Raw genomic sequence first — 49,187 nt, forward strand, 5'->3', positions numbered from 1 at the left:
CTCGGGCTGGTGCTCGGCGAAGATCAGCCAGCCGGCCATGCCGTAGATGTAGAGCGTGACGATCGCCAGGGCCAGGAAACCGCCCACGCCCGGCAGGCTGCGCAGCAGCGCGGTGACAATGGTGCGCAGGCCCGGCATGAAGCGCATCAACCGCACGACCCGCGCGATCCGGATGACCCGCAGGATGGCCGAGTCGCCGTGCAGGCCCGGGATGAACGCCGCCGCCACGACCGCGAGGTCGAAGACGTTCCAGCCGTGCCGGAAGAAGTCCAGCGGGCGCCTGCCGTAGCTGAGCATGCGGACCACGATCTCCGCGACAAACAACGCCCGGAACAGCCACTCCAGCGCGTTGAGCCAGCCGGCCGACCTCAGGTCGGGATAGGTCTCCAGGCCGAGGATGACGGCGTTGGCCGCGATGGCGGCCATGATCGTGATCTCGAAGCCACGGGATGCGGCGACCCTGGCGCACCAGGTCGTGATCCCTGGCGTCGGTGCCGGTTCCGCACCGGCGTCGGCATCGGCCTGCCTGCTGCGTTCGAGGAGTCGGCTCATGCCCCGATCCGGGTCGTCGACCGGTGCGCAAGCGTCCGAACCGGACATACAGCCCGGATGAGCGGTGAAGACATGGGCAACACCCTACGGGCAGCCGTCGCGACGGCCTTCAGCGGACGCGTGTCCCGTGCGTTCCCCGGCTCACCAACCACGACGACCTTTCCACATCGCCGGTGTCGGCGACGACGTCCGGCTGGTCCGCGTTCTGATCCACTACTGAGCGGGCGCCGGGCCGGCCGCAGTCGCGCGGTGCTCGATGGTGGAGGCGCCGACGGCGATCTCGACGCGCGAGCGCAGGCCGAGTTTCGCCAGGATGCTCGACACGTGCGACTGGACTGTCCGCGGCGACAGGAACATCTGCGCGGCTATGTCGGGGTTGGACCTGCCCTCCGCGACGGCCAGGGCGACCTTGTACTCGGTCTCGCTCAGGGCGGCCCAGCCGTGCTTCGGACGCCCGCGCGGGCCGCGTACGCCCTGCCTGATGCCCGCCTGGCGGCCCCGGGCGCGGGCACGGTCGATGTCGCGTGCGGCGTCCAGTCCGGTGTAGAGCGCCACCGCGCTCGCCAGCTCGTCGCGGGCGGGCTGAAGGCGACCGTTCCCGGCGAGGAGGATGGCCGCGTGCTCGTGGGCATATCCCTCGTGCAGCGGCCAGCCGACCTGCGCGAACGACGCCGCCGCGGCCAGCAGCTGCGACGGGTCGTCGTCCAGCATCCCGCGGCACAACGCGGCGGTGCCCTCGACACTGGAGGTGGCCTGTTCGGCCAGCAGCTCGGCCATGCTGTCGGCGAGGTCCCGCAGGCGATCCGCGTCACCGGCCGCGTGGGCGAGCCGGGCCAGGTCCGCGCACAGCCGGTAGCCGATGCAGCGCGGGCTGAACGTCGGCGGCTGCTCCCACAGCGGGTACAGGATGTCGAGGGCCTCGCCGGGACCGGTGTCCGCCTCCACGGCCAGGGCGTGAGCCCAGCGCAGCGGCGCGGTGAACCTGGTCTCGAGCGGGCTGGAGGTGGCCAGCGCGGCCAGTTCGGCGTCGAGGGTGCGGGCCTGGCCACGGTGCATGGCGATCATCGCGGCGAGTCCATGCAGCGCGGGCGCCTGGCACAACGGGTCGGGGCTGTCCAGGCTGGTGCGGATCTCGGCCAGCGCGTCGTCCCAGCGTCCGCGCAGGAACAGCACGTTGGCGCGCAGTAGTTGCGCGGTGGTGAGGTACACCCCGCCGGTGTCCCGGTTGCGCCGCATGGCAGCGTCCAGGACCTGGTCGAGTTCGGCCGGACGGTCCAGCGCGAACAGGCACAGCGCCCGCACCACGAGCGGGTCCACGATCAGGACACTGTCGGGGTGGTCGAGCGCGTTCATCGCTGCGGCGTTGAGGTCCAGCGCCTCCCGCACCCGGTTCTGCGCGAACCGCAGCACGGCGAGGGTGTTGTGGCCGTACGCCTGCGCGACGACATCGCCGGAGGCCAGGCCCGTACGCAAGGCCTCGCTGGCCAGGCGGTCGCCGGCGTCGAACTCGCCGATCAGCAGCCGGCACACGGCGGCGAAGCCGTACAGGCGGCCGGGGTGCACCGGTGCCAGCCGGGCCGCGTCCTCGCCGGCCGCCGCTGCCTGCTGCAGGCGACCTTGCCGGAAGTAGCCGTCCATCCGCAGTTCGAGCAGTTGCGTGCGCACGGCCGACGACTGGTACGCGGCGAGCTGGTCGTGCAGGATCTGCTCGGCCTCGTCGGTCTGACCGGCCCACAGCAGCGCCCGGATCAGGTCGACGTTCAGGCGGGTGGCCGTCACGTCGTCGGCCGCGTCGGCCGCGGCGGCGCGCAGCAGGGTCACGGCCAGGTCCGGTGCGCGCACGGTCAGCTGTGGTGCCACTTCCATGAGCCACTGCCCGTGTTCGGCGCGGTCGGCCTGGGCGAGGTGTTCGGCGATCTGCTCGACGTCCGCGCCGCGGTCCATCAGCACCTGTGCGGCTCGCAGATGCAGCATGCTGCGGACCGAGGACGGTGTCTGCCGGGCGAGCCCCTGCCGGATCAGGTCGTGGCGGAACTGCAGCCCGGCCTCGGTCTCGACCAGCAGCCCCGCGCCGGTCGCCGCGGTACAGGCCTCGGCCAGGTCCAGCACGGGCACGTCGAGCACGGCGGCCAGCAGTGGCAGGTCGACGGGGCCGCCGAGGGCGGCGGCCTGGTGCAGGACAGCCTGCGTCGGCGCGGGCAGCGGCCCGAGCCGCGACATGATCATCGCCTGTAGTGATTGCGCGGGAGGTGTGTCGTGGTCGGTCTCGGCGTGGCCGCGGCTGATCCGCAGCGCGCCGTCACGTTCCAGGCCGGCCACGAGCTCGGTCAGGTAGAGGGGATGACCTTCGGCGGCGGCGAGCAGCTGCGTCAGCTGCGGCCCGGTGGGCGCGCCGACCGAGGCCTGGACCAGCTCGGCCACTGCCTGCGGGTCGAGGGGTGGCAGGGTCATCCGTTGCGCGCCCTTGGCGGTCATGCTGCGCACCAGCGCGCTCATCGCCTCGCCCCGCGGTTCGGGCGCGGCGGAGATGACGACCAGCAGCGGATACTGCCCGATGCCGCGGCACAGCCGATGCAGGACCACGATGCTCTGCGGGTCGGCCCACTGGACGTCGTCGACGATCACCGCGACCGGCCCGGCCGAGCACCATTCGTCGACCAGGTCCAGCATCGCCTCCGTGACGACGAAGTCGTGCCCGGCCGCGCCGGGCTGACGGTCCGCGCCTGCACCGCGCAGCAGCGCCGCCACCCGGGCCCGTTGCGGCTCGCCACCGGTCGTCAGCACGTCCAGGCATGCACCGGCGACCGCGAACGGCAGGTCCTGTTCCAGCTGCTCGCCCGCCGCGCGCAGGATCCGCATCCCCAGCCGGTCGCAGTACGCCGCGACCGCGTCCAGCAGCACCGACTTGCCGATGCCCGCCTCGCCCTCGACCAGCGTCGCCGAACCTCGCCCGGCGGCGGCCTCGTCCGCAGCCGCCTGCAGCAACCGCAGTTGCGGGTCACGGCCGAACAGCGTCATCGGCATACCCCACTTCACCATGCGGCCACCGTTGATCATCGCCGATCCGGTGATCACCGGCGCGTTTCGGTGACGACACCGCACGAACGACACGGAAACCGGCCCTGGTCCGCCCAGGTGCGGGCACTCGGGCGAGGTAGGCGACCCGCCGGTGACAAGCGTACGGCGGGCGGCGGCGCGGCGGCTCAGGTCACGGGCGGGCTGTGCACCTGGTCGCGGCCGGCCCGCTTGGCATGGTAGAGCGCGGCGTCGGCGCGGCGGACCAGGTCCTCGATGGTCCGGCCGTGTTCGGGATAGGCGACCACGCCCAGGCTCGCCGTGACCTTCACCGAGTGGCCCTGGAAGGTGATCGCCGCCGCGGACAGCGCCGCCCGTACGCGTTCCGCGGTGCGCATCGCCGAGTCGCGGCCGGTGTCGGGCAGGAGCACGGCGAACTCCTCCCCGCCGTGCCGGGCGGCCAGATCGGTGGAGCGCACCTGGGCCTGGAGGATCTCCCCCACCCGGCGCAGCACCGCGTCGCCGGTGAGGTGTCCGTGCTCGTCGTTGATCGCCTTGAAGTGGTCGAGGTCCAGCAGGATCAGCGACAGCGGCGTGCCGCGGCGGCGGGCGTGGTCGAGATCGCGGGCCAGGCCGGCGCGCAGCGCGCGGCGGTTGGGCAGTCCGGTCAGCGGGTCGGTGGTGGCCAGGTCGACCAGCACCGCCTTGCGCTCCGCGATGCGTTCGGCCATCGCGTTGAGCGCCTGGGCGAGTTCGCGCAGCTCGCCGCGCGACTTCACCTGTGCCCGGGTGCCGTAGTGGCCTTCGGCGAACATGCCTGCCGCCTGCGTGAGCCGGCGGACGTCGCGGACCAGCCCACGCGACAGCGCCCACCCGAGCCCGAGCGCCACCGCCATGCCTGCCAGACCTGCCGCGAGGGTCAGCCGACGGCTGGACGCACCGGCGGACATGACCTGGTCGTAGAGGGCGGTGTAGTCGAGCACCAGCGCTCCGACGACGCCGTCGGCGGGGGTGCGGATCGGGACGACGACCAGCTTGAGCGGCACGCCCGCGTCATCGCGGGTGATGGTGCGGACCAGCCCGTCGCGCAGGGTGGCGGCGATCTTGCCGTCCGGGTCGGCGCCCAGCCGCGCCGCCCCGGCGGGCATCGTGTCGGCGACGCTGTCACGCCGCAGGTCGACGATCTCGACGTCGCCGCCGATCTGGCGTCGCAGGTTGTCCAGGTAGGGCCGTATCTTCGCGGGATCCAACGGGCGGCCGGTGTCGGCGCCGTCGGCGACGTCGTCGGCGATCACCCTGGCGAGGTGCTGCGCTTCGACCCGGGCGTCCCGTGCGGCGGCCAGGCGCTGCTCGCGTTCGGCGATCAACCCGATCACCGGCAGGAGCGCGGACACCAGCAGGAACGCCACCGCCAACCGCGGACCGACCCGGACGAGCCAGCCGGGCTCGCGCAGCCTCTTCAGCGGCCGCAGCACTCGCCGCGTGCCCCGTGCGAAACCCCCGCGCAGATCCATGGCAATGGACGGTCAGCCGGCGACCGTCACTTCGCCCTCTGCGCGGCCTGCCTCCAGGCCGGCCCTCGCCGGCACGTCCGGTACCTGGCTGAACTGTGCATACGGCCACCTTATCCGCCGACTCGCCGGGCCGGTCCGGCCGCGGCGATGCGCCGCCGCACCGTGACCATATGTGACGGTTCAACTATATTTGCGCGGAGCTGCCCGCACGCACCGCCTGGTAGCCGGTGCGCTCGGGCAGCCGGCGCGACGCTCAGGTCCCTCGCCGGTCGGCCGTCAACGCTGCAGCGTCTCCATGTGCTGCGCCGCGGCGGCGGACGCCTCGTCGGGCGTCCGGCCCTGCTCGCGAGCGACGAGGTAGGCCGCATACCAGTCCGACCAGTGGTGCTTCGGGGCGCTGGCCTCGTACGGGCCGTGATGCTGTTCCGTCTCGCGCAGCAGCTCGGCCAACTTGGCGACGTCCATGGTGAAACCTCCTCGATCGTGCGGACTGGTCACCGCCCCGGTGCCCGCTCCTTGACCTCCTGCAGCAGCCACCCGTTGCCGTCCGGGTCGCTGAACGTGGCGTACGAGGCGTAGCTGCGCCCGTCGGGGGCGGGGCCGTCCACCCGCTCCTGGAAGCCGTTGTCGTAGATGTTGTGGAAGATCTCGCTCACCTCGACGCCCCTGCCGATCAGGTCGGCGCGGGCCTGATCGAGGTCGGCGACGACGAGGTAGGTGCCCTGGGTCGTGCCCGGCGCCGCCGGGGTGAGCCCGCGGCCCAGATGGACCGAGCACTCCGACCCGGGCGGCGTCAGCTGCACGATCCTGAACTTCGGACCGGCCTCGTAGTCCGCGTCGAGCCGCCACCCCAGGCTGCGGTAGAAGCTCAGGGAACGGTCTATGTCGGCCACCGGGATGACGACGACCTCGACCTTCATGTCCATCGTCGGCGGTGTGACGTCGTCCGTCGCGCCGTCCTGCGTAGTGCTCATGTGGACCTCCTGGGTTCAGCCGAACGTGAACGCGTACACCTCGGCGCCGGGCGCCCGGAACGTGATCTCCAGGGTCCGCTCGCGCACCGCGCCCCGCTCGCGTACGAGCTGGTAGAGCCGACCTTCCCGGAGCAGGCCGGCGCCGTTCTCGTCGACGTCGACGCCGTGCGACCGGCCCGGTGCCTCGCCGTCCACGAGCACGCGGAACGGAATGGGCTCATGCATCCCCGCGGACAGCACGAGATGCGCGTCGCGCGCGTGGAACCGGCAGGCGACGGTTCCACCGGCCCGGGCCAGCAGGACGTTCTCCCGCTCGGCCGTCCACTCACCGGCCAGGGCCCAGTGGTTGATGCGCAGGTCATCAGGCAGCTCGTAGGCGCGGCGTTCGTCGAACGCGATCCCGCCCGGCGAGGCGAAGTTCTCGCCGCGTGCATAGCCGAGATACGTCTCGGGCGTACGCAGGTGCGGCCAGTCCGCCTCCGCCTCCACACCGCGACCTTCCACGAAGGTGGACACCAGTTCGCGCTCCACGCCGAGCATCCGCTGGATGGCCTGCTCCGATCGCTCGTAGCGCCCCTCGCCGAAGTGCTCGTCGCGGATCACACCGGCCGCGTCGACGAAGTAGAGCGCGGGCCAGTAGTGGTTGTCGAACGCCCGCCAGATTGCGTAGTCGTTGTCGATGGCGACCGGGTAGTCGATCTCCCGCGCCGCCACCGCCAGCCGGACCAGGTCGCTGTCGCGTTCGAACGAGAACTCCGGGGTGTGGACGCCGACGACGACCAGCCCGTCGTCGCGGTATGCCTTCGACCAGGCACGGACGTACGGCTGCGCGCGCAGCCAGTTGATGCAGGTCAGCGTCCAGAAGTCCACCAGCACCGCCCGGCCGCGCAGCTCGGGGCGACCGAGCGGCTCGGTGTCGAGCCACTCGGTCGCCCCGTCGAACGCGGGCAGGTGCACACGCTCGAACATGGCCGGCTATCGCAGCGAGCGAAGGCCGGTGCGGACCTCGTTCACCAGCAGCTCCGGCTGCTCCCAGGCGGCGAAGTGCCCGCCCTTGGGCAGCTTGTTGTAGTGGACGAGCTGGGGATATGCCTTCTCCGCCCAGCTCCTGGGCGCCTGGTAGAGCTCGTCAGGGAAGACGCTCACCGCGACCGGCAGTTTGACTCCCTTGACGCCGAAGAACGAGACCGTGTTCTCCGCGTACAGCCGGCCGGCCGAGACGCCCGTGTTCGTCAGCCAGAAGTGCGTGACGTTGTCGAGCACGTCGTCACGGGTCAGGCCCTCGGGCACGCCCGCGAAGGACCGCGAGATGAGCGCCATGCTCCTCGGGTCGTGATCGAGCAGCCACGCCGCCAGGAAGACCGGCGAGTCCGCCAGACCGGTCAGCGTCTGCGGCCGCGAACCCATCTGCAGCGCGTACGCGACGTGCTTCCAGGTGAAGTCGAGCTGCTCGCAGGTGGCCCGCTCCTCGTCGGACAGCCCGGCCGGCAGGTTCTCCAGCGCGTTCGCCGCGCCGATGACGTTCTTCTGGAACAGGTTGTCGATCTCGGCCGGCACCACGCCGGCCATGTTGGTGTGCAGGCCGACCAGCCCCGGGACCTCCTGCGCGGCCATCAGGTCGACGACGATCGCGCCCCAGTCGCCGCCCTGCGCGACATAGCGGTCGTAGTCCAGGCGCTTCATCAGTTCGCCGTAGGCGCGGGCGATGCGGTCCGGGCCCCAGCCTTTCTCGGTCGGCTTGCCCGAGTACCCGTAGCCGGGCATCGACGGGATCACGACGTGGAACGCGTCCTCGGCGCGGCCGCCGTGGGCGGTCGGATCGGTCAGCGGCTCGATGAGCTTCAGCTGCTCGATGACCGAGCCGGGCCAGCCGTGCGCGATGATGATCGGCAGGGCGTTCTCATGCTTCGAGCGGACATGGACGAAGTGGATGTCCAAACCGTCGATCTCGGTGAGCTGGTTCGGGTACGAGTTGAGCTTCGCCTCGCACCTGCGCCAGTCGTACTCCTCGGCCCAATAGCGTGCGAGCTCCTTCATCGTCGCCAGCCGCGGACCCTGCGACTCGTCGTCGACGGTCTCCTGCTCCGGCCAGCGCGTGTGCAGGATGCGCTCGCGCAGCATCTTGAGTTCGGCATCGGGGACCTCGATGGCGAACGGCCGGATCGCCGATGACTCGGATATGACAGACATGATCTTCCTTGCTGTGCTGATGGGAGGTGGGCAGGGCCGTCAGCCCTCCCGCGGTGAGACATGGGGTACACCGGTTCTGCTCTCGCAGGCATCAGGTTCACCGACGCCCGCCTACCTTGTACTACTTCGGCATGGCTCTAACCTCTTTGCTCATCTTAGAGGTGATTCAGCTCCGGGAAGCCCGGTCCGCATCCCTGCCCGACCCACCGGCGAGGCTGTCTCGCCGACCCGTCCACGATCGCTCGGTTCAACCCGAGTCGCCCCAGGAGAAACCCCGGGGTCACCCCCGTGGCTCGACCCGGGCCCCGGCCCGTCCCTGCCGCCCGCGGCAGAGTTCTGGAGGTGTCCCGTGTCGTTCGAGATGTTTGTCCGGTTCTGCCGAGCCGCCGGGACACTGGGCCCCGATCTCCCGTCTGACCGTCGCGCCACAGGTCAGCCCACCGTGGCCGACTAGAATGCGGGTATCGGCCGCGCGATGTGCGCCAGCCGCGAAAAGGAAGATCGGCCCATGGGCGTGTCAACCATCGATGCGCAGGTCGAGCTGCGGGGCCGACGCCTCGAACTTGCGGCGCTACAGCAGGCGCTGGCCGACGCGAGAGCGGGCACCGGTGCGGTCCTCGTGCTTCGCGGCGAGGCCGGAATCGGCAAGACAGCGCTGCTGGAACATGCGGCCGGGCACGCGGCCGGCTTCCGTGTCGTCTCCGTAGTCGGCATCGAGTCGGAGATGGAACTTCCGTTCGCCAGCCTGCACCAGCTGTGCGCGCCGATGCTCGCCAGACTCGATGAGCTGCCCGGCCCGCAACGCGATGCCCTGTCCGTCGCGTTCGGAACACAGTCGGGCGAGGCTCCTGGCCGCTTCCTGGTGGGCCTGGCGGTGCTCAGCCTGCTGGCCGGCGCCGCCGCGGACCAGCCGCTCCTGTGCCTCATCGACGACGCGCAGTGGCTCGACGCCGGATCATTGCAGGCGCTGGCGTTCGTCGCCCGACGGCTGCGGCACGAACCGATCGCTCTGATCTTCGCCCAGCGGGAGCCGGCCCACGATCGCGAACTGGCCGGTCTGCCCGAATTGACCGTCGGCGGTCTCCGCGAACCTGACGCGCGAGCACTGCTGGCCTCGGCCGTACACGCGCCGCTCGACCCGCTGGTGCGGGACCGGATCGTCGCCGAGGCACACGGCAACCCGATGGCCCTGCTGCACCTGCCGCGCTCGCTCACCCCCGCCGAGCTGGCCGGCGGTTTCTGGCTCTCCGGCAGCCGCCCGGTGGCCGCCTGCCTCGAAGACGCCTTCCACCGGCGGATCCAGGCACTCCCGGAGGACACGCGGCGGGTGCTGCTGACCGCGGCGGCGGAGCCGACCGGCGACGTCGGCCTGCTGTGGCGAGCCGCCGGACTGCAGCGCATACCGGTGGACGCCGCCGCACCGGCCGAGGTGGCAGGACTGGTCGAGTTCGGCGCGCGGGTGCGGTTCCACCATCCGCTGGTGCGTTCCGCCATCTACCAGCGGACGTCCCCGCCGCAGCGCCGGACGGCGCATCATGCGCTGGCGGACGCCACGGATCCGGACCTTGATCCCGATCGCCGGGCGTGGCACCACGCCAATGCCACCACCGGCCCCGACGAGGACATCGCCCGCGAACTGGAACGCTCCGCGGACCGCGCGCAGAGCCGGGGCGGTGCCGCCGCGGCGGCCGCGTTCCTACGACGTGCGGCGGAACTGACGCCCGACCCGGCCCACCGGGTCGCCCGCACACTCGCCGCCGCCCAGGCGGAGATCGACGCCGGCGGCACCGATCAGGCGCGCAACCTGCTCGCCGCCGCCGCCGCAGGCCCACTCGACGACCTGCAACGTGCCCGCCTCGAACGCCTGCACGCGCGGGTCGCGTTCACCCGGGCACGTGGCAGCGACGCGCCCCGGCTGCTGCTCGACGCCGCACGTCGGCTGGCGCCACTCGACGCAGCCCTCGCCCGGGACACCCTGCTCGAAGCGGCCGGCGCGGCGATCTTCGCGGGCCGGCTGAGCCGGGGACCCGGGCAGCGTGAGATCGCCGAGGCGGCCCGCACCGGCCCTGCGTCGCCGACACCAGCGCGGTCGGTCGACGTCCTGCTCGACGGCGTGGCCGCGCTGGCCATCGACGGTTATGCCGCCGGCATCGACGACCTGCGGCGCGCCCTGCACGCCGTCCGGCAGGAACAGCGGTCCGGCCTCCGGCAGGCCGACCGGCGCTGGCTGTGGCTGGCCTGCCCGGTGACGCCCGAGCCGCTCGCCCCCGAGCTGTGGGACGACGAAGCCTGGTCCGAGCTCGCGACCCGCGCCGTCGACCTCGCCCGCGAATCGGGGGCGCTCGCCGTCCTCCCGATGGCGTTGAGTTACCAGGCGTGCCTGCACGTGCACACCGGCGACTTCGACCACGCGGCGGCGCTGATCGACGAGGCGAACGCGATCTCCGAGGCGACCGGCAGCGCACCCATGCTGTACACGCCGATGCTGCTCAGCGCCTGGCGGGCACAGGAGTCGCAGTCGATGCGCCTCATCGAGACCGGACTCGAGGAGGCGCGCAGGCGGGGTGAGGGACGTGCCGTCAGTCTGGCCGAGTACGCGACCGCGGTCCTGTGCAACGGCCTCGGCCGCTACGACGACGCGCTGGCGGCCGCGACGCGGGCATGCGAGTACGAGGATCCGGGGTTCTTCGGCTGGGCCCTGATCGAGCTGATCGAGGCCGCCGCGCGCAGCGGCCGTCCGGAGGCCGCCGCGGCAGCGCTCGACCTGCTGACCGAACGCACCACGGCCGCCGCGACCGAGTGGGCCCTGGGCACGCTGGCCTGCGCACGCGCGCTGCTGGCCGACGGCCCGGGTGCCGACGAGCTCTACCGGGAGGCGATCAGGCGGCTGAGCCACTGCCGGATCACCGTGCACCTGGCCCGCGCCCGCCTGCTGTACGGCGAATGGCTGCGCCGGCAGAACCGACGCGGACAGAGCCGGGAGCAGCTGCGGACCGCGTACCAGGAGTTCAGCCGGATCGGAGCCGACGGTTTCGCCGAGCGTGCCCGCCGGGAACTGCTGGCGACCGGCGAGACGGTGCGCAAGCGCACGGTCTCGGCCGTCGCCGAGCTCACCGGCCAGGAGACCCAGATCGCCAGGCTGGCCGGGGAAGGCCACACCAACGCCGAGATCGCCGCCCAGCTGTTCATCAGCCCGCGCACCGTGGAGTGGCACCTGGGCAACGTCTTCACCAAGCTCGGTGTCAGCTCGCGCCGGCAACTGCGTACGGCTCTGCCGCCGCCGAAGCCGGCACGTCCTGCGCACCCGTGACCGGCTCAGGCCATGCCGTTGCCGGAAGAAGGTGAGCGCCGTCGCGCGGGCAGCGCTCCCCGCACCGGCCGGTAGCCCGCGAACGCCGACTCCAGCACGCCTTCGCCGCCGGTCACCTCCGGCAGCACCCGGTGCAGCTCCTGGGCGTGCGCGGCGGTGAGCGTCGCGACGACGGTCATCTCGTCGCCGCGCGCGACCTGGTCGGCCACGACGGACCGGAGCTTGCTGAGCACGCTGAGGACCGGGCCGAGCGCCCACGCCGGAATGTCGAGGGTCACCCTGGCCAGCGGCTCGCACACGGTGGTGCCGGACGCGGCCAGCGCCTGCGACATGACCAGCGGGGTCAGCTTGCGGAAGTCCGCGGCCGTGCTGTCCGGTCCGCGCAGCGACGGCGGCCCGTCCGCAACGCTGTACCGCGACTCGGTCATCGTCACGACGCAGTCCGTCACCGGCCAGCCGCGCGGGCCCGCGCGCAGCGCGTCGCGGATGTACTCGCCCATGCTCTCCTTGAACAGGTCGAGCGTGCGGTAGACGTACAGCGGCGCGAACCGGTAGTCCACCGGCACTCGCACCTGGACACCCGATCCCAGGGGCGCGGGTTCGATGCGCAGCCCGATGGTGGCCCGGTACGGGTTGGACGGTGTGTTGAGCCGTTCCACCGCCTCGCCGACGCCGGCCGGGCGCTCGACGCACAGCGTCGTGGTCTCCCGGAAGTCGGCCTCGACGCCGAACTCGGCGGCCAGGGTCGCCCGGATGACCTCCTTCTGCACCTCGCCGTAGAGCGAGACCGCCGTGCCCAGGTTCTCGTCGGCCCGTACGTTGATCAGCGGGTCCTGCTCGGCGAGCTGCGCCAGCGCCGAGCGCAGCCGCGCGCCGTCGGCGGGAGACGCGGGCACGAGCAGTGCTTCGAGCATGGGCGGGGCGAAGTGGTGCGCGGTCAGCCCGTCCGCCTCGCCGATGGCGTCGCCGACGTGGACGGCGGTCAGGCCGCGCAGCGTCGCGATGCCGCCCGCGGTGACGCTGTGGTGCGGGACCCACTCGCCGTGCGCCAGCATGTGCAGCGCCGTGATCCGGTCCCGGCCGCCGGTCGGGTGGTCCCGCACGTGCAGGGTGCCGTCGAACATGCGCACGTAGGCGACCTTCTCCCCCGCCGACCCGCGTTCGATCTTGAAGATTCGCCCGCTCGGGCGCGCCACAGGGTTCCCGGCCGACGCAGGCAGCAGGTCCGTCAGACCCGCCATGAGCGCGTCGACTCCGGCGCCGGTCATCGCCGAACCGGCGAAGACCGGGTGCACCGCGCACCGGGCCGTCTGCGCGGCGAGTTCCGCACGCAGCCGCCGGGGCGTCAGGCTGGACTCGTCCGCGACGTACGCGGCCAGCAGTGCTTCGTCCTCACCGGTGAGCACGTCGGCGAGCATCCGGGTGTCCGCTTCGGCCACGGCGCCCCGTTCGCCGGGCCGCACCACCCGGGTCATCGGTGCGGCCTTCACCGCGAGGCGGCGCGCCAGGTCGGCGAGGGTGCGTTCGGCGTCGGCGCCACCTCGGTCGATCTTGTTGATGAAGATCAGTGTGGGCACCGCGAGCCGCCGCAGCGCGCGCATGAGCAGCCGGGTCTGCGGCTGAACCCCCTCGACGGCCGACACGACGAGCACCGCCCCGTCGAGCACGCCCAGGACACGGTCCACCTCGGCGATGAAGTCCGGGTGACCCGGGGTGTCGATGATGTTGACCGCGGTGTCGCCGATCCGCAGTGCCGCCACGGCCGAGCGGATGGTGATGCCCCGCTGGCGCTCCAGCGCCAGCGAGTCGGTCTGCGTCGTGCCCGCGTCGACACTGCCGACCGCGTCGATGACCCCGGCCGCGTAGAGCAGCCGTTCGGTCAGTGACGTCTTACCGGCGTCGACATGGGCCAAGATCCCGAGATTGAGCGTGCGGAGCGACAAACGTCAAGTCCTTCGAACGAGCGGGCAAGAGAGCTTCGAAAGAGTTGAACGTCGCTCGCATGTCTTGCTCCTCGCTCGTGGAACGCCTGTCGCCGACCACGTAACCATCATCCGCACCCGCCGCGCGACCCATTTCCGTCCCGCCACGCCGCTCACGTGCAGAAGGAAGGGCACCTTCTTGACGGACGTCCGTCAAGAAGGTGCCCTTCCCTCGTCTTTCAGCTGTCGAGCAGGGACTTCATGCGGTCGGCGATGAGGGCGGTGGCGCGCTGCGGGATCAGTCGGGCGAGCCGGTCGAGCAGGCGCGCGTCGCCGCCGATGCGTACCCGGAAGCTGCCCTTCTCCACCGCCTGGATGATCTGCTTGGCGGCGTCGGCGGGGCTGGTCAGCTTCGACCCGGTGCCCGCCGAGTCCATGTCGCGGCCGGCCATGCTGACCCCGGAGTTGCCGAGGATGTTGGTGGCGACGCCGCCGGGGAACACCACGGTCACCGCGACCGGGGTGCCGCGCAGCTCGGCGTACAGGCCCTCGGTCAGCAGCTTGACCGCCGCCTTGCTCGCGCCGTACGCGCTCTGCCCCGGCACCGGCAGCAGCGCGCCCATGCTGGACACGTTGACCAGGCTGGCCTGCGGGCGGGCGAGCAGTTCGGGCAGGAACACCTTGCTCATGTTCACCACGCCCCAGAAGTTCACCGCCATCACCCGCTCGATCTCGTCGAAGCCGAGGTCCTGGACGCGGGCGAAGCGCTGCACGATCCCGGCGACGTTGATCAGGCCGTCGATCTGGCCGTGCTCGGCGATCACGTCGCCGGGCAGCTTCTCGACCGCGGTGCGGTCGGCGATGCTCAGTACGTGGCCGCTCAGCCGCTCCCCGGCCGCAGCGAGGCGGGCGGTCTCGGCCAGGCCGGTCTCGCTGAGGTCGACGGCGGCGACGCGGGCGCCACGGGCCAGCAACCCGAGGACGACCTCGCGGCCGATGCCGTTGCCGCCGCCGGTGACGACGAAGACCCGCTGTGCGATCTGCATGGTGCGCTGCCTTTGCTGTGGATCAGAAGGATGAACGACGGGTCAGGCGCTGGTGGCACGGGTGGCGGCGTGCCGTCCGGCCAGGAAGCCGAAGACGGTCGCCGGGCCGATGGTCGAGCCGGGGCCCGGATAGGTGCGGCCCATGACGGAGGCGGTGCTGTTGCCCGCGCCGTAGAGCCCGGCGATCGGTGCGCCGTCGCCGTCGAGGACCCGGGCGTGTTCGTCGGTGAGCAGGCCGCCCTTGGTGCCGAGGTCGCCCGGCACGAGCTGGATCGCGGTGAACGGGCCCTTCTCCAGCGGGCCGAGGTTCGGGTTCGGCTTGACGCGTGGGTCGCCGTAGTAGTTGTCGTACGCGGTGCGCCCGCGCCCGAAGTCCTCGTCGACGCCACTGCGGGCGAAGCCGTTGAACCGGTCGACGGTGGCCCGCAGCGCCGCCGGGTCCATGCCCAGCTCGACCGCCAGTGCCTCGACAGTCTCGGCCGAACGGACCGTGCCGGCCTCGCGCAGCTTCTTGGTGCCCTGCGCCAGTGCACTGAACAGGTAACGACGGCGGTGGCGGGCGTCGACGATCATCCAGCTCGGAATGGCCGGGACGGTCTTGTCGCGATCGAGCATCGCGTGGCCGAAGTCGATGTAGCTGGCCGACTCGTTGGTGTAGCGCCCGCCGTTGGAGTCCACCACGATGCTGAACGGCATCGAGCGCTCGGAGACCACGAACTGGGTCGAACCGTCGGGCATCGGCACCGACGGCCCCCACCACGCGTCGTCCATGAGGGCGAGCTGCGCGCCGACGGACTCGGCGATGCGGATCGGGTCGCCGAGGTCGCCGTCGGCAGCGGAGGTGTAGCCGGGGATGCCGTGGTACTTCTGCCGCCACTCGGTGTTGCGGGCGAAGCCTCCGGCGGCCACGACGACTCCACCGCGTGCCCGGATGCGCCTGGTGGCCCCGGCTGCGTCGGTGACCACTGCGCCGGTGACCGCGCCGCCCTCGACGACGAGTTCGGTGAGCGGCGTCTTGAGCAGCACCTCGGTGCCCTGGCGGGTGACGATCGCCATCAGGTGGGCGGACAGGCCCGCGCCGATGCCGTGCAGGCGCTTGCCGCGGGCGAAGCCCCACAGCGTCCGGAACACGAACTGCGCGCCGCGTACGAAGCCGGAGAACGTCGACCAGGCGCGGACGAGCAGCCATACGTCGTCGGTCTTGAGCGGCACGGGCGGCGTCGCGCCGCGGAAGCGGGCGGTCTCCAGCCAGGGCCCGAGACGGCGTACGTCGAACGGCTCGGACTCGATGCCGCGGCCGATCATGCCGCCGGGCCGGTCCGGATAGTAGTCGGGGTACTCCGGCGCGTCGGCCCAGGTCACCCCGAGCCGCTCCAGGGCGTGGTAGACCTCGGGCACCGTCTCGACGAACGCGCGCCGCCGCGTGTCGGAGCTGGCCGGACCGGCGTCGCCGATGGCCGCCTCCAGGTAGGTCAGCGCCTTGTCGACCGAGTCCTCGCGGCCCTCGGCGAGCATGAGCGGGTTGGTGGGCATCCACAGCCCGCCGCCGCTGAGCGAGGTGGTGCCGCCCCAGGTGGCGGTGCTCTCCACGACCGTGACCGTGCGGCCGGCGTCGGCGGCGGCGATGGCGGCGGTGAGGCCGGCCGCGCCCGTGCCGACGACGAGTACGTCGACTTCCTTGTCCCAAGCGGTGCCCATGACGCCTCCGTCTGACGGCCGTGGCCGAACTGGATAGCCGATCGGCTAGGCGGCAAAGCTAGCCGATCGGCTATCCGGGCGCAAGATGCGGTTAGGATCACCCCGGCGAGCTGATCGACGGACGGAGGCACCGATGGCGGGGCGCGGCGCACGGCCCGATCGGCCGGCCCGGGAACGGGTACTGGAGGCGGCGCTCGACCTGTTCGCCGAGCACGGCGTAAGCGGCACCTCGCTGCAGATGATCGCCGACCGGATGGGCGTGACGAAGGCGGCCGTCTACCACCAGTTCCACACCAAGGAGGACATCGTCTTCGCGGTCGTCGGGCCCGCGCTCGACCGGCTGCTCGAGATCGCCGACGCGATCGACGCCGAGCCGGACCACGAGCAGCGGTTCACCGAGACCCTCGCCGGCATCATCGACCTGATCGTCACGCATCGCCGCCTGGCCGCGATCGTGCAGTTCGACCCGATGGTCGCGCGGCTGGTCCGAGGACATCCGGCGCACGCGTCGTTCGAGCGGATCCGAGCCCTGTTCACCGGGCCGGACCCGGACGCCGCCGCGTTGGTGGCCGCCGCCATGGTCAGCGGCGGGCTGATCGTGGCCGGGGTCGACCCGGCACTGATGCGGCTCGGCGACGACGAGCTGCGCGAGCACCTGTTCGACACGGCAGCGCGGCTGCTGCGGCCGATGCCTACCGGCCTGCCGCCCGCCAGGGCGCGGGGCGCCCGTGCAGCCACCACTCCAGCGTCCGGGTGATCCACGGCAGCATCAGATAGGTCATCAGCGGGGTCAGGCACAGTGTGATGACCAGGGTGCGGACCACGAGCACGGTCCCGGCCAGGTATCGGACCGCGAGCGCGTTGGCCAGCAGGCTGAGTGGGAAGAACACCAGCCAGATGGTGACCGCCTGCTTCCACCGCGGCGGGGCGGGCGCGCGCGCCTCCTCGATGCTGTGCTCCTGCGGCGGGTCGAACCAGCCTTCGATGCCCGTACGCCGTTCAGTGCGGGCGTGCTCGACGATGCCCTGGGCCGACGACAGCCACCACTGCCGCTGTGACGACTCCTCCCAGGTCCGCAGCGCGTCTGCGTCGGCGAACCGGTAGAGCATGTGCCACTCGGTGGAGCCGGGCCCCGGCCGCACCCACCCTGCCCCCAGGAACCCGGGGAACTCCTCGGCCAGCGTCGTGCCCGCCCGCATCCACGCGATCATCTCCCGGGCGTGGGAGGGGTCGGCGCGGCGCGTGATGGCGATGGTCACCGGTACGGCGCCGTTGCTGCTGGTCATGCCTCCATCTTGCGCGAGCGGACGGGGCGGCGATGTCACCGAGATCGCGATCGGGACGCGTTCTTCGTCACCTCGGCGTCCGCTTCCGCGAGGACGTGTACGAGTGCGGGCCAGCCGACGCTGCCCCGAGTTGGCGATATCGTCAGAACTCGGACGACCGTAGGGGCCGAGATGATCAGCCACACAGTTGGCAGCCGATGAACCGACCAGGACGACCCGGCCCCGACGAGCCGGAGGTGCCGGTCGCCGGGGACGAACCGCAGTCCTTCGGCCTCGGGTTCCCGCTTCCCGGCGACGCCCGCGGGTCCGACAGCTTCCTGACCGTGTTCGTCGCGCTCGGGGCAAATCTGCTGATCGCGGTCGCGAAGACGGCCGCTGCCCTGATCACCAGGTCGGCGTCGCTGACCGCGGAGGCGGCGCACTCCTGGGCGGACACCGGCAACGAGGTGTTCCTGGTCGTGGCCAACCGCCGGGCGGCCCGGCCAGCCGACCGGGAGCATCCGCTCGGACACGGCCGCGAGGCCTACGTGTGGTCGCTGTTCGCCGCGGTCGGGCTGTTCGTGGCCGGTGGCGCTTTCTCGATCACACACGGCGTCGGCCAGCTGCGCGCGCCCTCCCCCGCCGACGACTTCATCGTGGGGTACGCGGTGCTGGCGGTCTCGTTCGTGCTGGAGGGGGTGTCGTTCCGGCAGTCCGTACGCCAGGCCAGGGCTGACGCCGCGACGATGCAGCGCGACCTCATCGAGCACGTGCTGGCCACGTCCGACCCCGCGTTGCGGGCCGTGTTCGCCGAGGACGCCGCCGCACTGATCGGCCTGCTGCTGGCCACCGCCGGGCTGGCCGCCCACCAGCTGACGGGCTCACCGGTGCCGGACGCCGTCGGGTCGATCCTGGTCGGGATCCTGCTCGTGGTGGTCGCGGTGGTGCTCATCAACCGCAACCGCAGGTTCCTCGTCGGGGAGGAGGCCGATCCGCGGGTGCGGGCCGCGGTCCTGCGGGCGCTGCTGGCCATGCCCGAGGTCGCGCGGGTGACCTACCTGCGGCTGGAGGTGGTCGGCCCGCGAATGATCTCCGTGGTGGGCGATGTCGACCTCGCCGGTGACGACGTCGAGTCCCACGTGGCCGTACGCCTGCGCGCGCTGGAGGCGAAGGTCAGCTCGTCGCCCGCCGTGGCGGGCACGGTGCTCAGCCTCTCCGCGCCGGACGAGCCGTCGTTGACAGTATGAGCCGCGCTCGCTGCGGGGCCCACGGCGCGACCACCGGCGCTGCCGATCCGGGCCGCCGTCGAGGCCGGGCCGGTCAGGGGACGTGCGGTCGTGCGCACATGCCCTGACCGGCGTCCTACGTCGAAAACCGGTGCAGGCGGTGGAAGGAACCGCCTGTGTCAGGGAGTGGCGCAGGCGGCGACGGACGGAACCGTCGTGTCGCCGTTGGGCCTGCCGGCCTGGAAACCCCAGGTGGTGCCGGCGCCGGCACCGAGATTGGCGTTCTGGCCGGTGACGCCGCGAGCCGTGACGGTCTGGCCGCTGACGGTCACGGTGGCGTTCCATGATCCGGTGATGACGTGTCCTGCGGGCAGCGTGAGGGTGACGGTCCATCCGCTGATGGCCGCGGTGCCGGTGTTGGTGACCGTGTTGGGTTGCATGACGTAACCGCCGCCCCACCCGGTCTGCAGGGTCAGTGTCGCGGAGCAGCCCCCGGTGCCTCCGGCGGTTCGGACCGTGCCGGCGGCGGAGAACGTAGAGGTGTTGCCGGCCGCGTCACGGGCACGGATCTGGTATCGGTAGTCGGTCGCCGCGCTCAGCCCGGTGTCGGTGAAGGCGGCGGTGGTCGAGGTGCCGACCGGGGTGAAGCTGCCGCCATACCCGGGTGCCCGGTACACCTCATAACCGGCGACGCCCACATTGTCGGTCGACACCGTCCAGACCAGACCGACGCTCGTGGTGGTGGTCGTCGGCGCGGTAGGTGTGCCGGGCACGGTGGGCGGCTGCGTGTCCTGCGGACACGGCGGCGGCAGCGCGCTAACCGGTGCGGTGAAGGCGGAGGTGTTGCCTGCCGCGTCGCGGGCGCGAACCTGGTACTGGTACATGCCGTTCAACGTGTCGGTGAACGGTGGCGCGGCCGCCGTGCCGATCGACGTGAACGCACCGCCGTTCAGGGAGCGGAACACGTCGTAGCCGGTGACCGCGACGTTGTCGGTGGACGCTGCCCAGCGCACGGTGACCCTGAGGCTGCAGTCGACGGTGGCGGTGAGCCCGGTGGGGGTGCTCGGAGGTGTGGCGTCGCCGGGCGTGCTCCCGCCGAGCAGCGGGACCAGCGCGGGATACCAGCGGTCCGACATCTTCTGGAAGCCCGAGTCGTCGGGGTGCACGCCGTCACTGGTATCGGCGGCGGTGTCGAAGCCGGTGAACTGGTCCACGACGGTGATCGGCGACTGGGCCGTCGTCCTGCTCGCCACCCAGCCGGGGATGGCACTGTTGAGCGCGGCGACACCCGACGGGCACCAGGCGCATCCGCTCGGCGTCATCGGGATGATCTGGGCCACCAGGATCTTCGTCGCCGGGTTGCTCGCGCGCATCTGGTCGACGAGCTTGCCGTACGCGGTGAGGATCGTCGCCGTCGGCGTGTTGCCCCAGATGTCGTTGGTGCCCAGGTGCATGAGCACGACATCGGGATGCGTGGCGGCCAGCCATCCCGGCAGCTGGTTCTGGTCGGCGATGCCGACGGCCCGGTATCCGCCGTGGCCTTCGTTGTCGCCGTCCCAGCTCGCGAGGTTGCAGCCGCCACCCGGCTGGGTGCCGACGAAGTCGATGTCGCGGTAGCCGTTGCGTTGCAGGCGGTCCCAGAGCACGGCGCGCCAGCATCCGGGGCCACCCGTGATGGAGTCGCCGAGCGGCATGATCCGGACCGGGGTCGCGGCCTGGGCAGGGGAAACGCCGACCACCGCAACAGCGATCATGATCGCGAGCGCGGACAGCGCGGCCAGGGCGGAGCGGGTGGCTCTGTTTCGTACCGGATGCGTCGGGTGTGGAGTGGGCAGGGTTTCGTGGCGTGCGACCCGTTGCAGGTCAGGGCGGGGTCGAGACATGGGCGTGCCTCCGGGAGTGTGTTCGGCTTCGTCGATGGAAGCGCTCCCACCCTGCGCTGACGCCGGACCAAAGTCAAGCCGAAGCGAGCTCAGGCCTTGTCGCCGTGCCAGGACCGCCACAACGCCGCGTACGCCCCGCCCGCCCGGACCAGCTCGTCATGGCTGCCCAGCTCGCTGATCCGGCCGTCGGCGAGCACGGCGACCCGGTCGGCGTCGTGTGCGGTGTAGAGGCGGTGCGCGATGGCGATCACGGTCCGTCCTTGCAGGACCGCGCCGAGCGAGCGTTCGGTGCGCCGGGCGGTCGTCGGGTCCAGCGCCGCGGTCGCCTCGTCGAGGATCAGCGTGTGCGGATCGGCCAGCACCAGCCGTGCCAGCGCCACCTGCTGCGCGTCGGCCGGGTTCAGCGCCCGCGCGCCGTCGCCGAGTTCGGTGTCGAGGCCGTCGGGCAGGTCGGCGTACCAGTCCGCGCCCACCGCGGCGAGCGCGCCGAGCATGTCGTCGTCGGTGGCGCCGGGCGCGGAGAAGGCGAGGTTGTCGCGCAGCGTGCCGATGAAGACGTGGTGTTCCTGGGTGACCAGGGCGATGCGGCGGCGGCGTTCGGCCGGGTCGAGGTCGGTCACCGGGACGCCGCCGAGGCTGACCTCGCCTTCGCGGGGCGCATCGATCCCGGCCAGCAGGCGGGCCAGTGTCGACTTGCCCGCGCCGGAAGGCCCGACGATGGCGAGCCGCTCGCCCGGGCGCACCTCCAGGTCGATGCCGTGCAGCACGTCGTGGCCGCCGGCGTAGCGGAACCGCGCGCCGCGGACCGTGAGCCGCTGGCCGGGCGGGGCCGAGGCGACTCCGCGGGGCTCGGGCGGGACCAGGCCGATGCCGAGCACGCGGGCCAGTGAGGCGACACCCCGCTGGGCCTGCTCCAGAAAGATCATGATGTGGTCGATCGGTTCGATCGCCTGCTGCGCGTAGAGGGTCGCCGCCACGACCGCGCCGAGGGTGACCCAGCCCTCGCTGAGGAAGAACCCGCCCGCGAGCAGCATCGCCGCGGCGGGCAGCGCGTAGCCGGACTCGACGACCGGGAAGAAGACGCTGCGCAGCGCCAGCGTCGCCCGGCGCGTCGTCCACTGCCGAGCGATCCGCGCGGTGCCGTCGCGGGTCCGGTCCTCGGTCAGCCGCAGCGCCTCCACGGTCCGCGCGCCCTCGGCGGTCGCGGTCAGCGACTCCGTGAGCTCCGAGCTCGCCTCGCCCTCGGCCAGGTAGGCCTGCGGGGCCCGGCGCAGATACCAGCGGGCGACGGCGACCGACGTCGGCGCGCCGGCGAGGATGAGCAGCCCGAGCAGCGGGTGCAGCAGGAACACGGCCGTGATGACCAGGAGGAGCTGGATCACCGAGATGACCACGATCGGCACGACCTGGCGGACTGCGTTGCCGACGGTGGCGACGTCGACGGAGCTGCGGGTGGCGAGGTCGCCGGTGCCGGCCCGCTCGACCACGGCGATCGGCAGGCGCAGCGTACGCGCGACGAAATCCTCGCGCAGCCGGGCGTTGGCGCGTTCGCCGAACCGGTTGCCGACGTTCTGGGCGGTGCGGAACAGGAGGATCTGTGCCAGCACGCACCCCGCCATGACCAGGGCGTACGTGTCCACGTCAGAGGCGGTCGCGCCGACGGAGACCTGGTCGACGATCCGTCCCACCAGCCACGGTGCGGCGAGTCCGGCAGCCGCGGCGGCGACGTACAGCGCGAGCGCGAGGCTCAGGGACCTCTTCTCGGTCCGGGCCAGCTCGGCCACCGACCGGCGGACGGTCGCCTTGTCGGCGACGGGCAGCGCCTTCATCGCCGGGCCGCCGGTGCGGTGCGGGCCTCGGTGGTGATGGTCTCGGTCATCGTCGCTCCCCCTCGCGCGGCGTCGGTCCCGGGCTCGGCGGCGTCGCGGGCGACCAGTGCCCGGTAGCCGGGTTCGGTCTCCAGCAGCTCGTCGTGTGTGCCGACGGCGGCGACCCGCCCGTCACGTACGAACGCGACGAGGTCGGTGCGGTCCAGCAGCAGCGGCGATGTGGCGACCACGACCGTGGTCCGGCCGGTGCGGTGCTCGTGCAGCCGGTCGGCGATGCGGGCCTCGGTGTGCGAGTCGACGGCCGAGGTCGGGTCGACGAGGATCAGCACGTCGGGTTCGGCCAGCAGGTGCTGGGCCAGGCGTATCCGCTGGCGCTGGCCGCCGGAGAGGTTGCTGCCGCGGGCCTCGATCGGTGCGTCCAGGCCGCCGGGCAGCGACTCGACGATGTCGTCGGCGGAGGCGGTGCGGATCGCGGCGGCGAGCTGCGCGTCGGTGATGCCGTCGCGGGTCCGCAGCACGTCGCGCAGCGTGCCCGGAAACAGGTAGGAGTCGTGGTCGGCGACGAGGATCCGGGCCCGGACGTCGGCCGGGTCGACGCCGGTGATCGGCAGCCCGCCCCAGGTCACCTCGCTGTCGACGTAGCGGCCGAGCCGGTCGGCGAGGGCGATCGCGTCCGCCGGGTCCTCGGCCGCGACACCGATCATCCGGCCGGTCGGCACGGTCAGCGCCGACTGCGGGTCGTGCAGCTCGGCGGGGCCGGCGGGGGCGGGGCCGTCCGCTGCGGCGTCGGGCCGGATCCGCAGCACCGCGATGATCCGGCGGGCCGCGACGATGCCCCGCACGGCCATGAAGCCGCCTTCTAGCAGGAACCAGACCGGGACCGACAGGATGGCGACGTAGCCGTATACGGCGACCATCTCACCGACGGTGATCTGCCCTTCGGCCGCCATCCGTGCGGACAGCCAGACGATCGCGGCCAGGAACAGGGCGGGGATGCCCCCGGTCAGCGCATGCACCCAGCTGGTGATCGAGCCGACGCGGTAGCCGTGCCGAAGCAGGCTCTGCGACCGGGCGGCGTAGCGGCGGGCGAACAGGTCGCGGCCGCCGACCCCGGCGAGCACGCGCAGCCCGGCCACGATGTCACCGGCCCGGGTGGTCAGGATCCCCAGTTCATGCCGGTAGTCGGTGTCGACGCGCTGCAGCCGGTTGAGCAGCGGCCCCACCACCAGCACGACCATGGGCACGCCGAGCAGCACGAAGACGGCCAGCAGCGGGTCGACGGACCAGAGCACGACGGCGGCGGTGGCGTAGGCGAGAACCGCACCGACGCCCGGCCCGGTCATCGTCAGCGCCCACGAGGCCTGGGAGATGTCCGTGCCGGCGACCGTCGCGATCTCGCCCGCCGCGACCGTACGCGGCAGGACCGCGCCCAGCCGGGCGATGTGCCGCAGCACCACCTGCGAGGAGCGGGCCGTCGCGTCCTCCCGGAGGAAGGTCATCGTCCGGTGCCGCATGATGCCCAGGTACGCCACGACGACGCCGGCCCCGACGATCGCGGCGACCCAGGCGAGCAGCGCCTGCGTGTCGCCCGTGCGCAGGCCGTCGTCGATCGCGCGGGCGATCAGGTACGGCCGCACCGCGAGACCGATCATCCAGGCCGTACCGACGAAGCTGCCGCGCAGCGCACGCGGCCACTGGCTGGTGACCAGCCACCACAGATACCGCGCCGGGCCTCTGGTATCCGGAATGCCGGGATCGGGATGCGGGAGGTGTGGGGGCATGGCGACAGGCTACCGACGGCCCCGATGCCCTGGCTTGCGGGTTTTGCCCCGACGCCGTCTGATCCCCGGTGACTCTCGCCGTGGCATCGACCCCCGCGACTTCACTGATGCCGTCGGACGCGGCGGCTTTGCGGCTACCCGCCCGAGTCCGTCGCGGCGTACTCGTCGAGCAGCCGCTGCTCCTCGGCCATGGCCGGGAAGAAGAAGAACACGACAGTCGCACCGATCAGGACCGCGACGATGCCCGCGAGGTAGGCCCACTGGTCGCCCTGCAGGAACGCCGCTTTCGCGCCCGCGATGATCTGCTCGGAGTACTGCGGGTACTGCTCGGCGGTCGTGGCCGCGCTGGAGAACGACTTCGTGAGCTGCGTCTGCACGTTCGCGGTGATCGTCGGGTTGGGCGGGGCGGCACTGACTGCGGCCGCGGCGGCGCTGGCGTACCCGGCGGTCAGCAGCGCCCCGAAGATCGACTGCATGACCGCGCCGCCGAGGTCGCGCTGCAGGTCGGCCGTACCCGAGGCCATGCCTGCGCGGGTCACCGGGACCGAGCCGGTCAGCGAGTGGGAGGCGGGCGTGCCCGCGAAGCCGACTCCGGCGCCGATGAGGGCGTAGCCGAGCCCGACCTTCCAGTAGTCGATGCCCTCCTTCCACAGCAGAAGCATCGTCAGGAACCCGAGCAGGACGAAGACGTATCCGGTCAGCAGGGTGAACCTGGCGCCGTGCGACTCGACCAGCTTCGCCGACCGGGGCGCGATGATCACCATCAGCAGCGCCGCGGGCAGGATCGCCAGGCCGGCCTGCACGGTCGAGTAGCCGAGCACGTTCTGCAGGAACTGCTGGCCGATGAACATCGCGCCCATCAGCGACCCGAACACGATGATGCCCGCGCACGCGGCGACCCAGAACACCCGCCGTGAGGCGATGCCCAGGTCGTAGAGCGGGTTCGCGGCCCGGCGCTCACGCAGCACGAACCCGACGACCGCCGCCAGCGCGAGCACGGACAGTCCTGCGACCAGGGCGCCCGAGTTCGGCACCGGCGCGAAGTTGATCGCCAGGATCGCCGCGCCGACCAGGACGATCGACAGGATGCCGCCGAGGTTGTCGACCGGATCGGTGGTCTCGTTCACGTGCGCAGGCACCAGCATGATGGCCATGACCAGCGCTATCGCCGCCAGTGGCAGCGTGATCAGGAAGACCGAGCCCCACCAGAAGCGCTCCAGCGCGAAACCCGCGGCCAGCGGTCCCAGCGAGGCGATGGCACCGCCGGTCGCCGACCAGAGCGCGATGGAGCGGGTGCGGGCGGGTCCCGACCACAGCGCGGCGATGAGCGCCAGCGTGGTCGGGTAGGCCATGCCCGCGGACAGGCCGCCGAGCAGGCGGGCGACGATCAGGACGGTGTCCGACGGCGCGTACGCAGCGAGCAGGCACGCAGGTACCGACAGCAGGATGCCGAGGACGAGCATCATCTTGCGCCCGTACCGGTCCCCGAGCGCGCCCAGGTAGATCACCGAGCAGGCCAGGCCGAGCGAGTACGCGACCGCGATGAGGTTGAGCGCCGTCTGCGACGAGTCGAACGCCCGGCCGATGTCGGGCAGTGCCACGTTGGCGACGGCCAGGTTCAGGTTGGCCACCGCCGCGACCATGATCAGCGCCGCTAGCACCAGTCCTGGACGCGCCGGTGCCGCCGACCGCCGATCAGGCGTTGAGGTCATTGTCCGGACACTCCCCCACGTTTCGATCAGGCTATCGGGTGTCGCGACCCCCATGAGTAAATTGCATGATTGGAGCGGTTTCAGGCGTCTAAAGGTGGAAACTGACCACGAAGGCTAAGATCCCGTGAACCGGCGAGACCGACCCGACCCCCGCACACGAGCGGCTGCGCGCCAGCACGCCGACGATCTTGTCAATAAATGCGGTCTAATGTCCGTTTACGCTCCAGCTCAATTTGTGGGATCCCTACAAAACTCGCTGTCGCCTACTGAGGCGTACAGCGGTTTCCTACTCGCCAGTAGCTGGAAGGGTTGTTGACGGGGACCCGCCCTGAAGGGGTCCCGAGTTCAGTCATTGGGAAGGCTTGATCGGTGTTCAGTCGCATCGCCATCGTCAACCGGGGAGAGGCCGCCATGCGGCTCATCCACGCAGTCCGCGAGATCAACGCCGAGAGCGGTGCGCCACCGATCGAGACCATCGCCCTCTACACCGAGGCGGAACGCACCGCCACCTTCGTCCGGGAGGCCGACGACAGCTACTGTCTCGGCCCCGCGTCGGCGCGGCCTTACCTGGACCACGCCGTGCTGGAACGCGCGCTGGTCGAGATGCAGGTCGACGCGGCATGGGTGGGCTGGGGCTTCGTCGCCGAGGACCCGGCGTTCGCCGAACTCTGCGAGAAGATCGGCGTCACCTTCATCGGCCCGAGCGCGGAAGCGATGCGCAAGCTCGGTGACAAGATCGGCTCGAAGCTGATCGCCGAAGAAGTCGGCGTGCCCGTGGCGCCGTGGAGCCGGGGCGCGGTGGAGAGCCTGGAGGCGGCCACCCGCTCGGCGGCCGAGATCGGCTACCCGCTGATGCTCAAGGCCACCGCCGGCGGTGGCGGCCGCGGCATCCGGGTCGTGCGCAGCGACGAGGAGCTGGCCGACGCCTACGAGCGCACCAGCCTGGAGGCCAAGCGCGCCTTCGGCAGCGGCATCGTGTTCCTGGAGCGCCTGGTCACCGGCGCCCGGCACGTCGAGGTCCAGGTCATCGCCGACGGCCAGGGCACCGCGTGGGCGCTGGGCGTGCGCGACTGCTCCGTGCAGCGACGCAACCAGAAGGTCATCGAGGAGTCCGCCTCACCCGTGCTCGCCCCCGCGCAGGTGGCCGAGCTGAAGTCGGCGGCCGAGCGGCTGGCGCTGGCGGTGGACTACCGCGGCGCGGGCACCGTCGAGTTCCTCTACCACCCGGGCGAGAAGCTGTTCGCCTTCCTCGAGGTCAACACCCGGCTGCAGGTCGAGCACCCGATCACCGAGGCGACCACCGACTTCGACCTGGTCAAGGCACAGATCCACGTCGCCTCGGGCGGTCGGCTGGGCGAGCTGATCCCGACCGAGGTCGGGCACGCGGTGGAGGCCCGGCTCAACGCCGAGGACCCCGACCGCGACTTCGCCCCGTCGCCCGGCCGGATCGAGCGGCTGACGCTGCCCGCCGGTCCCGGCGTCCGGGTGGACACCGGTGTCAGCGAGGGCGACGTGATCCCCGCCGACTTCGACTCGATGATCGCCAAGATCATCGCTTTCGGCCGGACCCGCGAGGAGGCGCTCGGTCGCCTGCGTCGTGCGGTCGCCGACACCACCGTGATCATCGAGGGCGGCGCCACCAACAAGAGCTTCCTGCTCGACCTGCTCGACCAGCCCGAGGTGATCGACGGCAGCGCCGACACCGGCTGGATCGACCGGGTCCGCGCGCAGGGCCGCCTGGTCTCCACCAAGCACTCCGGCATCGCGCTGGCCGCGGCCGCCATCGAGGCGTACGAGGACGAGGCGCTGGTCGAGCAGCAGCGGCTGCTGTCCACCGCGCACGGCGGCCGCCCGCAGGTCCAGCACAAGAGCGGCCGGCCGATCGACCTCAAGCTGCGTGGCGCCGCCTACCGGGTGTCCGTCGCGCAGATCGGGCCGCACCGCTTCCGGGTCGGCATCGGTGAAGCCCCGACCATCGACGTCGAACTGGACCGCTTCGACGAGCACACCGGCCGGGTGCTGGTCAACGGCCGCCGGTTCCGGCTGGTCACCGACACGCACGGCCCGATCCACCTGGTCGAGGTGGACGGTGTCACACACCGGGTCAGCCGCGACGAGGGCGGCGTGCTGCGCTCCCCCGCACCCGCGCTGGTCGTGGCGACCCCGGTCCAGGTGGGCGACGAGGTCGAGGCAGGCGCGCCGGTGCTCGTCCTGGAGAGCATGAAGATGGAGACCGTGCTGCGCGCACCGGTCAAGTCGAAGCTGCGCGAATGCCTGGTCTCCGTCGGCAGCCAGGTCGAGTCCGGCGCGCCGCTGATGCGCCTGGAGCCGATCGGCGACGACACCGAGGCGGCCGCCGAGACCGAGGCCGTGGACCTGGAACTGCCGCCCGAGCCGGACGGCCTGACCGCCGAGGCCCGGGTCGCGCGCGGCCTCGGCGACCTGCGCAGCCTGCTGCTCGGCTATGACCTCGACCCCCGCGACGAGCGCCGGGCGCTGTCGACATACCTGGCCGGGCGGGCCGAGCTGGGCCGCGCGCCGATCGAGGGCGAGGTCGGGCTGCTGCAGGTGTTCGCCGACCTGTCCGAGCTCAGCCGCAACCGGCCGGCCGGCGAGGAGACCCAGGCCGACACCCGGGTGCACAGCCCCCGCGAGTTCTTCCACGCCTACCTGCAGAGCCTCGACGTCGACCGGGCCGGGCTGCCCGACGCCTTCCGCCAGCGGCTGGCCCGGGTGCTCGCGCACTACGGCGTCGACGGCTTCGACCGCACGCCCGCGCTGGAAGAGGCCGTTTTCCGGATCTTCCTGGCGCAGCAGCGGTCCTCGGCCGACGTCGCGGTGATCGTGTCGCTGCTGCAGCGCTGGCTGACCGAGCCGGTGCCCGGCGAGGGCGTGCGCGAGCTGGTCGGCCAGGCGCTGGAGCACCTGATCTGGGCGACCCAGGTCCGCTTCCCGGTCGTCGGCGACCTCGCCCGCAGCATCGTGTTCCGCTGGGCCGCGCAGCCGATGCTGCGCCGCAAGCGCGCCGAGGTGTACAACGAGGTCCGCGACCACCTGCGCCACCTCGACCGCGACCCGCAGGCGGCCGACCGCGACGAGCGCATCGCGAAGATGGTCGCCTCGCCCGAGCCGCTGGTGCGGCTGCTCGCGCAGCGCATCGGCCGGCCGGGCGCCGACAACGGACCGATGCTGGAGGTGCTCAGCCGCCGCTACTACGGCAACCGCGGCGTCAGCGACACCCGCTGCGTCGAGGTGGCCGGGCACACGTTCTTCACCGCGGCGTACGACCACGACGGCGAGCGCTTCCGGCTGATCTCGACGGCGACCGACTTCGCCGAGCTGCCCGCCGCCCTGGGCAAGACCGCCGGACTCGTCGACGGGGCGTCCTTCGCCGACGTCTACCTGACGTGGGCCGACCAGCCCGACGCGGACACCATGGCCACCACCCTGCGCGAGGTGCTCGACCGCGCCGGGCTGCTGGACGTGCTCCAGCGGGTCACGGTGTCGGTGGCCGGGCCGACCGGCGCCGCCATGCACCACCACTTCACCTTCCGGCCGGGACAGGGCGAGGACCGGGTCATCCGCGGGCTGCACCCGCAGATCGCCGAGCGCCTGCAGCTGCCGCGGCTGCGCAACTTCGACCTGACCCGCCTGCCGTCGATCGACGAAGAGGTCTACCTCTTCCGCTGCGTCGCACCGGACAACCCGGCCGACGAGCGCCTGGCGGCGATGGCGCAGGTCCGCGACCTGACCCCGCTACGCGACGCCGAGGGCCGGGTGCTGGCGCTGCCCGCCCTGGAGGGCATGCTGGACGGCTGTCTGGACGCGATCCGCAAGGTCCAGGCGCGGCGTCCGGCCAAGAAGCGGCTCGACACCAACCGGATCACCCTGTACGTCTGGCCGTCGAGCGAGCTGACCGTCGAGGAACTCAACGCGGTCATCCAGCGCGTGCTGCCGCGTACGGCCGGGGCGGGCCTGGAGCAGGTGCTGGTGCTGGGCCGTCAGCGCGACGCGCTCACCGGCGAGGTGGGCGACGTCGCGGTCGAGGTGTCCTTCGACGCGGGCATGCGGATGTCGGTCACCGAGCCGACGACGGAGCCGATCGAGCCGCTGGACGACTACCGGCAGAAGGTGCTGTCGGCACGCCGCCGCGGCACGACCTACCCGTACGAGCTGACCGGCCTGCTGGCCGGCCGCAACGGCACGTTCACCGAGTACGACCTCGACGACACGGGCGAGCTGGCCCCGGTGGAGCGGCCCAAGGGGCGCAACAAGGCGGGCATCGTCGCCGGTGTGGTCAGCACACCGACCGAGCGCTATCCCGAGGGCGTCACCCGGGTGGTGCTGCTCGGCGACCCGACCAAGGCGCTGGGTGCGCTGTCCGAGCCGGAGTGCGCGCGGATCATCGCGGCGCTGAACCTGGCCGAGCGCATGCGTGTGCCGCTCGACTGGTTCGCGCTGTCGGCCGGGGCCCGGATCTCGATGGATTCCGGCACCGAGAACATGGACTGGGTGGCCGCGGCCCTGAAGCGGATCGTGGAGTTCACCCAGGACGGCGGCGAGATCAACATCGTGGTCGCGGGCATCACGGTCGGCGCCCAGCCGTACTGGAACGCCGAGGCCACCATGCTGATGCACACCAAGGGCATCCTGGTGATGACCCCGGACTCGGCGATGGTGCTGACCGGCAAGCAGTCGCTGGACTTCTCCGGCGGTGTGTCCGCCGAGGACAACTTCGGCATCGGCGGCTACGACCGGGTGATGGGCCCCAACGGCCAGGCCCAGTACTGGGCCCCGGACCTGCGCGCCGCGCAGGGCGTGCTGATGGCGCACCACGACCACACCTACATCGCGCCCGGTGAGGCCGGCCCGCGCCGGGCGGCCACCACCGATCCGGCCGACCGTGACATCTCCTCCTTCCCGCACTCGGTGCCGGACAGCGACTTCACGACCGTCGGGCAGATCTTCTCCAAGGAGCACAACCCCGACCGCAAGAAGCCGTTCGACATCCGCACCCTGATGCGCGCGCTGGCCGACCAGGACCACACGATCCTGGAGCGCTGGGCGGGCATGGCCGACGCCGAGACGACGGTCGTGCAGGACGTGCACCTGGGCGGCATCCCGGTGTGCCTGCTGGGCATCGAGTCCCGCTCGGTGCCGCGGCGCGGGTTCCCGCCCACCGACGGCCCCGACACCTACACCGCGGGCACGCTGTTCCCGCAGTCGTCGAAGAAGGCCGCGCGGGCGATCAACGCCGCGAGCGGCAACCGTCCGCTGGTCGTGCTGGCGAACCTGTCCGGGTTCGACGGCTCGCCGGAGTCGATGCGCAAGCTGCAGCTGGAGTACGGCGCGGAGATCGGCCGGGCGATCGTGAACTTCCGCGGCCCGATCGTGTTCTGCGTGATCTCCCGGTATCACGGCGGCGCGTTCGTGGTGTTCTCCAAGGCGCTCAACCCGAACATGACCGTGCTCGCCCTGGAGGGCTCGTTCGCCTCGGTGCTCGGCGGTGCGCCGGCGGCGGCCGTGGTGTTCGCCGGTGACGTCAACGCGCGTACCGCCAAGGACCCGCGGGTGGCCGACCTGGAGACCCGTATCACGACCGCGACCGGCGGCGAGAAGGCGGCGCTGGTCGGGCAGCTGCTCGACGTGCGGGCCTCGGTCCGGGCGGAGAAGCTGAGCGAGGTGGCCGCCGAGTTCGACGGCGTGCACAGCATCCAGCGCGCCGTGCAGGTCGGCTCGGTGGACGCGATCATCAAGCCGGAAGAGCTGCGGCCGCAGATCATCGCGGCGGTGGAGCGCGGTCTCGCGGCCGCGTAACACCCCAACGGACCGGAAGCCGGTCAGCGTGCCAGATGACGGCACGCTGACCGGCTTCTTTCGCAGCACAGGCGCAAGCCCTTGCTTGGGCCGGCTAGGTGAGTTTGCGCAGGATGTTGCCGAGCTGAGTGCGGTCGTCCGGATCAAGGGCGCTGAAGAAGCGGTCGGCCTCGGCGCGTCTGGCCACCTCGATCGCCTGGGCGGTGTCGCGACCCGGACCGGTGAGCGCCACCAGCGTCGCCCGGCGGTCGGCGGGGTCGGCGCGGCGCTCGACCAGGCCACGGGCCTGCAGGTCGTCGACGACCTCGGTGGCCGAGCGGGGGGCGATGCGCAGCTGCTCGGCCAGCTCGTTGAGGCGCAGCGCCTCCTGGCGGCCGAGCACGTTCAGCGCCCGCGACTGCGACGGGGTGATCTGCCAGGGGGCCAGCGCGTCCTTGGTGAGGTGCCGCAGGCGGCGGGCGACTGCCCAGAAGGCCTCCGACAGGCCCGCTTCCTCGTGCTCGTCCACGGGAATACGGTACCAGCGATTGCGGTTGTAACCTCATGTTGAGGTAACCTCAGCATTCGCACACGGAAGGAACCACCCGTTGGACAGCCCACCCATGGAACGAGGAGGCCGCCGCGGCGGCCCGCACACCGTGACCGCCGAGGAGAAGGCGCAGGCCCGCGAGGTCTCGCTGCGCCGCATCGGCAGCCTGTTCACCGCCCACCGCGGGCAGCTCGCCGTGGTCACCGCGATCATCGTGGCCTCGTCCGTGATCGCCATGGCCGCACCGTTCCTGCTGCGCGAGGTCATCGACGTAGCGCTCCCCCGGGCCGACCTGACCCTGCTGGTCTGGCTGGTGCTCGGCATGGTCGCCGTCGCCGCGCTGACCTCGGCGCTCGGCGTGGTGCAGACCTGGATCTCCACCACCGTCGGGCAGCAGATCATGCACCGGCTGCGCACCGACGTCTTCGCCCACCTGCACCGACAGTCGATCGCCTTCTTCACCCGCACCCGCACCGGCGAGGTGCAGTCACGCATCACCAACGACATCGGCGGTATGCAGTCCGTGGTCACCTCGACCGCGACCTCCATCGCCTCGAACCTGACCACCACCGTCGCGACCGCCGTGGCCATGGCCGCGCTGTCCTGGCGGCTGTCGCTGGTCTCGCTGGTCGTGGTGCCCCCGGCCGTCTACCTGACCCGCCGGGTCGCCCGCATGCGCCGCACGATCACCGCGCAGCGCCAGCGTGAACTGGCCGACCTCAACGTCACGATCGACGAGGGACTGTCGATCAGCGGCGTCCAGCTGAGCAAGACCACCGGCACCGGCCCCGCACTGGTCGAACGCTTCACCGCGTCGTCGGGCCGCCTCATCGAACTGGAGCTGCGCTCCGAGCTGGCCGGGCGCTGGCGGATGGCCTCGATGAGCGTCCTCTTCGCCGCCATCCCCGCGGTCATCTACCTCACCGCGGGCCTGCCTGCGACCGCCGGCACGCTGAGCATCGGCACCCTGGTCGCCTTCACCGCGCTGCAGGCCAACCTGTTCCGGCCGCTGATGGGCCTGCTCAACGTCGGCGTCTCGCTGACCAGCTCACTGGCCCTGTTCGCGCGCATCTTCGAATACCTCGACCTGCCGGTCGACGTCGACGACCCGGCACACCCGGTCGAGCTCGACCCCGCCCGCGTCGCCGGCCACCTGCGCCTGCAGGACGTCACCTTCGCCTACCCAGGCAGCGGCACCGCCGCCGTGGCGGGCGTCAGCCTCGACGTGCCCGCCGGCACGTCACTGGCCCTGGTCGGCGAGACGGGCTCGGGCAAGAGCACCATCGCGGCGCTGATCTCCCGGCTCTACGACCCCTCCGCCGGCCGGATCACCGTCGACGGCGTCGACCTGCGCGACCTGCGGCTGGCCGACCTGGCCGGCATCGTCGGCGTCGTCAGCCAGGAGACCTACCTGCTGCACACGACGATCAGGGAGAACCTGCGCTACGTCAAACCCGGCGCCACCGACGCCGAGATCGAGCAGGCGGCCCGCGCCGCGCAGATCCACGACCTGATCGTCGGCCTGCCCGACGGCTACGACACCGTCGTGGGCTCGCGCGGACACCGCTTCTCCGGCGGCGAGAAGCAGCGCCTGGCCATCGCCCGTACGCTGCTGCGCGACCCGCGCATCCTGGTGCTGGACGAGGCCACCAGCGCCCTGGACACCCAGACCGAACGGGCCGTGCAGCGCGCCCTCGACGAGCTGAGCCGCGGGCGCACCACGATCACCATCGCGCACCGGATGTCGACCGTGCGCGACGCCGACCAGATCGCCGTTCTCGACCACGGCCGCATCCTCGAATCCGGCTCGCACCGCAACCTCGTCGAGGTCGGCGGCCGGTACGCGGCACTGGCCGCATGACCCGCCACCGCTTCCACGGCGACGAGACCCGCTTCGACGTGCTCGCCGAGTTCGTGACCGCCCGGTTCCCGCAGGCCCGCTACGTCGCCGACGTGGCCGGCGGCCAGGGCATGCTGACCCGGCTGCTGCGCAAGCGGTTCGGCCTGGAGGCCGAGGTCGTCGACCCCCGCGGCTGGACGCTCAAAGGCGTCCCCGCCCGGGCCGAGCCCTACCTGGCCACGCTGGCCGACTACTACGACCTGGTCGTGGGCCTGCACCCGGACGAGGCGCTGCGCGAGGTGGTGGACTCGGCGCTGGTCCGTCCCGTGCTAGTCGTGCCCTGCTGCAACTTCTGGGACCGCGACCGCAAACTGGGCCGCGACGAACTGCTCGCCGCGATCACCGCGCACCATCGCGCCCTCGGCGGCCAGGCCGAACACATCGAACTCGGCTTCCGCGGCCCGAAGAACCACGCGTTGATCCTGATGCCGCCGGGAGAACCGGGGCGGCACAGCTGACGTCGCTATCGGCGGCGTCGTCGGGCCAGGTACAGATAGAGCAGGGTCACGCCGGTGATCAGCACCGCGACGCCCAGCGCGATGGCGACCATGATGATGCCCGACAGGACCGCCATACCCTCCAGCTCGCCCTTCAGCAGGGCGACCACCACGAACCCGGTGACCACGACCGTCAGCAGCCAGGCGACCCCGGACAATCCGATCAGGACCTTGCCGAGCAGCCCGACCCGTCGGGTGGCTGCCGAGGGGCCCGTCGGCGGCTGCGTTCCGGTGGGCGCGCCGGTGGGCTGAGCCGGTTGCCGATACTGCGGCGCTGAGTCTGACATGGGCGGCAGCGTAACGCTTTGCGACAAGGGCCGTGGCGGCCGCGGCCACGACCCTGCGGACACGCGACTCAGTCCGTGGCGATCACGATCACGCTGTCGGCGGCCTCCAGCCGGACCAGGCGGGACCGGCGCGGGTTGAGCACGACCCCGTAGCACGGCGGCTGGTCGGCGTCGTCGCGGCAGCGGTAGCCGATCGCCGACTCGCCCCGCCGCCGGGCCGACTCCACCACCGTCGCGTAGGTGACCTCCGCGCCGGGCTGCACGTAGTCACCCGCCGGCTTGAGGTGGATCTCCGCGCCGGACGCGTCGAACAGGTCGGCGAACACCTCGTACAGGTGCCGGTTCTCGGCCAGCTGCGTCATCAGCAGGCTGATCAGCCGGGCCGAGACCACGAAGTCGTCGGCCTTGGTGACCTGGGCGACCTCGCGGTTGCCGTCGTCGTTCATCTCGGTGACGATCGAGTACGGCTCGCCGAGGTTGACCTCGATGTCGCGCAGGTGCAGCAGGGTGACCAGGGTGCGGTCGTCGGCGCGGTCGGGCTCGGCGGCATCGTCCGACATGACGATGATGTTCTGGTAGCCGCCCAGCTCCATGCCCTCCAGGTCACGGCGGCTGGTCGGCTGGCACCGCTTGTAGCCGACGGTGAGGTTCGCCCGGTCGGCCGCGACGGCTTCCTCCGGCAGCTGCGGGGCCGCCACGTCGAGGGCCGAGCCCGGCTCGGCGAAGCGGTCCAGCAGGTCCAGCACCCGGTCGGCGCGCGAGTTCCAGCCGACCATCAGGGTCCGGTCCGGCGCCCGCTTGCTGTCGGGCACCAGCACGATCGCGTCGGCGTGCACCCGGGACGGGGTCGCGGCCAGTTCGATCAGCAGGTCGTCCTCGGCGATGAGGATGACCTCGTCGCCGTCGGTCAGGACGGTGTCCATCGGCGGGTTGACCGCGATGGCCCCGTCGGCGCGGCGCAGCCCGATCGGCGCGCCCGCCTCGAACGCGCCGAGGATGTCGCCGTACGCCCGTCCGGCCAGCGATGGCTCGGCTCTGATGTAGATCTCGTTGCCGGCGAAGTCGAGCAGGTCGGTGCAGACCGTCGACAGGCCCGACTGCCGGTGTGACTGCACGACCATGCGTACGGCGATGTCGTCGGCGTCGACGATCAGCGCGTGCCGTCCGGCGGCGAGCTTCGCCGCGGCGACGTTGGCCGACTCCTGCACCGCGGCGACCACGTGCGGCCGCGCCGGAGGCCAGGGGCGGTTGTTGAGCAGCAGCAGCACCTTGATGACGTCGATGTCGGGATCGTCGCCGGTCGGCGACAGCACCATCACCGCCCGGGCGGTGTCGAGGCTCACCAGGTCGAGGTCGGTGCGCTTGAGCGGGCTGCCGGACCGGCACACCACCCGGGTGCGGCCGGTGTCGCCGACCCTGGCGCGGATCTGGTCCTCCATCTCGACCTTGTCCCGGTCGGCGAGCACGACCACGCTGCTGCGGCGGGAACTGCGGTTGGCCGCGGCCAGCTCGGCCACGACGGTGAAGACCTGATCGGACCAGCCCAGCACCACGATGTGGCCCTGGGCGATGACCGGCGACCGGCCCTTGCGCAGGTTGGTGATGGAGTCGTTGAGGCCGGTGGTGAGCACGCCGATCAGCGAACTGACGAGGAAGATGCCGCCGATGGTGACAAGCAGCATCAGCGCGAGGTACACCAGCCCGCCGTCGTCGGCGCCCATGGTGCCCGGGTCCAGGGTGCGCAGCACACTGCGCCACAGCACGGCCGTCCAGCCGCCGTCCCTGCTGGTCTCCTTCGACGCGAGCAGGGCCGAGAGTCCGGTCACGACACTGATCAGGGTCAGCGACGCCAGACCCAGCCAGCCGATGAGCGCGGGGGTGCCTCGGTCCATCGTGCCGTCGAACCAGACGCGTACGCGTCGCCGCACTCCCAGCCGCACCACTGAGTTGCCTCCCACCGCCGCCGTCGCTGGCAGCCGACCGAATGTCCAATTGGCTTGCACATCCTAGGAGCGCCCGCTCGTGTGCCCGCAGGCCGCCACCCGACGGGGCGATCCCGCCGCATGCCTTCCAGGCAGGCTGCCGTCCCGACCTGCTCAGGGAAGCTGATCACGCACCGTCTGGCGGGCCGCGCGGCCGTACCGGACGCCGTACTCGTCGCCCAGCCGGGCCGACACGGCGTTCCACCGGTCCAGTTCCGCCAGCACGAAGGCCCACTCGGCAGCCGACAGGGCCACGGAGACCGCTTCCTCGTCGCCCGGCCAATCGCCGTCAGGTGTCTGCGGAGTCCAGCCGGCGACCTGCCGCCAGCCGGCTCTCCGGATGCGCTCACCGGTCGGCACGAGCCCGTCGGGATCACCGTCGTCCGCGGCGATCGACACAGTGTTGTCGATGGTGGCGTCGACGACGCGCCAGAGCCGGGTCGTCATGCGAACCGCGATGTCGGAGGTGCCCCTCATCCCGGCACCGTAGCGAAGGTGCATGACCTTTTTCGGCACGCCTCGGCTTGGGCAAGGTGCCGGTCCGGGGTGCAGGTGGGGCAGGTGCAGCTCGGCGGGCTCGGGCGGGAGGTCAGCGACCCCGGTGGCCACGGCCTGCTCGTGGCGGCGGTGCGCCGAGGGCAGGGCGAGCGTGGCGGCGAGGGCCAGCACGGCGACGCCCGCGCAGACCCAGAACCCGGTGCTGAACGCCGCGTCGGTGGGCAGACCCTGCGGGGTGCTGTTCGACGTGATGACGGCGGCGACGACGGCCGCGCCGATGCTGCTGCCGATGGTCCGGGCGATGGTGTTGACGCTGGTGGCCTCACCGGTCTGGGTGGCCGGCACACTCTCGATGATGGCGTTGGACATGGCCGCGAAGGCCAGGCCGATGCCCGCGCCGACCAGCAGCCCGGAAACGATGACCTGCCACTCCACGTTGTGCACCATGGCGGGCAGGGCGAACCCGGCGACGACCGCGATCGCGCCGAGGAACATCGGCAGCTTCGGTCCGAACTTGCGCACCAGCAGACCGGCCAGCGGGCCGAACAGCACCATCGACACGACGGTGGGCAGCAGGAACAGGCCCGCCTCGGACACCGACTTGCCGTAGCCGTAGCCGGTTGCGGCGGGCAGTTGCAGCAGGGTCGGCACGAGCAGGAACGAGCCGAACATGGCGAAGCCGAGGATCAGGGCGACGAGGTCGGTGGCCCATACGCCGCGGATCTTCATGAGGCGCATGTCGACGAGCGGCTCGCCGACCCGCAGCTCGACCACCACGAACAGGATCATGGTGACCACGCCGACGGCGAGCAGGCCGATCGTGTTCGCCGAGGCCCAGCCCCAGGACTGGCCCTTGCTGATGGCCAGCAGCAGGGAAACCAGCGAGATCGACAGGATGGCCGTGCCGAGCAGGTCGAGCTTGCCGGGCTTGCGCACCGGCGACTCCCGCATGCCGAAGATCGCACCGAGCAGCGCGATGACGACGAGCACCAGGGGCAGCCAGAACAGCCAGTGCCAGGACAGGTGCTCGACGATCGGGCCGGCGGCCACGATGCCGACGCCCGCGCCGACGCCGAAGATCGCCGACAGCAGGCCGACCGTGGCGCTGACCTTCTCCCGGGCGAGCTCGTCGCGGACCATGCCGATCGACAGCGGCATGATGGCGCCCGCCGCGCCCTGCAGGGCCCGCGCGACGATCAGTACGGCCAGGTTCGGGGCCAGGGCGGCGAGCAGGGTGCCCAGCGCGAGGACGGCGAGCACGGCGATGAGGACGCGGCGCTTGCCGACCATGTCGCCGAGGCGGCCGAGGATGGGCGTCAGCACCGACGCCGAGAGCAGGTATGCGGTGAGGATCCAGCTCGCGCTGGCGGTGGTGACGTTCAGGTCGCGCGCGATGGTGGACATCGCCGGGGCGACCAGTGACTGCAGCACCGCGAAGGCCAGGCCGCCCAATGCCAGGTACAGCACCAGCATGCTGCCGTTGGTACGACGGCCGTCCGGTGCACCCGGCTCGTCCCCGGTGACGCCGGCGCTGCCCGGCCCCACGATGGTCTGGGTCATGAAACGCCCCCTGGGCATGTTGTAAACATCTGCTGACTTGCCGAGTATTACCCGCCGTCCCGGCGGTCAACAGTTGTTTACATCACTTGTAAGCAGTTGTTTACGTCACGTTCCCGGGCCGCTATCCTGGTTCGGGAGCGAGAGGAATCCATGGCGACGAGCAGTCTGCGCACCTCCACCGCTGGCGAAAACCCGTCCGGGCCACGCCGCCGTGACTCGGCCGGCACCCGGCAGCTGCTGCTGGACGCCGCCCGCCGCCGCTTCGCCGCCGACGGATACACCGGCACCACCGTGCGCGACATCGCCGACGAGGCCGGCGTGAACGTCGCGCTCATCAGCCGCTACTTCACGTCCAAGGAAGGCCTGTTCGAGGCCTGCCTGGCCGGCGCGGTCGACGAGCTCAGCCACGCGGTGGCCCAGGACGTGACGCTCGACCGGCTGCCACATGTCATCGCCGAGCAGCTCGCCGGGACCGGCCTCGGCAGCCGGCCGAACCAGTTCCTGCTGTTGCTGCGCTCCTCCGGCGACGAGCGGGCCGATCAGATCCGGCGCAACACCGTGCGGTCCTTCGCCGAGCGCCTGGCCTCGGCAGCGGGCTGGCGGCCCGGCCACCCCGACGGCGACCGGCTCATGCTCAGGGCGCAGATGGCGCTGGCCACCAGCTTCGGGATCGTCCTGCTGCGCTCCTCGACCGGCCTGGAACCCCTCTCCTCGGCCGGCCCGCAGGACCTGGTCGCGCCACTGCAGGACGTCATCGACGGGCTGCTGCGCGATCACGGACCGCGGTGAGCGCCCCGACGATGCGCGCGGCGGTGCTCACCGCGCCGGGCGAGTGCTCGGTGCAGGAGGTGCCCGCCCCGCGAGCGGCCGCGGGCGAGGTCGTCGTGGACGTCGAACGGGTCGGCGTCTGCGGCACCGACGTCGAGTTCTTCACCGGCGAGATGGCCTACCTGCACGACGGGCACGCCCGGTTCCCGATGCGGCTGGGCCACGAATGGGCCGGTGTCGTACGCGCCGTGGGCGCCGGCGTGGACCCGGTCTGGCTCGGCCGGCGCGTCATGGGCGACACGATGCTCGGCGACGGCACGTGCCGACGCTGCGCGCGCGGGCACCAGCACGTGTGCGCGCACCGGCAGGAGGTCGGCATCCGCGGCGGCCGTCCCGGTGCCCTGGCCGAGCAGGTGGCCGTGCCGGTCACGTCGCTGCACGAGCTGCCCGGCGGGGTCGATCCGATCCTCGGGGCGCTCGTCGAACCGGGCGGCAACGCCCTGCGCGCAGCACAGGCCGCTGCGCTGGTGCCGGGCGACCGGGTGCTCATCCTCGGGCCCGGCACCATCGGCCTGCTCACGGCGATGTTCGCCCGCGCCGCCGGCGCCGAGGTGCACCTCATGGGCCAGACCGACGAGTCGCTGGCCTTCGCCCGCTCCCTCGGCTTCACCGGCGCCTGGACCGAGCAGCACCTGCCCGATCTCCCCTTCGACGCGGTCATCGACGCCACCAACGCCGCGTACATACCGGCGAAAGCGCTCGACCTCGTCGAACCAGCCGGCCGTGTCGTCTACATCGGCCTGGCCGGCACCGCCAGCAATATCGACACCCGTCGGCTGGCACTCAAGGACGTCACCGCGGTCGGAGTCCTGTCCGCCTCGCCCGGACTCGCCGCGACGATCGCGGCGTATGCGGCGGGACGGGTCGACCCGCGGCCACTCGTCGCCGCCACGGTCGGCCTCGACCAGGTCGGCGCTGTGCTCGCCGGCCGGCGCATTCCCGGCGCCGGCCCCGGACCCAAGTTCCACATCGACCCGCGGGTGCACTGACAGCGGTAGCGGAATGCGCGGGTCCGGCGCGGGCGTCCCGGTTGTCGCAGTCGGCCGGGTGGGACCGGACGGATCCGGCCCCACCCGGCCGCGTGCTCACGACGCGGTGCAGGTGTATCCGGTCGGCAGCTGGGTGTTGCCGCTGGGCCGGCTGACCTGGTAGCCGAAGTTGGCCACCGAGCCACCGGGCGAAATGGTGCCGTTGAAGGCCACGTTCCGGGCGGTCACGGTCTGGCCGCTGGCCGTCACGGTGGCGTTCCAAGAGCCGGTGATGGTGTGTCCGGCCGGCAGGGTGAACGTCAGCGTCCAGCCGTTGATCGTCGACGTGCCGTTGTTGGTGACCGCGACGGGCTGGATGACGTAACCGGTGGCCCACTGGGTCTGCACGGTTCCGGTCGCCGAGCAGCCTCCGGGCGGGGGCGGCGACACGCTCGGCGACGGCGGAGCGCTGGGCGAGGGCGGCGTACTCGGTGACGGCGGGGCACTCGGCGAGGGCGGCGTGCTCGGCGAGGGCGGTGCGCTCGGGGACGGCGGCGTGCTCGGGCCGTCGGTCAGCGTGGGGGTCTGCCAGTCCCGCCACTCGGCGAGGTTGCCTGCCGCCCGACTCGAGATCCTGATCGCGCCCGGGGCGTTGCCGGTCTTCAGCAGGTACTTCTGGATGTTCTGCTGCAGCGGCGTGGACCATTCCGGCCGGTTGGCGCAGTGGCTGCCGTTCTGGATGTCGGACCAGTAGGTGATGTTCTCCCCCGCGCCGATGGCCTTGTAGACCTCCGCCCCGCCCAGCGCCGCCACGCTGGCGGATTTGGGCCCCAGGTTGACGATGTGCGGGTTGTCCATGATGAACAGACCGCGCGGCGCCACCATGGCCACCATCTGGTGGGTGTCCACCGGCAGCGTGTTCGGGCTGCCGGTGAAGGAGCCGAACGCGTCGCCCAGCCACGGCTGCTCACCGTAGGCGCTGCTCAGGCTCTGCGCGCCTTCGCCGGGAATCCCCCGGAAGATCGGCACTCCGGCACTGCCCGACTCGATCGGCATGGTCAGTGCGATGCGCTGGTCGAACGCACCGACGACGAAGGCCCCCTTGCCGAATCGCGAGCAGCCGGTGACGCCCATCGCGTCCGCCTTGAGGATGCTGCCGCCCGACTGCGCGATGACGTCGATGATCCGGCTGACGCCCCACGACCAGGCCATCAGCAGCCCTGTGCTGCTGGTGGCGCCGTAAATGGTGTAGAACGCGCCCTGCTTGTTGGTGCGGGGCGTGCCCTCCCTGCCGACCGCGTACGGGTCGTAGTTGATGACGGCGGCACCGGCGGCCCGGATGGCGGCGGTGTCCGCGCCGAACCCGCCCAGCACGACGACGGCCGGGAAGGGCCCGGATCCGCTGGGCAACTGGACGCCGGCCGAGAAGCTGGAGCTCCTGCCGTTGTGCGTCACGTTCACCGTGATGTTGGTGCCCGAGACCGTTCCGGTGACGCTCGCCGGCTTGGCGGGCTTCTCGCCGTAGACGTACCGCTCCGCCAGCTTCTTGATCTCCTCGCGGCGGCACCGCCAGTCGGACTTGGCGGTGATGCGCGTGCCGTCCAGCTTCTTGAACGGATCGGGGAGTTTGGCGTTGGCGGTCAGCGTGCCGGGCAGCGTCACGGGGCAGTCGGCGCCCTCGTCCTCGACGGCCGCGGCGAGCGCGGCGGCTTCGGCGGGCGCGGTCGTCGCCACCACCGTCACCGCGCCGGCGACTGCGAGCGCCGTCACCGTCAGTGCGACGACCGTCGAACGCATCGTCGAACGGCCCGTACCGGCGGCCGCCGCGGGCCTCCTTCCGATTCGGACGATGGAAGCGACGACCGCGATCGCCGATCTTCTCCTTGGGACAGTCCGCATGCGGGCTCCTCCTTGCCGCTTGGGGGCGGTTTCGCTCGGCGACACGGGTCGGCCTGGTCACGTCGTGGATGCGGCGCCGGCTCTCGAAGGACCGGAGGGCGTTCGCCGCAGGGAGTCGGAATCGACGTCACATCGGAACCTGCCCGTGAGCGCGCTCACGTCTATCGATGGATACGCTCCCACAACATTTCGGCGTTTTCAAGGGAAGGTTTCAACGAAATTCCGGAAACGTTTCTATCGACGCGTGGCGAGGGTCGGAGCCCGCGGCTGTCGCCCCTGCACCGACCCGGACTGGACAAGCAGCGATCCGAAAACGCGACCGGCGTGCCACAGGTCAGAATGAGCTGCTCCTCGGCAGACCGACGAAGAGCGCGATCGACGGTGTACACCACCCCGGCCGCCGTGCGACAACCGCCGGCGCTCCCCTAGGCGTCTTCGAAAGTTTCGGATGCGCTCCGAAACATATCGGCATGGACGATGACGCCGGGTCCATCACGGAGGGTGGTGCAGCATTCGTCCGTCTCCTGGACGGCGACCGCAGGCACGGTGGACCAGCACGCGCCGTGAATCCGGCCCTGGGCAGCATGCGGCACCGGCCGCTTACCGCCGCGCGTCGATCGACCCACGCAGCTGTCTGAGCAGATGCCGAGCTGACGGCCTCGCTGCTCGCCGGGGCGTCAGCCGACCCGCGGAAGCCTCACGCGGGCCGACAGCGTCAACTGGTGGAGGCTTTCGGCGACGTCCGGCCTGGCACGCAGCACGTCTTCGAGCCTGACCCGCCACTTGCCCCCTTCGACGTCGCGCGCATTGACGCGCGGCGAAGAAACGACCTCGTTTCGGGTGGCGAGCAGCTCGCGCCGGTAGGACGGCCCGAGCAGGACCGCGAGCTGATCCCCGTACCACGCGAACAGGCCGGCGTCGGCACCTGACATGTCGACGAGAATCCTCGCCGCGTCGAAGGCGACTCTCGGTTGGTGTCGCACACTGCTGTCCACGTGGGCTCCCCTCGGCTCTGCCGAATCCGACCCTCGGATAATCCTGGACGTGGATACGACGCGCAAGACCCCCAACGGCCGACTGCGGCCGCTTGCGCGAACGGCCTGGCCGGACGACCTCTCACGACGCGGCCCAGGCACGTAGCGTCGAAGTGGTGCACGGGGGAACCGCCCCGCCGCCGAGGTCGTGCTGAGCCGTATCGACGAGATCGTGCCGCGGGGTCACTGACCGACCCCGCCTCGATCGCAGACAGGGAGGCCGCTTCGATGACCACCACCTGGACAAACGAGGAACTAGACCGCATCGGCGCCGCCGACGAGCTGGACATCGCGGCCCGGCGACGGGACGGCACGCTGCGCACACCGACCACGATCTGGGTGGTACGCAGCGGTGACGACCTGTACGTCCGGTCCTACCGCGGCCCCGAGGGCCGCTGGTACCGAGCGGCGAAGGCGAGGCACGAAGGGCACATCCGTGCCGCCGGCATCGACAAGGACGTCGCCTTCGTCGCCGAGCCCGATCCCGGCGTCAACACCCGGATCGACGACGCCTACCGGACCAAGTACAGCGGTTACGGGGCGCAGTACGTCGATCCGATGACGGCCGCGCCCGCGCGGACCACGACGACCCGCATCGTCCCACGCTGACCGGCTCCACACCCGACCACCGCAGCGAGCACTCTCCTGGAGACCTGCGGGTCAGTGTCACGGCCTGGCTCAAGGCGTCGGCGGATGGCCGGACTCCAGGTAGGTTCCGGCCGACGCCTGGGTGAGGCAGGCGCGGATGCGCTGTGCCAGCCTTGCCACCATGACCGTGTCGAGGTCGGCCGCGGCGACGAACCGCCAGCCGCTGATCTCGCCACCCGGTTCCAGCCGGATGCCCCCGGTATCGGTTTCGGTGAGCTCACCGCCGTCGAAGACGAACGTCAGGGCGCCGTCCCAGTGCGGTCGTGGCGGCGTCCAGTCGACGCAAAGCAGGTCACCGACAGGCAGGTCGATCCCGAGTTCCTCGAGGACCTCCCGGCGGCAGGCCTGCCGCGGCGACTCGCCGGGCTCCAGCGCCCCGCCCGGTATCTCCGCGGTGTCCTTGTACGACGGCTGGACGACCAGCACGTGACCCTGCCGGTCCCGGTACAGCGCACCCGCGGCGACCCGCACCCGGGTGAGGCTTGCGACGTACTGCGGGTCGGGAACCTGGTCGAGGGTGTCGTCGGCTGCCGTCAGGCCAGGGGCGTCCGGCGGTTCGGCGGTCGGGGGCCGGGATGTGTTCACGGAGTCAGGCAAGGGACTTGGCCACTCATACCAGCTCCCCCGGTCGGATCAGAGACGAACGTCGGCCGCTCATCATCCTGCCCCATGCTCGACCCGCCGACCCGCCGACCGGCGCGACCGTGAGCAGCCGCCGGCCACCGGGCTGTGGCAGATCGCCGCGCCTTCCACCTACCCCTACCTGCCGGAACGTCGCCAGCCGTGGCGCAGGTGTCAGCCGATGTCCAGATGGTCGGCCACCCCGGCGACCTGGAAGACACGCAGCACCCACGGCTGGACGTTGACGCACCGCAGCCGCACTCCGCGTTCGCGCGCGTGGTCGTGTGCGCGCACCAGCCCGGCGATGCCCATGGAGTCGAGAAACCCCGTATCGGCGAGGTCGACCTCGACGACGTCGCAACCTGATGTGTCGACCGCCGCACGCAACCAGGCGGCGACCGCTTCGACTTCCGACATGTCGACATCGCCTGCTATCCGCACAGTGCAGACGTCGCCCTCGACGACCGTGGCGTGCGTGACTCGCATCGGTGGCAGCCTCCTCGCGCCGACGCCGAACAGCCTCGTACCCACCGATCGCCGTCGTAAACCGTTAGATTCGACGCCTGAACCTGCAGGAGGGCGGCAGGACATGAGGGTGAGGATGGCAACCGCCACGGCACGGGCCGGCCGGGTGAACGAAGACTTCACGGGCGCCACGCCGACGGCGGCGGTGCTGATCGACGGTGCGGGCATCCCCGGCGGCGAACGGACCTGCCGGCACGGTGTGGCCTGGTACGCCGCCCGCCTGGGCGGCAGCCTCCTCGGCCTGCTGTCGCCGACGCGGGACCGCAGCCTTTCCGCGGTGCTCGCCGAAGCCATCGCGCAGGTGACCGACGAGCACCGGGACACCTGCGACGTCGCCGACCCGATCAGTCCGTCGGCGACCGTGGCCATGCTGCGCCTGTCCGACGGCCTGCTCGAGCACCTGGTGCTAGGCGACGCGGTGCTCGTGCTCGACCGAGCGGACGGTACGCCGCTGGTCGTGCACGATCCCCGCGAGGTGATCATCAGCCGGTCGTACGAGTCGGCGCTCACGGGCATTGCCGAGAACAGCGACGAGTACCGGCGAATCCTGCATGACCTGCGGTCCCGCCGGAACCGGCCAGGGGGCTTCTGGGTGGCCAAGGACGACCCGCGAGCGGCGGCCGAAGCCATCACCGGGGCCTGCCCGGTCGGCGAGCTCAAGGGTGCGGTCCTGCTCAGCAACGGAGCCAGCCGGATCGTGGACCGGTTCCGGCTCGCCGACTGGCCGGAGGTCATGGCCGTTCTGGCGACGAACGGACCCGGCACGATAATCGATCGGGTCCGGCAGGCGGAGGCGCGCCACGCGGTGACGGCCGACGATGCGACGATCGCCCACTGCACCGGACTCGGCGAGGCCTGACCGGCAGCGGCGGGACAGCCGTCAAGGCGGGATTTCGATAAGGTTGCAGGGCGACTGCATGATCGAAGTGCCTGGGGAGCGGTGGAAACGGTGACGTCACCTGCGGACGGCCACGTGCACAGCGAGTGGTCCTGGGATTCCGCGAAGGGCTCGATGGAGGGCTCCTGCGCGCGGGCGGTGGAGCTGGGGCTGCCCGCGATCGCCTTCACCGAGCACCTCGACCACACGGTCTGGACCGTCGACCTCGACGGGCTCGATCCCGGCGGGCATCTGGCGAGCTTGGCCGCGCCGGACGGGCGGCTGACTCCCCCGGCCTTCGACGTCGCGGGATATCTGGAGGCCGTGGAACGGTGTCGCGAGCGGTTTCCGAGCCTGCGGATCCTGAGCGGCCTGGAGGTGGGAGAACCTCACTGGCATGCCGCGGCCGTGGCGGAGGTGCTCGGCGCCGGCCGGTTCGAGCGGGTGCTCGGCTCCGTGCACTGCCTGCCGCACGGGGACGGGTTCGCGGAGCCGCCAGGCCTCTTTCCGCACCGGCAGGCCGCTGACGTCGTACGGGAGTACCTGGCGGAGATCGCCAGGCTGGTCGGCCAGAGTGACGTGTTCTCCGTGCTCGCCCACATCGACTACCCGGTCCGCTACTGGCCGGCGCAGGCCGGTCCGTTCGATGCGCTCGCCTTCGAGGACGAGTACCGGCACGCGCTGCGGGCGCTCGCCGGCAGCGGCCGTGCGCTGGAGGTCAACACCAAGGTGCCGCTGCATCCGGAGGTCGTCGGCTGGTGGCGGCAGGAAGGCGGTCGCGCGGTCACGTTCGGCAGCGACGCCCACGACCCTGTCGGGCTCGCGTTCGGGTTCGGCGAAGCAGCGGCCATGGTCGAGTCGTACGGCTTCCGGCCGGGCCGCCATCCGCACGACTTCTGGACCCGCTGACCGTGCCGCCGAGTGCCGAAACAGCTCGACAGCAGCATCGGCGCCCGGTTCAATCGAGGCCGTGAACGGCTTCGATGCGTGGCTGGCGTACCTGTTCGACCGGCCCGCCGACGACGACTCGTGGGACGGACGTCCCCACGCGTGGCTGGACCGGTATGCCGGCCAGGACACTCCCGTGGCGGCGGCGCAACGGATCCGGGAGCTGTTCGGCAACGCGGGCACCCTGCTGCGGCCGCACTCCGACGACCAGGTCGCCCGGGGTCTGCTCGAGATCGTCGACGGGGGCGAACTGCACGCGCTCTGCTCCCCGCGGGTGCCGGTGGTGCTGCGTACCGGCGGGCTGCGCTCGATCGTGAGGTTGTTCGCCGAGGTCTTCGCCGCGCGGATCGAGGTCGAGCACCCACGGCACCTGCCTAAGCTGCAGCACGCCTGCTTCATGTTCTTCGACATCGCGCCCATCGACCTGGGCGACGACACCGTGCTGGACGTGCTCGAGGACACGCTGGCGCTGCCGTCGGTCCCGTGCCAGCGGTCCGCGTTGCACGGGCTCGGCCACGCATACTGGAAGTCACCGCAGCAGGTACCCGCGATCGTGGACCGCTGGCTGGCCAGGAACCGCCACGCTCCGGCGGAGCTGCGCGACTACGCCGCCGGCGCCCGTGCCGGGCAGGTTATGTGACCCGGGCCCCGCTTGACAGGCGACCAGGTCCGGAGTGGACGATGCGTCGGTGAGAATTCTGGTGGTAGGTGGAACGGGTCTGATCGGCGCCCATGTCGTCGACGTGCTGGGTGAGCTGGGCCATGCCGCGACCACGGTGGCGCGGTCCGCCCGCCCGGGCGTCGACCATGTGCTCGACGTCGCATCGGCGTCGGTCGACGAGCTGCGGGCACTGCTCGCCGGTCACGACGGGGTGGTGCACGCCGCCCGCACGGACGAGCAGCGGGCGCTGCGCAGGCCGATCCATCCGGTGTTCCGCCACGACCTGGTCGAGCCGGTGGTGCGACTGTTCACCGCGGCCCGCGCCGAGGGCCTCACCCGCGGGGTCGTCATGGGCTCGTACTACACGTACTTCGATCGGCTGCATCCGCAGTGGCGCCTCACCGACCGCCACACCTACATCCGATGCCGGGTCGAGCAGGCTCGGGAGGCACGGGCGGCCGCCGGTCCGGACCTGCCGGTCGCGGTGCTCGAACTGCCGTTCGTCTTCGGCCGGGCGGGCGACCGGCTGCCGAACTGGGCCGGGCCGCTCGACAACTGGGCCCGGTCCCGGGCACCGCTCGCCGTCCCCGCCGGCGGGACTGCGGCGACCTCGGCGCGCAGCGTGGCCGAAGTCGCCGTCGGCGCGCTCGAGCAGGCCAGCGGCCAGGACATCCCGGTCGCGGACGAGAACCTGACCTGGCACGACATGATCGCGCGCATCGCGGAGGCGGTGGGCCGGAGCCGCCGGGTCGGTCGCCTGCCCGGCGGCGTCGTCCGGGCCTCCATGCGGTGCGGCGGCGCGCTGCAGGCCCTCGGCCGCAAGGAGTCGGGCATCAACCCGGCCTACTTCGCCGACCTGCTGCTCACTCCGCTGTTCATCGAGCCGGTATCCGGCCGGCCGCTGGACGCGGCACTGCGCGAGACGTTCCCTCGGACGGCGTCGGCAGCCTAGCGCCCGCCCCGCTCAGCTCAGCTCAGCTGCTCGGCCAGCGCGAGGATGATGCCGCTCGGTCCGCGCAGATAGCAGAGCAGGTAGCTGTCCTGGAAGCGCGTCACTTCCCCGACGAGTTCGGCGCCGTGCGGGCGGAGGCGGGCGAGGGTGTCCTCGATGTCGTCGACGGCGAACATGACGCGGTGCAGGCCCAGCGTGTTCGGCGGGGTGATCGCCGGCTCGGGGGTGATCGCCTTCGG

At 71.7% G+C, this 49,187-nt stretch carries 37 protein-coding genes (1 of these 37 cut by a window edge); 13 read left to right on the plus strand and 24 right to left on the minus strand.

All coding sequences use genetic code 11. From position 1 onward, the window contains the following. The 7 genes from FLL47_RS10205 to FLL47_RS10230 form a co-directional block, all read right to left on the minus strand. Nucleotides 1-552, minus strand: partial view of an ion transporter gene (locus tag FLL47_RS10205; RefSeq protein ID WP_144120200.1) — the 5' portion only. Its footprint begins 387 nt before the window's first position; 552 of the gene's 939 nt are visible here — the first part of the coding sequence; it begins with the start codon at nucleotides 550-552; its stop codon lies beyond the left edge, outside the window. A 213-nt stretch (nucleotides 553-765) separates the two neighbouring features. Then, nucleotides 766-3,591 carry an ATP-binding protein gene (locus tag FLL47_RS10210; protein ID WP_186315634.1) on the minus strand — a complete coding sequence of 942 codons (2,826 nt, stop codon included), beginning with the start codon at nucleotides 3,589-3,591 and terminating at the stop codon, nucleotides 766-768. Nucleotides 3,592-3,755: 164 nt separating this feature from the next. Beyond that, entirely contained in the window at nucleotides 3,756-5,081 is a 1,326-nt protein-coding gene (locus FLL47_RS10215; protein ID WP_144120202.1) for a GGDEF domain-containing protein, read from the minus strand. Between the two features lie 276 nt (nucleotides 5,082-5,357). After that, nucleotides 5,358-5,546 carry a bleomycin resistance protein gene (locus FLL47_RS42780; RefSeq protein WP_186315635.1) on the minus strand — a complete coding sequence of 63 codons (189 nt, stop codon included), beginning with the start codon at nucleotides 5,544-5,546 and terminating at the stop codon, nucleotides 5,358-5,360. 29 nt (nucleotides 5,547-5,575) lie between these two features. After that, nucleotides 5,576-6,055 carry a VOC family protein gene (locus tag FLL47_RS10220; RefSeq protein ID WP_246157745.1) on the minus strand — a complete coding sequence of 160 codons (480 nt, stop codon included), beginning with the start codon at nucleotides 6,053-6,055 and terminating at the stop codon, nucleotides 5,576-5,578. 15 nt (nucleotides 6,056-6,070) lie between these two features. After that, nucleotides 6,071-7,024 carry a thioredoxin family protein gene (locus FLL47_RS10225; RefSeq protein WP_144120203.1) on the minus strand — a complete coding sequence of 318 codons (954 nt, stop codon included), beginning with the start codon at nucleotides 7,022-7,024 and terminating at the stop codon, nucleotides 6,071-6,073. A 6-nt stretch (nucleotides 7,025-7,030) separates the two neighbouring features. Then, nucleotides 7,031-8,245 (minus strand): epoxide hydrolase family protein, encoded by a 1,215-nt coding sequence (locus FLL47_RS10230; RefSeq protein ID WP_144120204.1) that lies wholly within the window; start codon nucleotides 8,243-8,245, stop codon nucleotides 7,031-7,033. 508 nt (nucleotides 8,246-8,753) lie between these two features. Between FLL47_RS10230 and FLL47_RS10235 the strand changes: the two genes are divergently transcribed. After that, on the plus strand, nucleotides 8,754-11,555 hold the full coding sequence (locus FLL47_RS10235) for an ATP-binding protein (RefSeq protein WP_144120205.1): 2,802 nt from the start codon (nucleotides 8,754-8,756) through the stop codon (nucleotides 11,553-11,555). Nucleotides 11,556-11,560: 5 nt separating this feature from the next. On the opposite strand, the gene FLL47_RS10240 is transcribed toward FLL47_RS10235, so the two are convergent. The 3 genes from FLL47_RS10240 to FLL47_RS10250 form a co-directional block, all read right to left on the minus strand. Beyond that, the gene (locus FLL47_RS10240; protein WP_144120206.1) at nucleotides 11,561-13,498 is read right to left on the minus strand and encodes an elongation factor G; all 1,938 of its coding nucleotides are present in this window, start codon (nucleotides 13,496-13,498) and stop codon (nucleotides 11,561-11,563) included. Nucleotides 13,499-13,716: 218 nt separating this feature from the next. Then, the gene (locus FLL47_RS10245; RefSeq protein WP_144120207.1) at nucleotides 13,717-14,523 is read right to left on the minus strand and encodes an SDR family NAD(P)-dependent oxidoreductase; all 807 of its coding nucleotides are present in this window, start codon (nucleotides 14,521-14,523) and stop codon (nucleotides 13,717-13,719) included. A gap of 42 nt (nucleotides 14,524-14,565) precedes the next feature. Next, on the minus strand, nucleotides 14,566-16,221 hold the full coding sequence (locus FLL47_RS10250; protein ID WP_144120208.1) for an FAD-dependent oxidoreductase: 1,656 nt from the start codon (nucleotides 16,219-16,221) through the stop codon (nucleotides 14,566-14,568). Nucleotides 16,222-16,354: 133 nt separating this feature from the next. Between FLL47_RS10250 and FLL47_RS10255 the strand changes: the two genes are divergently transcribed. Beyond that, nucleotides 16,355-16,978: a TetR/AcrR family transcriptional regulator gene (locus FLL47_RS10255; protein ID WP_144120209.1), complete on the plus strand. Its 624-nt coding sequence runs from the start codon at nucleotides 16,355-16,357 to the stop codon at nucleotides 16,976-16,978. Here FLL47_RS10255 and FLL47_RS10260 read toward each other — a convergent pair. Next, nucleotides 16,914-17,507, minus strand: coding sequence for an antibiotic biosynthesis monooxygenase (locus tag FLL47_RS10260; RefSeq protein WP_144120210.1), 594 nt, complete (start codon nucleotides 17,505-17,507; stop codon nucleotides 16,914-16,916). The genes FLL47_RS10255 and FLL47_RS10260 overlap by 65 nt on opposite strands. 197 nt (nucleotides 17,508-17,704) lie before the next feature. On the opposite strand from FLL47_RS10260, the gene FLL47_RS10265 reads away from it, so the two are divergent. Continuing rightward, nucleotides 17,705-18,733: a cation diffusion facilitator family transporter gene (locus tag FLL47_RS10265; RefSeq protein ID WP_144120211.1), complete on the plus strand. Its 1,029-nt coding sequence runs from the start codon at nucleotides 17,705-17,707 to the stop codon at nucleotides 18,731-18,733. A 158-nt stretch (nucleotides 18,734-18,891) separates the two neighbouring features. Here FLL47_RS10265 and FLL47_RS43600 read toward each other — a convergent pair whose 3' ends face one another. From FLL47_RS43600 to FLL47_RS10285, 4 genes are all read right to left on the minus strand, one after another. Beyond that, nucleotides 18,892-20,466 carry a GDSL-type esterase/lipase family protein gene (locus tag FLL47_RS43600; protein WP_246157747.1) on the minus strand — a complete coding sequence of 525 codons (1,575 nt, stop codon included), beginning with the start codon at nucleotides 20,464-20,466 and terminating at the stop codon, nucleotides 18,892-18,894. A gap of 218 nt (nucleotides 20,467-20,684) precedes the next feature. Further along, nucleotides 20,685-22,424: an ABC transporter ATP-binding protein gene (locus tag FLL47_RS10275; RefSeq protein ID WP_144120212.1), complete on the minus strand. Its 1,740-nt coding sequence runs from the start codon at nucleotides 22,422-22,424 to the stop codon at nucleotides 20,685-20,687. Next, nucleotides 22,421-24,205 carry an ABC transporter ATP-binding protein gene (locus FLL47_RS10280; protein ID WP_144120213.1) on the minus strand — a complete coding sequence of 595 codons (1,785 nt, stop codon included), beginning with the start codon at nucleotides 24,203-24,205 and terminating at the stop codon, nucleotides 22,421-22,423. Before FLL47_RS10280 ends, FLL47_RS10275 begins: the two co-directional genes overlap by 4 nt. A gap of 134 nt (nucleotides 24,206-24,339) precedes the next feature. Next, complete coding sequence (locus tag FLL47_RS10285; protein ID WP_144120214.1) at nucleotides 24,340-25,917, minus strand: MFS transporter; 1,578 nt, start codon at nucleotides 25,915-25,917, stop codon at nucleotides 24,340-24,342. 369 nt (nucleotides 25,918-26,286) lie between these two features. Between FLL47_RS10285 and FLL47_RS10290 the strand changes: the two genes are divergently transcribed. Next, nucleotides 26,287-31,734, plus strand: a complete 5,448-nt coding sequence (locus FLL47_RS10290; RefSeq protein WP_144120215.1) for an ATP-binding protein — start codon at nucleotides 26,287-26,289, stop codon at nucleotides 31,732-31,734. 94 nt (nucleotides 31,735-31,828) lie between these two features. On the opposite strand, the gene FLL47_RS10295 is transcribed toward FLL47_RS10290, so the two are convergent. Next, the gene (locus FLL47_RS10295) at nucleotides 31,829-32,242 is read right to left on the minus strand and encodes a MarR family winged helix-turn-helix transcriptional regulator (protein WP_144120216.1); all 414 of its coding nucleotides are present in this window, start codon (nucleotides 32,240-32,242) and stop codon (nucleotides 31,829-31,831) included. Between the two features lie 94 nt (nucleotides 32,243-32,336). On the opposite strand from FLL47_RS10295, the gene FLL47_RS10300 reads away from it, so the two are divergent. Beyond that, nucleotides 32,337-34,124, plus strand: a complete 1,788-nt coding sequence (locus tag FLL47_RS10300) for an ABC transporter ATP-binding protein (RefSeq protein WP_144120262.1) — start codon at nucleotides 32,337-32,339, stop codon at nucleotides 34,122-34,124. Beyond that, nucleotides 34,121-34,621 carry a class I SAM-dependent methyltransferase gene (locus FLL47_RS10305; RefSeq protein WP_144120217.1) on the plus strand — a complete coding sequence of 167 codons (501 nt, stop codon included), beginning with the start codon at nucleotides 34,121-34,123 and terminating at the stop codon, nucleotides 34,619-34,621. The genes FLL47_RS10300 and FLL47_RS10305 overlap by 4 nt, the downstream gene beginning before the upstream one ends. 5 nt (nucleotides 34,622-34,626) lie before the next feature. Here the strand turns inward: FLL47_RS10305 and FLL47_RS10310 are convergent, their stop codons facing one another. From FLL47_RS10310 to FLL47_RS10320, 3 genes are all read right to left on the minus strand, one after another. After that, nucleotides 34,627-34,947: a hypothetical protein gene (locus tag FLL47_RS10310; RefSeq protein WP_144120218.1), complete on the minus strand. Its 321-nt coding sequence runs from the start codon at nucleotides 34,945-34,947 to the stop codon at nucleotides 34,627-34,629. Between the two features lie 68 nt (nucleotides 34,948-35,015). Further along, nucleotides 35,016-36,890, minus strand: a complete 1,875-nt coding sequence (locus FLL47_RS10315; RefSeq protein ID WP_222106023.1) for a CASTOR/POLLUX-related putative ion channel — start codon at nucleotides 36,888-36,890, stop codon at nucleotides 35,016-35,018. Between the two features lie 153 nt (nucleotides 36,891-37,043). Next, on the minus strand, nucleotides 37,044-38,987 hold the full coding sequence (locus tag FLL47_RS10320) for an MFS transporter (protein WP_246157750.1): 1,944 nt from the start codon (nucleotides 38,985-38,987) through the stop codon (nucleotides 37,044-37,046). Nucleotides 38,988-39,137: 150 nt separating this feature from the next. Between FLL47_RS10320 and FLL47_RS10325 the strand changes: the two genes are divergently transcribed. Then, nucleotides 39,138-39,776: a TetR/AcrR family transcriptional regulator gene (locus tag FLL47_RS10325; protein ID WP_186315636.1), complete on the plus strand. Its 639-nt coding sequence runs from the start codon at nucleotides 39,138-39,140 to the stop codon at nucleotides 39,774-39,776. Then, nucleotides 39,773-40,804, plus strand: a complete 1,032-nt coding sequence (locus FLL47_RS10330) for a zinc-dependent alcohol dehydrogenase (protein ID WP_246157751.1) — start codon at nucleotides 39,773-39,775, stop codon at nucleotides 40,802-40,804. Before FLL47_RS10325 ends, FLL47_RS10330 begins: the two co-directional genes overlap by 4 nt. A 96-nt stretch (nucleotides 40,805-40,900) precedes the next feature. Here the strand turns inward: FLL47_RS10330 and FLL47_RS10335 are convergent, their stop codons facing one another. Beyond that, nucleotides 40,901-42,580, minus strand: coding sequence for a glucuronyl esterase domain-containing protein (locus FLL47_RS10335; RefSeq protein ID WP_144120219.1), 1,680 nt, complete (start codon nucleotides 42,578-42,580; stop codon nucleotides 40,901-40,903). 779 nt (nucleotides 42,581-43,359) lie between these two features. Further along, nucleotides 43,360-43,677: a hypothetical protein gene (locus FLL47_RS10340; RefSeq protein ID WP_246157753.1), complete on the minus strand. Its 318-nt coding sequence runs from the start codon at nucleotides 43,675-43,677 to the stop codon at nucleotides 43,360-43,362. 267 nt (nucleotides 43,678-43,944) lie between these two features. On the opposite strand from FLL47_RS10340, the gene FLL47_RS10345 reads away from it, so the two are divergent. Continuing rightward, the gene (locus FLL47_RS10345; protein ID WP_144120220.1) at nucleotides 43,945-44,325 is read left to right on the plus strand and encodes a DUF2255 family protein; all 381 of its coding nucleotides are present in this window, start codon (nucleotides 43,945-43,947) and stop codon (nucleotides 44,323-44,325) included. 69 nt (nucleotides 44,326-44,394) lie between these two features. On the opposite strand, the gene FLL47_RS10350 is transcribed toward FLL47_RS10345, so the two are convergent. Together FLL47_RS10350 and FLL47_RS42785 are read right to left on the minus strand one after the other, a co-directional pair. After that, complete coding sequence (locus FLL47_RS10350) at nucleotides 44,395-44,949, minus strand: NUDIX domain-containing protein (RefSeq protein WP_222106024.1); 555 nt, start codon at nucleotides 44,947-44,949, stop codon at nucleotides 44,395-44,397. 210 nt (nucleotides 44,950-45,159) lie between these two features. Continuing rightward, entirely contained in the window at nucleotides 45,160-45,471 is a 312-nt protein-coding gene (locus FLL47_RS42785) for an STAS domain-containing protein (RefSeq protein ID WP_186315637.1), read from the minus strand. On the opposite strand from FLL47_RS42785, the gene FLL47_RS10360 reads away from it, so the two are divergent. The 4 genes from FLL47_RS10360 to FLL47_RS10375 all read left to right on the plus strand — a co-directional run bounded on the left by FLL47_RS10360 (nucleotide 45,461) and on the right by FLL47_RS10375 (nucleotide 48,948). Continuing rightward, nucleotides 45,461-46,369 (plus strand): protein phosphatase 2C domain-containing protein, encoded by a 909-nt coding sequence (locus FLL47_RS10360; RefSeq protein WP_246157755.1) that lies wholly within the window; start codon nucleotides 45,461-45,463, stop codon nucleotides 46,367-46,369. The genes FLL47_RS42785 and FLL47_RS10360 overlap by 11 nt on opposite strands. A gap of 90 nt (nucleotides 46,370-46,459) precedes the next feature. Beyond that, complete coding sequence (locus FLL47_RS10365; RefSeq protein ID WP_144120223.1) at nucleotides 46,460-47,296, plus strand: PHP domain-containing protein; 837 nt, start codon at nucleotides 46,460-46,462, stop codon at nucleotides 47,294-47,296. A gap of 61 nt (nucleotides 47,297-47,357) precedes the next feature. After that, entirely contained in the window at nucleotides 47,358-47,975 is a 618-nt protein-coding gene (locus tag FLL47_RS10370) for a hypothetical protein (protein ID WP_144120224.1), read from the plus strand. A 49-nt stretch (nucleotides 47,976-48,024) separates the two neighbouring features. Beyond that, entirely contained in the window at nucleotides 48,025-48,948 is a 924-nt protein-coding gene (locus FLL47_RS10375; RefSeq protein WP_144120225.1) for an NAD-dependent epimerase/dehydratase family protein, read from the plus strand. Between the two features lie 17 nt (nucleotides 48,949-48,965). Here FLL47_RS10375 and FLL47_RS10380 read toward each other — a convergent pair. After that, a partial coding sequence (locus tag FLL47_RS10380; protein WP_342780314.1) for a VOC family protein occupies nucleotides 48,966-49,187 on the minus strand: 222 nt, incomplete at its 5' end.

This window comes from Catellatospora sichuanensis (assembly GCF_007483665.1).
GTDB classification, from domain to species: domain Bacteria; phylum Actinomycetota; class Actinomycetes; order Mycobacteriales; family Micromonosporaceae; genus Catellatospora; species Catellatospora sichuanensis.

Coding starts and splice junctions, on each gene's coding strand:
- FLL47_RS10245 (WP_144120207.1), bottom strand. CDS start 14,523: ATGCAGATCGCACAGCGGGTCTTCGTCGTCACCGGCGGCGGCAACGGC.
- FLL47_RS10220 (WP_246157745.1), bottom strand. CDS start 6,055: ATGAGCACTACGCAGGACGGCGCGACGGACGACGTCACACCGCCGACG.
- FLL47_RS10255 (WP_144120209.1), top strand. CDS start 16,355: ATGGCGGGGCGCGGCGCACGGCCCGATCGGCCGGCCCGGGAACGGGTA.
- FLL47_RS10235 (WP_144120205.1), top strand. CDS start 8,754: ATGGGCGTGTCAACCATCGATGCGCAGGTCGAGCTGCGGGGCCGACGC.
- FLL47_RS10310 (WP_144120218.1), bottom strand. CDS start 34,947: ATGTCAGACTCAGCGCCGCAGTATCGGCAACCGGCTCAGCCCACCGGC.
- FLL47_RS10225 (WP_144120203.1), bottom strand. CDS start 7,024: ATGTTCGAGCGTGTGCACCTGCCCGCGTTCGACGGGGCGACCGAGTGG.
- FLL47_RS10230 (WP_144120204.1), bottom strand. CDS start 8,245: ATGTCTGTCATATCCGAGTCATCGGCGATCCGGCCGTTCGCCATCGAG.
- FLL47_RS10210 (WP_186315634.1), bottom strand. CDS start 3,591: ATGGTGAAGTGGGGTATGCCGATGACGCTGTTCGGCCGTGACCCGCAA.
- FLL47_RS10250 (WP_144120208.1), bottom strand. CDS start 16,221: ATGGGCACCGCTTGGGACAAGGAAGTCGACGTACTCGTCGTCGGCACG.
- FLL47_RS10265 (WP_144120211.1), top strand. CDS start 17,705: ATGAACCGACCAGGACGACCCGGCCCCGACGAGCCGGAGGTGCCGGTC.
- FLL47_RS10215 (WP_144120202.1), bottom strand. CDS start 5,081: ATGGATCTGCGCGGGGGTTTCGCACGGGGCACGCGGCGAGTGCTGCGG.
- FLL47_RS42780 (WP_186315635.1), bottom strand. CDS start 5,546: ATGGACGTCGCCAAGTTGGCCGAGCTGCTGCGCGAGACGGAACAGCAT.
- FLL47_RS10335 (WP_144120219.1), bottom strand. CDS start 42,580: ATGCGTTCGACGGTCGTCGCACTGACGGTGACGGCGCTCGCAGTCGCC.
- FLL47_RS10285 (WP_144120214.1), bottom strand. CDS start 25,917: ATGACCTCAACGCCTGATCGGCGGTCGGCGGCACCGGCGCGTCCAGGA.
- FLL47_RS10280 (WP_144120213.1), bottom strand. CDS start 24,205: ATGCCCCCACACCTCCCGCATCCCGATCCCGGCATTCCGGATACCAGA.
- FLL47_RS10325 (WP_186315636.1), top strand. CDS start 39,138: ATGGCGACGAGCAGTCTGCGCACCTCCACCGCTGGCGAAAACCCGTCC.
- FLL47_RS10305 (WP_144120217.1), top strand. CDS start 34,121: ATGACCCGCCACCGCTTCCACGGCGACGAGACCCGCTTCGACGTGCTC.
- FLL47_RS10275 (WP_144120212.1), bottom strand. CDS start 22,424: ATGAAGGCGCTGCCCGTCGCCGACAAGGCGACCGTCCGCCGGTCGGTG.
- FLL47_RS10300 (WP_144120262.1), top strand. CDS start 32,337: ATGGAACGAGGAGGCCGCCGCGGCGGCCCGCACACCGTGACCGCCGAG.
- FLL47_RS43600 (WP_246157747.1), bottom strand. CDS start 20,466: ATGATCGCTGTTGCGGTGGTCGGCGTTTCCCCTGCCCAGGCCGCGACC.
- FLL47_RS42785 (WP_186315637.1), bottom strand. CDS start 45,471: ATGCGAGTCACGCACGCCACGGTCGTCGAGGGCGACGTCTGCACTGTG.
- FLL47_RS10320 (WP_246157750.1), bottom strand. CDS start 38,987: ATGACCCAGACCATCGTGGGGCCGGGCAGCGCCGGCGTCACCGGGGAC.
- FLL47_RS10260 (WP_144120210.1), bottom strand. CDS start 17,507: ATGACCAGCAGCAACGGCGCCGTACCGGTGACCATCGCCATCACGCGC.
- FLL47_RS10345 (WP_144120220.1), top strand. CDS start 43,945: ATGACCACCACCTGGACAAACGAGGAACTAGACCGCATCGGCGCCGCC.